Origin of the sequence: Streptomyces cinnamoneus (genome assembly GCF_014650495.1) — a bacterium.
Lineage (GTDB): Bacteria > Actinomycetota > Actinomycetes > Streptomycetales > Streptomycetaceae > Streptomyces > Streptomyces cinnamoneus.
On sequence record NZ_BMVB01000031.1, the window covers coordinates 1 to 52,633 of the forward strand.

Below are 52,633 nucleotides of genomic sequence, written 5' to 3' on the forward strand. Positions count from 1 at the left end.
CTCGACACCTCCACCACACCGGAGGTCTTCGCCATGAACAAGACCCACGACTGTCAACAACGCTCGTGATCAATACAGCTAGCGGCTGCCGCTCACCCGCCCCTGCAGCAGCCGGGAGAGTGCCGAGTGCACCTCGTCGATCGACCGCTCCGGCTGGAACGACTGCCAGTCCAGCGCCGCCACCAGCACCATCCCGAACAGCGCGGACGCCGTGAGCGGAACGTCGATCTCCGGGCTCAGCTCGCCGGACGCCACCGCCTCCCGCAGGACGGACTCGATCACCGCGATCGCCTTCTGCCGCACCTGCATCAGCGTCGACTGCCAGGCCCGGTTGGTGCGCCAGAGCTCGGCCACGTACAGCTGCGTGAGCGAGGGGTAGCGGGTGATGAAGTCCAGGCCCGCCCGGATCATCGCGTCGAGGGCGTCGACCCGGCTGCCGCCCCGCTCGGCCGTCTCGTCGGCGGCGGCCTGCAGCGAGTCGGTGAGCAGCTCGATGCCGTGCCGCAGGAGCTCCTCGAAGAGCACGGTCTTGCTGGCGAAGTTGTAGTAGACCGTGCCCTTGGCCACCCCGGCGCGCTCGGCGATCTCGTCCACCGTGGTGGAGGAGAACCCCTGCTCGGCGATGAGGGTGACCGCCGCCTCGAAGAGCTTCCGCCGGGTGTTCTGCCGGCGCGTACTGCTGCTGTCCATGAGAGTGATTCTCCCTGTACTCGCAGTGGTCGCGCTCACAGAGTGAGTTCCGGGTGGAGCCGGTCGACCGACCAGACCTGTTTGGTGCGCGCCGACCGGGCCGTGAGGGCGAGCGCGCCCGCCGTGAACGCCGCCAGCACGCCGCACGCCTGCCACACGGGGGCCAGGCCGCCGCCGGTGATGAGGTGGCGCAGGCCCTCGACGACGTAAGTCATCGGCAGGAAGGGGTGGATGGCGTTGAAGAACCCCGGACTGGTCTGCACCGGGTACGTGCCGCCCGCCGACGTCAGCTGCAGCATCAGCAGCGCCAGCACCAGGATGCGGCCGGCCGGCCCGAAGCGGGCGCCCAGCCATTGCACGATCGCGGCGAAGCAGGAGGTCACGAGCGCGAGGAAGGCCGCGGTGCCCGCCGCGTGCACCATGTGCAGGCCCAGCGCCCAGTGCAGGACGGCCAGGAGCGCACCGGCCTGCAGCACGCCGACGGCGACGACGGGGAGCCAGCCCGCGAGGGCGATCCGCCACGCGGAGGCCCCGGCGGCCAGGGCACGGCGGTTGAGCGGCTGGATGAGCATGTAGGCGACCATCGCCCCGACCCACAGGGACAGCGGGATGAAGTACGGGGCGAAACCGGTGCCGTAGTTGGGCGCCTTGTGCAGGGCGTGCGAGGTCAGTTCGACCGGGTCGGCCATGACCTCGGTGCGGGCGTCCCGGTCCTTCTTGCCGTAGGCGGGGATCTTCGTCACCCCGTCGTGCAGTCCGCCGGCGAGTTCGGCCGAGCCGTCGGACAGCTTGACCATGCCGCCCTGCAGCTTGTCGGCCCCCTCACGCAGCCTGCCGATCCCGCTGTCGAGGCCGGCGGCCCCCTCCTTGGCCGTGCCCAGGCCGTCGTGGAGCTGCCCGGCCCCGCTGTGCAGGCGTCCGGCGCCGTCGGCGAGCTGCCGGGCGCCGTCGTTGAGGGCGTTGACCTTGCGCACGGCGCCGTCGATGTCCCGGCCCAGGTCCGGGGCCTCGTCGGCCAGCCGCTCGGCGTAGCCGCGCAGGGTGTCCAGCCGGCCGGGGAGCCGGTCCAGCGCACCGTCCTCGTTCCGCACGAGCGCGTCGAGCCGTGCGGCACCCGCGGCCGACTGCCGGGCCGCGAAGAGGGCCTTCTGCAGGGCCGGGCAGAAGTCGGCGGGGTGGGCGGTGCACTGCTGCCCGTGGACCGTGGCCAGGGCGTCCGCGCTCGCGCGGCTCGTCCGGGCGAGGGCGGCGGTGACGGCCGGGGAGGGAAGGTCGTCGAGGTGCTCGCGCAGGGTCTTCGCCTCCTTGGCGACGAGGCGGGCGGTCCGCCCGATCTCCTGGGCGTGTTCCTTGACGAAGGCCCCCTCGCGGCCCGCCACGCCGTTGACCTTGTCGGCCAGCTGCTGGGTGCCGGACGCGACCTTCCGCGCGCCCGTGGCGAGTTCACCGGACTTCTCGTCCAGGGTCCCGGCACCGGTGTGCAGCTTGCCGACGCCGGCCTGAAGGTCGCCGCTGCCCCGCTCGGCCTTCGCCAGGCCGTCCTTGAGGTCCCCGGCCCCCTTGCGCGCCGTGCCGATGCCGTCGCCGAGCCGGTCGGCGCCGGACGCCGCCTGGGCGGTCTTGTCGTGGAGGGCGGAGAAGGAGACGAAGATCTTGTCGTAGAAGGAGCGCGAGGTCTTCCGCGAGGCGGCCGCGCGCACTTCGGAGAAGACCGAGCGGGATATCTGGCCGACGATGTAATTGTTGGCGTCGTTCGTACGGACCTGGAGCGCGCCCGTCTCCGGGGTGTTGCCGGAGCTTGAGGCGAGCCGTTCGCTGAAGTCGGCGGGGATGGTCAGCGAGAGGTAGTAGGTGCCCTTCTCGACGCCCTTGCGGGCGTCGGCGGCGCTCGTGGTGTGCCAGTCGAAGGACTTGCTCTCCCGCAGGCCCTCGGTGATGGTGTCGCCGGCGTTCGTCTTCGTGCCGTCCACGGTGGTACCCCGGTCGGCGTTGACCAGCGCCACGGGAACCTTGTCCAGCCGCCCGTAGGGATCCCAGAAGGACCACAGGTACAGGGCGCCGTACAGCAGCGGCAGCAGCAGGAGCGCGACGAGGGCGGCCCGGGGCAGCCGGCCCCGCCCGAAGCGCCTGAGCTCAAGCGCGGCCAGTCGCGGGGAGCGCATCCGCAGCCCCTCCCTTCCGGAGACGGCCCACCGTGGTGGGGCGGGTGCTCCGGGCGGGGCGGCCGGCCGCATCGCGCGCGGCCGGCGCGGTCGGGACGACCACGGCGTCGCCGGGGGCCCGGCTGCAGACGGCGAGGACGGTCGTGCCGCCCGCGGCGAGCGAGCGCAGCAGCTCCCAGGCGCGGTCGCGTTCGGCGTCGGAGAGCTTGAGGTCGGTGTCGTCCACGGCGATCAGGCGCGGCCCGCCGACGAGGGCCAGGGCCAGCGACAGCCGCAGGGCCTCCAGCCGCTCCAGGTCCTGTACGGCCGTGTCCGCGCCCTTGGGCAGCTCCGCCGCGGCGAGCCCGGCGGCCGAGAGGACGGCGGTGGCGCGGGCCCGGTCGTCGGAGCGGGCGGCGCGGCGGCGGAGGAGGGCGAGGGGCGAGCCGCCGAACCGGCGCTGCAACAGCATCCGTTCGCGCAGGTGCTCGGCGACGGTCAGCGCAGGGTCGAGCTCGCAGACGCCGGGGACGTGCGCCAGGGCGCTCGACCGGCGGACGGCCGGCATGCGTGCGGGCAGCGCCTGGCCGCCGACGGCGGCCCGGCCCTCGGTGATGCGCATACGTCCGGCCAGAGCGAGCAGCAGACAGGTGCGGCCGGAACCGGAAGGGCCCTCGACGGCGACGAGCGAGCCGGGCGGGGCGTCGATGTCCACATCGCGGAACACCCAGCCGCGCGGCCCCTTCAGACCGAGGCCCACGGCGGTGATCGCGGCTCCGTGCGGGGTGCTGTTCACGGGCGACCTCCAGAGCTTGAACTGACTGGTCAGTGCAAAAAGTATGGCGGCCGATGCCCCCCTTGCGTCAACCCGCCCCCGTCTCATGGGTGTTCGTGCAGGTCAGGGCCGATTGTCAGTGGTGTGCCCCACGATGGATCCATACAGCGGCCCCGTCACCGTGCGGCGCGCCGCCCCGACGAAGGAGGTTCGTCATGGCCCGAAGCGCGAGCGACGTCCGCCCCTTTGCCACGGCCCCGGCGGGGTGGCACGCCCCCTCGCCCCGCCCCGCGACCCCGTCCGCCGTCCTCGACCTGCTCGCCCAGGCCCACCAGGGCCTGACGGAGGCCGCCGCCCTGGAGGCGCCCCACGAGCGGTACGCCACCGCACACCTCGCCGCCCTGCGCACCGCCGCCGCCGTGCTCGCCGTCCGGGGCCGCCCCGAGACGTCCCCGCGCGGCCGCCGCCGCATCCGCAGCGCCTGGGAGGTGCTGCCGGAGGTGGCACCCGAACTGTCCGAGTGGAGCGCCCTGTTCGCCTCCGGCGCCGCACGCCGGGCCCGGGCGGAGGCGGGCATACGCTCCGCCGCCGGCGGCCGGGAGGCCGACGACCTGCTGCGCGACGCGGACGCCTTCCTGCGCCTGGTCGAGCGCATGCTGGTCCTCCAGCCGCGGCTGCCCCGGCAGCCGCCGGCCGGGTAGAGGGGCGTTGCCGGGCCACCGGGGTGCGGGGCGGCGCGGGCAGCTGTCCGGCGGGGGCCATTAGGCTGGTGGCGCCGCCGGCAGCCGTCCGCCGGCCCCTACGTCGCCGTCGAGGAGCCACCCGCCGTGTCAGAGCCCCTGCGCCCCCGGGCATCCCTGCGTACCGCCGTGGTCTGGGAGGTCCTGCGGGACGCCCTCGACCGCCGGGTCAAGGCCGCCGGCCGGGAGGCGTTGGACGTCCTCGACACCGGTGGCGGCTCGGGCAAGTTCGCCGTGCCGCTCGCCCGGCTCGGCCACCGGGTCACCGTCGTCGACCCCAGCCCCAACGCCCTGTTCGCGCTGGAGCGCCGGGCCGCCGAGGCCGGCGTCGCCGACCTCGTCCACGGCGTCCAGGGCGATGCGCACGGCCTGTTCGACGTCGTCGAGCGCGAGGGCTACGACCTGGTGCTGTGCCACGGCGTGCTGGAGTACGTGGACGACCCCGCCGAGGGCATCCGCAACGCCGCCGCCGCGCTCCGCGCGTCCGGCACCCTCAGCCTGCTGGCCGCCGGGCTCGGCGGTGCCGTGCTCGCGCGGGCCCTCGCCGGGCACTTCACCGAGGCCCGTCAGGCCCTGGCCGACCCCGCCGGGCACTGGGGCGCCGGCGACCCGGTCACCCGCCGGTTCACCGCCGACGAGCTCTCCGGCCTCGTCGGCGCCGCCGGCCTGCAGGTCACGGCGGTGCACGGCGTGCGCATCTTCGCGGATCTGGTGCCCGGCGTCCTCGTCGACGCCGAGCCCGGCGCCCTCGACGCGCTCCTGCAACTGGAGGCCGCCGCCGCCGAGCTGCCCGCCTTCCACTCGGTGGCCACCCAGCTGCACGTCCTCGCCGAGCGCGGCTGATTCCGCGCATCGGACGCGGGCCACCCGATCGGCCCGATCGCCCCGTATGATCGGGGGACACCGTCCGGCATGGCGGATCGGCGAGCAGGGAATGTACGTCCCGACGGCATCGACCGCCACACCGGGGCCGGTGGCCGATTTGGCGCAGAGGGGCGGGTTTCACGGGGGCGATTCCCTGCCTATCCTGAAAGGGTCGCACCCCGGTCGCCCCCCGCGACCGACGAGTAGGAGGACTCCGTGCCGCTCTCGGAGCACGAGCAGCGCATGCTCGAGCAGATGGAGCGAGCGCTGTACGCCGAAGATCCCAAGTTCGCGACAGCGCTCGAAGGCAGCGGCCTGCGCACGTACACCCGGCGACGGGTCTACCAGGCGGTCGCGGGTTTTCTGGTGGGCATCGCGCTCCTCATGGCCGGAATGGTCGCCCAGCGGATCTGGATCAGCGTGGCGGGCTTCCTGGTCATGCTGGCCTGCGCCGTGCTCGCGGTGACGGGGTGGCGCAAGGCGCCGAAGCCCGGGGCCCAGCGGGGCGCCGGCCCGGCGGGAATGCCACGGCGCACGGCCGGCGGCCGTCGACGCGTCGGCATGATGGACCGCATCGAGCAGCGGTGGCAGCGCCGCCGTGACGAGCAGGGCCACTAGGCCCGGCAACCTTTCTTGAGCAAGGCCCCCGGGGGCCGGGACACCACGTCCCGGCCCCTGCTGCATGCCCGGCCGCAACCTCACGTCCGCCGACCGGGTGCGGGGCCTTTGCCCGCCGGGCACCTGCCGCCCTTCGCGGGGCCCGCAGGGCGGCCCGACCGGCCGCGCCGCCGGCCCCTGCCGGGTTTCGCCGCACGGATACCGCCGGCCGAGTGACGACCTGGCCGGACCGCCGCCGGTCCCCGCCGCCGGTCCCCGACGTCCGTCCCCGCGGCCGGCGCCGCGAACAGGCGCTGTTCCCCGCGCCCTTCCGGTGTCTGCGAGGCCCCGGGCGGGCCTCTGGGACGGGCCCCCGGGCGGGCCCTGGCACCGGCCCCCGGGCGGGCCTCTGGGAGGGCCCCCGGGCGGGCCCTGGCACCGGCCCCCGGGCGGGCCCCCTAGGCCGTGTCCGCAAAGTCCCGCCTGGCCCGCGACTCCCCCAGCTACCGCTGGGAGGCGCCCCCAGCACGCACGCTCGCTGCGTTGTCGGGGTCGCCCGAGTACGCCCAGTACGAGGACGACCCTCCGCCTTGCGATCTCCCCCAGCTACCGCTGGGAGGTGCCCCCGGCACCAGACGCCGCGGGCCACGCCCTTCGGGCGTACGGCGCTACTTTGCGGACACGGCCTAGGACAGGCTTCCGGGCGGGCCCCCGGGACAGGTCCCCGGTCAGGTCCCGGGCGGGCCCCTGGGACAGGCCCCCGGACAGGCCCCCCCGGACAGGCCCCCCGCCCAGGCCCTGGGCCGTGTCCGCACGTCCTGCCCGGCCCGCGGCGCTTCCCCCGCTACCGCTCGGAGGCGTCCCGGCGCCGGACGCCGCGACGCCACGCCCTTCGGGCGTACGGCGCTACTTCGTGGACACGCCCGGGTCCCCGCCGCTCCGGCGGCGTAGCCGGGACATGGTGTGCGACCAGCGGTGGGTGAGGTGCCAGGCGATGCGGGCTGTTGAGCGGGGGGCCAGGAGGGCGCGCAGGCGGGCTCGGCGGCCGGCCGAGGCCCTCAGGCCGGCGCGGACGGTTTCGGCGTCGGCCGCGGGCTCGCCCGTCAGACGGGGCGCGGGGGCGTACAGCACCTGCTCGACGGCCGTCGCCAGCCGGCCCGCGGCCGCCGCGGGCGGCCCCTGCAGGGCCGCGGCCCGCACGATGCGGTCCGCCGCCGTCCGCGGGGTCAGGGACTCGTCGGGCGGGATCCCGTAGTCCCAGGCCGAGTCGGTCAGCTCCCGCCACGCGGCCAGCGTGGCCGCCCCCGCCCCGCCGGGGCCGGCCCGGCCCGTGCCCGCGCCCGGGCCGGGGCGCAGGCGCCGGGCCCGGGTCCGTACCCGCCACAGCAGCGGCAGCACGGGCAGGACGAGCGCGGCCAGCGCCGCCGCCGTGATGCCCGCGAGCAGCGTCCACGACGGCCCGCCGGCCCCTCCGCCGGCGCTCGCCTCCTCCTGGACGGGCCGCGGGCAGCCGCCGTCCTTCTTCAGCTGCGGCGGGCAGTCCGTACGGTCCGCGGGCGCCGGGACGGGCGCGGCCGAACGGCGCGGCGACGGCGCGGGAGCCTCGGGGTCGGGCAGGGCCGGGGAGGGGGCGACCGTGTACTCCGGCGGCGTGCCCCGGCTCGGCGTGGGCTCGAACCGCGTCCACCCCGCGCCCTCGAAGTACAGCTCGGGCCAGGCGTGTGCGTCCTTGGAGCCGACCGACACCGAGCCGTCCGTCTGCGGGGTGCCCGGCGCGAAACCGACCGCGACCCGTGCGGGGATGCCCAGGGTGCGGGCCATGGCTGCCATGGAGAAGGAGAAGTGGATGCAAAAGCCCCTCTTCTCCTCCAGGAACCGTGCCATGGCGTCGTTCCCGCTGCCCGAGCGCACCTCCGTGTCGTACTGGAAGCCGCCGTTGACGGAGAACCAGTCCTGCAGCTTCACCGCCTGCTCGTACGCGTTCGCCGCGCCCGCCGTCACCTTCCGGGCCGTCGTCGCCACCACCTTCGGCAGCGTCTGCGGCACCCGGGTGTACTCGCGCAGCAGTTGCTCCGGCGGGGCGGGCGCGGCCGCCAACTGGGCGGCCGTGGGCTGCACCCGGAGGCTGGAGACCTCGTAGCTCAGGCCCCGGGTGGTCTGCCCGTGGTCGCCGACCAGCGTCCGGCCCTCGGGCTCGTACCGCCACCGGCCGGTGAGGCGGACCGTGTCGGCGGGGTACGGCATGGGCAGGTAGTTCTGCCCGTAGCCCTCGGCGGCCGAGACGGCGAGGGCGACCGGGTCCGCCCGTACCCCCGGCGCCAGGCCGACGGGGGCGGGCAGCGGCAGCGGCACATCGGTGATGCGCCTCTCCGAGGCGCGCCATGACGCCCCGTCGAAATGGTCGAGCGCGACGATGCGCAGGTACAGGTCGCCCGTGGCCGCGGGGGAGGTGCGATAGCGCAGCAGCTCGCGGTTCTCGGGCTGGTTGAGGCTGTTCTGCAGCGAAACGAGCGGATTGACGGCGGAGATGGTGCCGCCGTCGCGCCCGGGGCCCGCGGTCTTGCCCTGCGGCTGCAGCAACCCGCCGTCGATGGACGGCAGGACGGCCGGGATCGCCAGCGACAGCCCCAGGGCCAGCGCCCCGATCCGCCGTCCCGTGCGCACCGGGGCCGGGGCGAGGCCGGCGCCGGGCGCCGAGCCGCCCGCGGGCGGCCGTCCGGGGGCGCCGAAGACCCGGCCCCACTGGGCGAGCCGTTCCCGGCTCTCGGCCAGGAGCAGCAGCAGATAGCCGGCCGCGGCGGCCAGGAACCACAGCCGGTCCGAGCCGCCCTCGGCCAGCCCGGCGCCGACCGAGTACAGCGCGAGCAGCGGCAGGCCCGCCGGAGCGGCGGCCCGGAAGGTGACCGCCACCGCGTCCACCACGAGGCCGACCAGCAGCACCCCGCCCACGAGCAGCAGCCTGATGGCCACGGTGGCCGGCGCGGGAATGGCGTACCGGCCGACGTCGTCCAGGCCCCCCTGCAGCAGCCGGCCGAATTCCTGGAGGACGTCGGGCCCGGGCAGCAGCCCGCCGACGGCCCGGGACCGGGCGAAGACCACCGTGAGCAGCAGCAGGCCCGTCAGCGCCTGCACGGCGACCGTCAGCCACCGGCGGGGCGTCAGCCGGCGGGCCACCGCGCCGGCCGCCGACTGAACGGCCAGCAGCGCGGCGGCCTGCACCAGCCAGGTGCTCCGGTCGACCAGGGGCAGCATCGCGCAGGACGCGGTGAGCGTGGCCACCGTCGCGCACACAGGGAGTCGCAGGGATCCGCTCATGACCGGCCTCCCGCCGTGCCGTCGCGGGCGCCGGCGGCCCGGCCGTCCGGCGAGGCCGCGAGGCGCCACAGGTCGGGCAGCGCCGCGCCGGGGGCGACGGGCAGCGCCGTCCAGCCCGCTTCGCGCAGCACCCGCAGGCGCTCCCCGGCGCCCTGGCCGGCCGCCGTGCCCCGCGCCGCCGGCCCGGCCCAGGAGGCGGCGTCCATCACGAAGGCGACCGCCGTGCCGCTGCGCCGTCGCATCCGCGCCACGACCGCCGTCTGCTGCTCGTCCAGCTCGCCGAGGAAGGCCACCAGCAGCCCCTCACCGCTCGTGTGCAGGGCGTCGAGGGCGGGGGAGAGGCCGCTGCCCTCAGAGTGGTCGATCAGGGCGAGGGCGTCCAGCATCAGCCCGGCCGTCTCCGCCGGGCCGTGGGCGGAGCCGCCCGCGCCGTCCGGCCCCGGCAGCGAGCTGCCCGTGTCCGTCAGCAGCCGCACCGCGAAGCCGCGCTCCAGCAGGTGCACCGCCGCGGACGCGGCGCCCGAGACCGCCCACTCGAAGGGCGCGCCCGGCCCCGCCCCCGGATAGGCCGTGCCGCGGGTGTCCAGCAGCACCGTGCACTGCGCCTGCTGCGGCTGCTCCTCGCGGCGCACCATCAGCTCGCCGTGGCGCGCGGTGGAACGCCAGTGCACCCGGCGCAGGTCGTCGCCGTGGCGGTAACCGCGCGGGATGACGTCGTCCTCGCCGGCCAGGGCGAGCGAGCGGTGGCGGCCGTCGCCGTGGCCGGCAGCCGTGCCACCCAGCCGCACGGGCGGCAGCGCGTCCACGCGCGGCACGACCGTGAGCGTGTCCTGGGCGCTGAACGCCCGCGTCAGCTCGCACATCCCGAAGGGGTCCGTCAGCCGCAGCTCCAGGGGCCCCAGCGGGTAGCAGCCGCGCAGCCCGGAACGGACCCGGTAGGACACCTCGCGCCGCCCGCCCGGCTCCACGCGGTCCACGACGAAGCGCGGGCGCGGCCCGAGGGCGTAGGGCACCCGGTCCTGGAGCATCAGCAGGCCGGTGGTCAGGCGCGAGACGTTGTCGACGCGCAGGCTCACGCGGGCCTCCGCCGTGGCCGGCACCCGCGCGGGTGTCAGCCGCCGGCTGCCCGTGACCCGGTGCCGGGTGCGGTGCAGGACGATCACGCAGACCAGCGGCAGCAGGGTCAGTAACAGCCCGACCCGCAGCAGGTCCTCCTGGCCCAGGACGTACGAACAGCCGGCGGCGGCCACCCCGGCGGCCAGGAAGGAGCGGCCCCGGGTGGTCAGCCCGGCCAGCGCCGCTCCCAGGCTGCCCCGGGCCGCGCCCGCGGCGGCGTCCGCGCGCCCGGCGGGCGGCATCACAGTCTCCGTGCGCCCGGCGGCTGCTGGCCGAACGGGTCGGGCACCGGGGTGCGCTGCAGGATGTCGAGCACGATCTGCTCGGCCGTGCGCCGGTTCAGCTGCGCCTGCGCGGTGGGCAGCAGCCGGTGGGCGAGGACCGGCACGGCGAGCGCCTGCACGTCGTCGGGCAGGGCGAACTCCCGCCCGGACAGCGCGGCGGCCGCCTTCGCCGCCCGCAGCAGGTGCAGCGTCGCCCGCGGCGACGCGCCGAGCCGGAGCTCCGGATGGTGCCGGGTGGCGCCGACCACGTCGACCGCGTACCGCCGGACGGACTCGGCGACGTGCACCGCGCGGACCGCGTCCACCAGCTTGACGATCTCGTGGGCGTGGGCGACGGGCTGCAGGTCCTCCAGCGGGGACGGGCCGCCGTGCACGTCCAGCATCCGCAGCTCGGCCTCCGGGCTGGGGTAGCCGATCGACACGCGCGCCATGAAGCGGTCGCGCTGCGCCTCGGGCAGCGGATAGGTGCCCTCCATCTCGACCGGGTTCTGCGTGGCCACCACCATGAAGGGGCTCGGCAGCTCGTAGGTGTGCCCGTCGACGGTGACCTGGCGCTCCTCCATCGACTCCAGCAGCGCCGACTGGGTCTTGGGCGAGGCGCGGTTGATCTCGTCGCCGATCACGATCTGCGCGAAGATCGCGCCCGGTTTGAACTCGAAGTCGCGGCGCTGCTGGTCGTAGACGCTCACGCCCGTGATGTCGGACGGCAGCAGGTCCGGCGTGAACTGGATGCGCCGCACCGAGCAGTCGATCGAGCGCGCCAGCGCCTTGGCGAGCATCGTCTTGCCCACCCCCGGAACGTCCTCGATCAGCAGGTGTCCCTCGGCCAGCAGCACGGTCAGCGAGAGCCGTACGACCTCCGGCTTGCCCTCGATCACACCCTCGACCGACCTGCGGACACGCTCGGCCGTCGTGGAAAGATCGCTCAGGCCCGCTCGTTCGTCATAGGTCGTCACCCGGCCCTCCTCGGCCCATTGCGAAGGGCCCCTGGCCCGTCGGCACGGACCGGCCCACCCCATAGCGTGGACACCGCGCCCGCAGTCGCGGAGGCGGTGCCCCTACGCATTCTTGCCGCCTGCGCGGCGTCCCGTCACGGCCTGTGGATAACTCGCCGGGCGCGTGCCGTCAGGGCCGGGGGTCGATCTCCCGCAGCAGGCCCGTCGTGACGTCGAAGACGAAGCCGCGCACGTCGTCGCGGTGCGGGAGGAACGGCGAGGTGCGCACCCGCTGCATGGACTGGCGCACGTCCTGGTCGAGGTCCTTGAACGCCTCCACCGCCCAGGCCGGCCGCTGGCCGACCTCGGCCTCGATGTCGTGCCGGAAGTCCTCGGTGAGGTTGAGCAGGCCGCAGCCGGTGTGGTGGATCAGCACGACCGAGCGGGTGCCCAGGGCGCGCTGGCTGATGGTGAGGGAGCGGATGATGTCATCGGTGACCACACCGCCGGCGTTGCGGATGGTGTGGCAGTCGCCGAGCTTGAGGCCCAGCGCCGCGTGCAGATCGAGGCGGGCGTCCATGCAGGCGACGACCGCGACTTTCAGGACGGGGCGGGCGTCCATGCCCGGGTCGGTGAAGGCGGCGGCGTACTTCGCGTTGGCCTCGACCAGACGGTCGGTGACCGTCCGGGAGTCGGTCCCGGGGCCGGAGCTGGGCTTTTGCGGCTGTGACGCGGATATCGACATAGGGATGAAGGTAGTCGGCGACCGGCCGTGACGCACGCGCGGAGTGACGCGCTGGCCAGTTGGTTGACCAAGGGGACGAGTGGACTAAAGTGACGCGAAGTGGGAGGCGTGATGCTCCCCTCGGATCCGAAGAACCACCACGTGCGCGCGGTGCGCACGTACCCTCTCGGCCTCCTCCCGCTCCCGGTCGTTCCGGCGCCCCTTCCCCGGTACCGAAGCGGCCGCTTCCCCTTCGAGCGGGCGGGGACCCGGACGGTGCGTGCCGCCGCGCCTCCCCGTACCTCTCAGAAGGGCGCATGAGCAGCAACGCGCGACACGTCCCCGTCATGCTCCAGCGCTGCCTGGACATGCTCGCCCCCGCTCTGACCGAGCCCGGCGCAGTCGTCGTCGACTGCACGCTCGGCGCCGGCGGCCACAGCGAGGCGCTGCTCACCCGCTTCCCCGAGGCCCGCCTCGTCGCCCTCGACCGCGACCCCACCGCCCTGGCCCTGGCCGGGGAGCGGCTGGCGCCCTTCGGCGACCGCGCCACGCTGGTGCGGGCCGTCTACCACGAGCTGCCCGACGTGCTGAAGCGGCTGGGCATCCCGCGCGTGCAGGGCGTCCTGTTCGACCTGGGCGTCTCCTCCATGCAGCTCGACGAGGCCGACCGCGGCTTCGCCTACGCGCAGGACGCGCCGCTGGACATGCGCATGGACCAGACCACGGGCATCAGCGCGGCCGAGGTCCTCAACACCTACCCGCCCGGCGAGCTGGTGCGCATCCTGCGCGCGTACGGCGAGGAGAAGCAGGCCAAGCGGATCGTCTCCGCCGTCGTGCGCGAGCGCGAGAAGGAGCCCTTCAGCAACAGCGCCCGCCTCGTCGAGCTCATCCGCGACGCCCTGCCGCAGGCCGCCAAGCGCACCGGCGGCAACCCCGCCAAGCGCACCTTCCAGGCGCTGCGCATCGAGGTCAACGCCGAGCTGGCCAGCGTCGAGGCGGCCATCCCGGCAGCCGTCGCCGCGCTCGCGGTCGGCGGCAGGATCGCCGTGCTGTCGTACCAGTCGCTGGAGGACCGCATCGTGAAGTCCGTCTTCGCCGCGGGCGCCGCGAACACCGCCCCGCCCGGCCTGCCGGTCGTGCCCGAGCAGTACCAGCCGCGGCTGAAGCTGCTGACCCGCGGTGCCGAGCTGCCCACCGAGGAGGAGATCGCGGAGAACCGGCGCGCCGCTCCCGCCCGGCTGCGCGGCGCCGAGCGCATCCGCGAGGACATCCCGTGACCCCGGCCGCCCGCCGGGGCGCCCGCCTGGGCCGGCTGCTGCCGGCCGGGGCCGCCGGGGCCAGGCGCACCCCCTTCGTCCTGCTGGTCGTGGTGCTGCTCGGCTCCGGCCTCATCTCGCTGCTGCTGCTGAACTCCTCCCTCAACCAGGGCTCCTTCGACCTCAGCCGCCTCCAGCGCAAGACCACCGAGCTGACCGACGAGCAGCAGGCCCTGCAGCAGGAGGTCGACCAGCTCGCCGCCCCGGACGCCCTGGAGCGCCGCGCCCGCGAGCTGGGCATGGTCCCCGGCGGCAGCCCCGCCTTCCTCAACCCCGACGGCACCGTCAGCGGCATCCCGGCCCCCGCCGGTCCCCACGGCGGCGCCGCCACCCCCGCCGCCTACGAGGCCCCCGCGGACCCGCGCGCCCCCGCGGCGCCGCGCGTGCCCGTCACCGTCCTGCCCCAGCCGGTCCTGCCCCCGCCCCTGCGGGTGCCGGGCGCGCAGCCCCCGGCCCCGGTGCCGCCGGCCGCGGTGCCCCCGGTCCCCGGCCGGCCCACGGCCCAGCCCGTGGCCCCCGCACATCCCGCCGACGCCCCCGTGCCGGCGCTTCCCGTCCCGGTGCTCCCGCAGCCCACCGCGGCCGGGAACCCATAAACAGGTCAGGCAACAGGCAACAGGTCAGGTAGGTGAGGTCGTGACGGCGCCCAGGCAGCCCCGCCGCCCGGTTCCAGGGCCCGCGCGCCCCGCCGCGCGCCCCGCACGCCCCCGCCCCGGGTCCCAGGCCCTCCGGCTGGGCAGTCCCCGCCCCCGGCTGCGGATGATCGGGTTCGGGCTCACGCTCGTCCTGCTGGTCTTCACCGTGCGCCTGCTGCAGGTGCAGGCCGTCGACGCCGACGCCTACGCCGCCCGCGCCAACGTCAACCGCTACATCCCGGTGACGCTGGCCGCCGAGCGCGGCGCCATCACCGACCGCTCCGGCGTGGCCCTGGCCACCACCGTCGACGCCTACGACATCACCGCCGCGCCCGACCTGCTCACCCCCGAGCGCACCAAGGCCGAGGGCTCCGCCCGGCGGGCCGCCGAGCTGCTCGCGCCCGTGCTCCACGAGAAGCCCGGCGTGCTGGAGGAGAAGCTCACGGCCAACCCCAAGTCGAAGTACGTCGTCCTCGCCCGCCGGCAGGCCCCGCAGGTCTGGAAGGAGATCGCGGAGCTGAAGAAGGCACAGGCCGACAAGGCCGCCCGGCAGCGGGGCGTGAACGTCCTCGCCGGCGTCAACCGCGAGTCCCACAGCAAGCGCGTCTACCCCAACGGCGAGCTCGCCGCCGGCCTGGTGGGCTTCGTCAACGCCGACGGCCAGGGCGCCGGGGGCCTGGAGGCCCAGCTCGACGAGGTCCTCGCCGGCAAGAACGGCCGGCGCGTCTACGCCCAGTCCGGCGGCCGCCAGGTGCCCACCGGCGACGTCAAGGAACAGGCCGCCGTGCCCGGCTCCGACGTCGAGCTGACCATCGACCGCGACATCCAGTGGGCGGCCCAGAGCGCCATCGCCCGGCAGGTGAAGGAGTCGCAGGCCGACCGCGGCTACGTCGTCGTCCAGGACACCCGCAGCGGCGAGATCCTGGCCATGGCCAACGCCCCCGGCTACAACCCCAACGAGCTCGACCGCGCCGACCGCTCCGCCCTCGGCAACGGCGCGCTGATGGACGCCTACGAACCGGGCAGCGTCAGCAAGATCATGACCATGGCCGCCGTCCTGGAGGAGGGCGTGGCCACCCCCGCCACCCACGTCGAGGTGCCCAACCGGCTGCCGCGCGCGGACCGCAACTTCGCCGACGACGTCGACCACCCCACGTGGTACCTGACCCTCAACGGCGTGCTCGCCAAGTCCAGCAACATCGGCACCATCCTGGCCAGCGAGCAGCTCGGCAAGAACCGTGCGGAGGCCAACGAGGTCCTCTACGGCTACCTGCGCAAGTTCGGCATCGGCCGCCCCACCGGCCTCGGCTTCCCTGGCGAGACGCCGGGCATCCTCGCCAAGCCGGAGGAGTGGAAGTCCTCCCGGCCCTTCACCATCCCCTTCGGCCAGGGCCTGTCCCTCAACGCCGTGCAGGCCGCGTCCGTCTACTCCACCATCGCCGCCGGCGGCGAGCGCGTACAGCCCTCCCTGATCCGCGGCACCAAGGGCCCCGACCACCACTTCGAGCCCGCCCAGGCCCCCCCGCGCTCCCGCGTGATCAGCGAGAAGACCGCCAAGGAGCTCTCCGCGATGCTGGAGTCGGTGGTCGACGACCGGGACGGCACCGGAACGAAGGCCAAGATCCCCGGCTACCGCGTCGCGGGCAAGACCGGCACGTCCAACCGGGTGGACCCGCGGACCGGCCGCTACCACGGCTACACCGCCTCCTTCGCCGGCTTCGCCCCCGCCGACCAGCCCCGCCTCACCGTCTACTGCGCCATCCAGAATCCGACCCGGGGCAGCTACTTCGGCGGGCAGATCTGCGGGCCGGTCTTCAAACAGGTCATGGAGTTCGCCCTGAAGTCCCTCCAGGTGCCGCCGTCGGGCTCCCAGCCGCCCCGGCTGCCGGTGAGCTACGACGGGCAGTGAGCCGGGCCGGCCGTGACGACGATCACTCCCGATCCGGGGAACCGCGGCCCGGGACGCCCCTCGCTTCGCCGCGAGGCGGGTGCGCCCGGTACGCTCACCGCCGTGCCCCACGCTGATCAGTCCCACACCACCCCCCAGGACGCCCCCGCCGCGACCCCGGGAGCGCCCCGCCCGACGCGGGTCAGCCCCGTGCCTCTCGCGGAGCTGGCCGGTCAGCTGGGCATCCCCGCCCCCGAGGGGGCGGAGGCCGTCACGGTCACCGGCATCACCCACGACTCGCGGGCCGTCCGCCCGGGCGACGTCTACGCCGCCCTGCCCGGCGCCCGCTTCCACGGCGCGGACTTCGCCGCCCAGGCCGCCGGCCTCGGCGCCGCCGCCGTGCTGACCGACCCGGAGGGCGCCGAGCGCGCCGCCGCCACCGGCCTGCCCGTCCTCGCCGTCGACCAGGCGCGCGACCGCATGGGCGCCCTCGCCGCCACCATCTACGGCGAGCCGGGCACCGGCCTGCTGCAGATCGGCATCACCGGCACCTCCGGCAAGACCACCACCGCCTACCTCATCGAGGGCGGGCTGCGGGCCATGGCCGGCCCCACGGGCCTGATCGGCACGGTGGAGTCCCGCATCGGCGACGAGCGGATCAAATCGGAGCGCACCACCCCCGAGGCCACCGACCTGCAGGCGCTCTTCGCCGTCATGCGCGAGCGCGGCGTCCGCTCGGTCGCCATGGAGGTCTCCAGCCACGCCCTGCGCCTGGGCCGCGTCGACGGCTGCGTCTTCGACGTCGCGGTCTTCAACAACCTCAGCCCGGAGCACATGGAGTTCCACAGCGGCATGGAGGACTACTTCGCCGCCAAGGCGGAGCTGTTCACCAAGGAGCGCAGCCGCGTGGGCGTGGTGAACCTCGACGACGAGTACGGGCGCCGGCTCGCCCGCGGCGAGTCCGAGGTCCCCGTCGTCACCTTCTCCGCCGAGGGCCGCGAGGACGCCGACTGGCGCGCGGTCGACGTGGAGATCGGCCCCTTCGACTCCACCTTCACCGTGGTGGGCCCCGAGGGCCGCCGGGTGACGGCCAGGGCGCCGCTCGCCGGCCCGTTCAACGTCGCCAACGCGCTCGCCGCCATCGTCGCGCTCGCCACCGCCGGAGCCGACCCGCAGACCGCCGCGGACGGCGTCGCGGCCGTCCCCGGCGTCCCCGGCCGGCTGGAGCGCGTCGACGCGGGCCAGCCCTACCTGGCCGTCGTCGACTACGCCCACAAGACGGACGCCGTCGAATCGGTTCTCCGCGCCCTGCGCAAGGTCGGCACCGGCCGCATCCACGCCGTCCTCGGCTGTGGCGGCGACCGTGACCAGACCAAGCGCGCCCCCATGGGCGCCGCGCTGGCCCGCCTCGCCGACACGGCCGTGCTGACGTCCGACAACCCCCGCTCCGAGGACCCCCTCGCGATCCTCGCCACCATGCTTGCGGGCGCCGCCGAGGTGCCCGCCGCCGAGCGCGGCACCGTCCTCCTGCTGGAGGACCGCGCCGCCGCCATCGCCGCCGCCGTCGCCCGTGCCGAACCCGGTGACACCGTCCTGGTCCTGGGCAAGGGCCACGAGCAGGGCCAGGACATCGCCGGAGTGGTACGCCCCTTCGACGACCGCCGGGTGCTGCGCGAGGCCATCGAGCACAGCCGAGCGGTCACCACGCACCGGAACGACCAGGGATGACAGACCGCCATGCGCGTACAACCCTCCCCCCGGCAGCCCTCCCGAACGGCAGGAGGTGATCAGCGGTGATCGCACTGACCCTCGCCGAGATCGCCGCCGTCACCGGCGGGCAGCAGCACGACATACCGGACCCGCAGGCCGTCGTGGACGGCCCCGTCGTCATCGACTCCCGTGAGGTGAAGCCGGGCAGCCTCTTCGTCGCCTTCGCCGGAGAGCACGTCGACGGCCACGACTACGCGCAGCGCGCCGTCGAGGCGGGCGCGGCGGCCGTGCTGGCCGCCCGTCCCGTCGGCGTCCCCGCCGTGGTCGTGGACGACGTCGAGCGGGCGCTCGGCGCCCTGGCCCGCGCCGTCGTCGAGCGGCTGGGCACCACCGTGGTCGCCCTGACCGGCTCGGCCGGCAAGACCAGCACCAAGGACCTGATCGCCCAGCTCCTGCAGCAGCTGGCCCCCACGGTGTGGACCCCCGGCTCGCTCAACAACGAGATCGGCCTGCCGCTGACCGCGCTGCGCGCCGACGCCGGCACGGCCAACCTCGTCCTGGAGATGGGCGCCCGCGGCATCGGCCACATCCGCTACCTCACCGAGCTCACCCCGCCGCGCATCGGCGTCGTCCTCAACGTCGGCACGGCCCACATCGGCGAGTTCGGCGGCCGGGAGCAGATCGCGCAGGCCAAGGGCGAGCTGGTCGAGGCGCTGCCGGCCGCGGCCGAGGGCGGCATCGCCGTGCTCAACGCCGACGACCCCCTGGTGCGCGCCATGAGCGGCCGCACGAAGGCCCGTACGGTCCTGTTCGGCGAGGCCCCCGACGCGCAGATCCGCGCCGAGGACGTCCGCCTGACCGCCACCGGGCAGCCCTGCTTCACGCTCCACACACCCACCGGGTGCGCCGACGTGACCATGCGCCTGTACGGTGAGCACCACGTGTCGAACGCGCTCGCCGCCGCCGCCGTCGCCCATGAGCTGGGCATGCCCGTGTCCCGGATCGCCGAGGCGCTCTCCGGCGCGGGCCAGCTCTCCCGCTGGCGGATGGAGGTCACCGAGCGCGCGGACGGCGTGACGATCGTCAACGACGCCTACAACGCGAACCCCGAGTCCATGCGAGCCGCGCTGCGCGCGCTGGCCGCCATGGGCGAAGCCGCACGGGCTAGGGGCGGACGTACGTGGGCAGTACTCGGTCAGATGGCCGAGCTCGGCGGGGAGTCACTCGCCGAGCACGACGCTGTCGGACGGCTCGCCGTCCGGCTCAACGTCAGCAAGCTCGTGGCAGTCGGGGGCAGGGAAGCGGCCTGGCTGCAGATGGGCGCCTATAACGAGGGTTCGTGGGGTGAGGAGTCGGTGCACGTGTCCGACGCGCAGGCGGCGGTCGACCTGTTGCGCAGCGAGCTGCGCCCGGGAGACGTCGTACTGGTGAAGGCGTCCAGGTCGGTGGGGCTGGAGCGGGTGGCCGAGCAGCTGCTCGCGGTCGACGGTGAGGTCGCCGGCTGATGAACCAGATCCTCTTCGCGGGTGTCATCGGTCTGTTCCTGACCCTCATCGGCACCCCGCTGCTGATCAAGTTCCTCGCCCGCAAGGGCTACGGCCAGTTCATCCGCGACGACGGCCCCCGCGGCCACGCCGGGAAGAAGGGCACGCCCACCATGGGCGGCATCGCCTTCATCCTGGCCACGCTCATCGCGTACGCCGTCACCAAGGTGATCACCAGCAAGGAGCCGACGACCTCGGGCCTGCTGGTGCTGTTCCTGACGGCCGGCATGGGCCTGGTCGGCTTCCTGGACGACTACATCAAGATCGTCAAGCAGCGCAGCCTCGGCCTGCGCGCCAAGGCGAAGATGGCCGGCCAGCTGATCGTCGGCATCGCCTTCGCCATCCTGGCGCTGCAGTTCGCCGACACCCGGGGCCAGACCCCGGCCTCCACGCGGCTGTCCTTCACCCAGGACTTCGGCTGGTCCGTGGGCCCGGTCATCTTCGTGGTCTGGGCGCTGTTCATGATCCTCGCGATGTCGAACGGCGTGAACCTCACCGACGGCCTCGACGGCCTCGCCACCGGCGCCTCCGTGATGGTCTTCGGCGCGTACGTCTTCATCGGCACCTGGCAGCACGGGCAGTCCTGCGGCAACCCGCTGACCGCCGGCGCCGCCTGCTACGAGGTGCGCGACCCGCTCGACCTCGCGGTCGTCGCCTCGGCCCTGATGGGCTCCTGCTTCGGCTTCCTGTGGTGGAACACCTCGCCCGCCAAGATCTTCATGGGTGACACCGGTTCGCTCGCCCTCGGCGGCGCGCTCGCCGGCCTGGCGATCTGCTCCCGCACGGAGCTGCTGCTCGCCCTCCTCGGCGGTCTGTTCGTCCTCATCACCATGTCCGTGGTGATCCAGGTCGGTTCCTTCCGCCTCACCGGGAAGCGCGTCTTCCGTATGGCCCCGCTGCAGCACCACTTCGAACTCAAGGGGTGGAGCGAGGTCCTGGTGGTGGTCCGCTTCTGGATCATCCAGGGCCTGTGCGTGGCCGTCGGACTCGGAATCTTCTACGCCGGATGGTTGGCCATCAAGTGAGCCGCGTGAGCTTCAACGGCAAGCACATCACCGTCGCCGGCCTCGGCGTGAGCGGCGTCAGCGCCGCCCGCGCCCTGGCCGGCCTCGGCGCACGGGTGACCGTCGTGGACGGCGGCGACAGCGCGGCGCTGCGCGAGCGCGCCGTCCCGCTGGAGGCCGCCGGCATCACGGTGCGCCTGGGTGACGCGGACGCGCTGCCCGAGGGTACCGACCTCGTCGTCACCTCGCCCGGCTGGAAGCCGGACAGCCCGCTCTTCGCCGCGGCCGCCGCGGCGGGCGTGGACGTGGTCGGCGACGTCGAGATCGCCTGGCAGCTGCGCGACGAGACGTCGGCGCCCTGGCTCGCGGTCACCGGCACCAACGGCAAGACCACCACCGTCCAGATGCTCGCCTCCATCCTGGAGGCCGCCGGCCTGCGCACCGCCGCCATCGGCAACATCGGCACGCCGATCATCGACGTGGTGCTGGGCGAGCAGCAGTACGACGTGCTCGCCGTCGAGCTCTCCAGCTACCAGCTGCACTGGGCGCCCTCGCTGCGCGCCCACTCCGCGGCCGTGCTCAACCTCGCGCCCGACCACCTCGACTGGCACGGCTCCATGGAGGCGTACGCCGCCGACAAGGGCCGCATCTACGAGGGCAACCGCATCGCCTGCGTCTACAACGTCGAGGACCCCGCCACCGAGCACCTGGTCATGGAGGCCGACGTCGAGGAGGGCTGCCGCGCCATCGGCTTCACCCTCGGCGCCCCCGGCCCCTCCATGGTCGGCGTCGTCGACGGCCTGCTCGTGGACCGGGCGTTCGTGCCGGACCGGCACAAGAACGCCCAGGAGCTCGCCGAGGTCTCCGACATCAAGCCGGCGGCCCCGCACAACATCGCCAACGCCCTCGCCGCCGCCGCCCTCGCCCGGGCGTTCGGCGTGGAGCCCGCGGCCGTACGGGCGGGCCTGCGAGCCTTCCGGCCCGACGCCCACCGCATCGCCCACGTCGCCGACGTCGACGGCGTGGCCTACGTGGACGACTCCAAGGCCACCAACACCCACGCCGCCCAGGCGTCCCTGGCGGCGTACGGGTCGATCGTGTGGATCGCGGGCGGCCTCGCCAAGGGCGCCACGTTCGACGAGCTGGTCGCCGCCTCCGCGAAGCGGCTGCGCGGCGCCGTCCTCATCGGGGCCGACCGGGCGCTGATCAGGGAAGCCCTGGCGCGACACGCCCCGGATGTCCCGGTGGTCGACCTCGACCGGACCGACACTGGGGCGATGGCGGCGGCGGTGCGCGAGGCGGCCCGCCTCGCCGGCCCGGGGGACACCGTCCTCCTGGCCCCGGCGTGCGCCTCGATGGACATGTTCACCAACTACAACAAGCGCGGCGTGGCCTTCGCCGAGGCGGTGCGGGACCTGGCCGCGGGCCCGGGCGCGCAGGAGTAGCCGCCGGTCCCCACGGCGCGGGCCGGCGGCGGGAGACCAGCGGAGGGGACACCCGGATGCACGCCGACCACGCCGAGTTCGCCGAGGGCGGGCCCTGGCCGCGCGCTCTGGGGGTCGCCCTGCGCGGCGGCCCCGCCGCCCGCCCCCGGCCCGTACGGGCGCCCCGCCCGGCCGTGCGGAGCGCCCCCGGCGGCCCCCGGCGCCCCCGCGGCGGCCAGGGCGGCCTGCGGGGGCTGCACGCCCGTGCCAGGCGCGCCTGGGACCGTCCGCTGACCGCCTACTACCTGGTGCTCGGCGGCTCCCTGCTGATCACCGTGCTGGGCCTGGTGATGGTCTACTCCGCCTCCCAGATCAAGGCGCTGCAGAACGGCCTGGCGCCCAGCTACTTCTTCCGCAAACAGCTGCTGGCCGCCGCCATCGGCACCGCGCTGCTGCTCGCGGCCGCCCGCACGCCCGTCAGGCTGCTGCGCGCCCTGGCCTACCCGCTGCTCGCCGTCTCCGTCCTCCTGCTGTGCATGGTCCAGGTGCCGGGCATCGGCGAGACCATCAACGGCAACACCAACTGGATCTCCCTGGGCGGCCCCTTCCAGCTCCAGCCCAGCGAGTTCGCCAAGCTCGCACTCGTCCTGTGGGGCGCCGACCTGCTCGCCCGCAAGCAGTCCAAGAAGCTGCTCACCCAGTGGAAGCACCTCCTGGTGCCCCTGGTGCCCGTCACGTTCCTGCTGCTCGGTCTGATCATGCTCGGCGGCGACATGGGCACCACCGTCGTGCTCACCACCGTGCTGCTGGGCCTGCTGTGGGTGGCGGGCGCCCCGACCAGGCTCTTCTCCGGAGTGTTCGGCGTCACGGCCGTGCTCGCCGTACTCTTCATCAAGACCAGCGCCAACCGCATGTCCCGCCTGGAGTGCATCGGGGCGACCGACCCCGGCGCCCACGACCAGTGCTGGCAGGCCGTGCACGGGATCTACGCCCTCGCCAACGGCGGCTGGTTCGGCGCCGGACTGGGGGCGAGCGTGGAGAAATGGGGCGAACTCCCCGAGCCCCACACCGACTTCATCTTCGCCATCACCGGCGAGGAACTGGGCCTGGCGGGGACGCTGTCGGTCCTCGCCCTGTTCGCGGCTCTAGGCTATGCGGGTATCCGCGTGGCCGGACGCACGGAGGACCCCTTCGTGAGGTACGCCGCGGGAGGTGTGACCACCTGGATCACGGCCCAGGCCGTGGTCAACATCGGTGCGGTGCTCGGCCTGCTGCCGATCGCCGGTGTCCCGCTCCCGCTGTTCTCCTACGGAGGGTCAGCCCTGCTGCCGACCATGTTCGCCATCGGGCTCCTGATCGCCTTCGCGCGCGACGAACCCGGTGCGCGGGCGGCACTGGCCATGCGGCAGCCTGGGGTGAGATGGAAGACGATGAGACGGCGCGTCAAGAAGCGACCGTCCGGAGAGCGGTGAATTTCGGTGCATGTCGTACTCGCCGGCGGGGGGACCGCCGGCCACATCGAGCCCGCGCTCGCCCTCGCGGACGCCCTGCGCAGGCAGGACCCGACCGTGGGGATCACGGCGCTCGGCACGGAGCGGGGCCTGGAGACCCGGCTCGTGCCCGAGCGGGGCTATGAGCTGGGACTGATCCCGGCCGTACCGCTGCCCCGCAAGCCCACCCCGGAGCTGATCACCGTCCCCGGGCGGCTGCGCGGCACCATCAAGGCCGCCGAGCAGATCCTGGAGCGCACCAAGGCCGACTGCGTCGTCGGCTTCGGCGGCTACGTGGCGCTGCCCGGCTACCTGGCCGCCAAGCGGCTCGGCGTGCCGATCGTCGTCCACGAGGCCAACGCCCGCCCCGGCCTGGCCAACAAGATCGGCTCGCGCTACGCCGCCTCGGTCGCGGTGTCCACGCCGGACAGCAAGCTGCGCAACGCCCGCTACGTCGGCATCCCGCTGCGTCGCACGATCGCCACGCTGGACCGGGCGGCCGTCCGTCCCGAGGCGCGGGCGTACTTCGGGCTCGACCCCAACCTGCCGACGCTGCTGGTCTCCGGCGGCTCGCAGGGCGCCCGCCGGCTGAACGAGGTCGTCCAGGCCGTCGCCCCGGCGCTGCAGCGCTCCGGCATCCAGATCCTGCACGCGGTCGGTCCGAAGAACGAACTGCCGCATGTGGACAACATGCCCGGAATGCCGCCCTATATCCCGGTATCGTATGTAGACCGGATGGACCTCGCGTACGCCGCGGCCGACATGATGCTCTGCCGCGCGGGTGCGATGACCGTCGCGGAGCTGTCCGCCGTCGGCCTCCCGGCGGCGTACGTCCCGCTGCCCATCGGCAACGGCGAGCAGCGGCTCAACGCCCAGCCCGTGGTCAAGGCGGGCGGCGGCCTGCTGGTCGACGACGCCGAACTCACTCCCGAGTGGGTGATGAGCCAGGTGGTCCCGGTGCTGGCCAACCGGCACCGGCTGTACGACATGTCCCGCGCGGCCGCCGAGTTCGGCCGCCGGGACGCCGACGAGCTGCTGGTCGGCATGGTGTACGAGGCGATTGCCGCACGCAGAGCGGGCTGACGGCCCGTAGGAGCAGGAGGCTGGGGAGCGTGGCCGGACCGACGACCGCCCGGCGCGGTGGTGGGAAGGGCGGGAAGACCGCCGCGTCCAGGTCGGCCGGGTCGGCCGCGTCGCCGAAGCGGTCCCGGCCCGCCGCGCCGCCGTCCCGCCCGCCCCGCCGGGGCGGGCGGCCGCGCAAGGGCGGCTCCCGCACCCCAGGGCCCCGCTCCCGCCCGCTGCGGCGCCGCAGGGCGCTGCTGTGGTCCGTGGCCGCCGTGCTCCTCGGCGCGGCGGCCTGGTGGGCCCTCTACGGCTCCACCTGGCTGCGCGTCACCCGGGTGGAGGTCGGCGGCACCGCCGTGCTGACGCCCGATGAGGTGCGCGAGGCGGCCGAGGTCCCGCTCGGCGAGCCCCTCGCCTCCGTGGACACCGACGCCATCGCCGAACGGCTGCGCACGAGGCTGCGGCGGATCGCCACGGTCGACGTCGAACGATCCTGGCCGCACGGGATCAGTCTCGAAGTGACCGAACGGCAGCCCAAAGCGCTCCTCGAAAAGGGCGGAAAGTTCATCGAAATCGACGGCGAAGGCGTGCGGTTCGCCACAGTCGATCATCCCCTCGACAAGGTGCCCCGGCTGCTGGTGGAGCCCGACCGCTCGCCCAGCCACCGGCGCTTCGGCACCGACCGGCTGGAGCGCGAGGCCGTCCGGGTCGCCGCGGCCCTGCCCGATCCCGTCCGGGGGGACACCCGCGTCATCCGCGTACGCTCGTACGACTCCATCAACGTCGAACTGACGGGCGGTCGGACCGTCGTCTGGGGCAGTGGCGAGCGCAGCGACGCCAAGGCCCGCACGCTCACCGCGCTGCTCAAGGCCGCGGGGGGCGCGAAACGCTTCGACGTGAGCGCTCCCGGCGCCCCCGCGGTGTCCGGGAGTTGACGTCGCTCCCGCCCGGCCAGCACCCTGGTTGGCTACGGCTATGGGTGATCACATAGGGTGAAAAGAAAAACGGGAGGTTCGGCGTGTTCGTTGAAGCCGCGCCGCTTGTCGACTTAGTGTCCTGCTTCAGAGAACCCAGGGAACAGTGACACCGGTAACCCTAAAGTTCAACGTTAGGGTTCGGGTCGGCATTGAGAACCGCCCCCAGGCATACGTAAATCGAGGCGAGAGGCCTTCGACGTGGCAGCACCGCAGAACTACCTCGCAGTCATCAAGGTCGTCGGCATCGGCGGCGGTGGCGTCAACGCCATCAACCGGATGATCGAGGTCGGTCTCAAGGGCGTCGAGTTCATCGCGATCAACACCGATGCACAGGCCCTGCTGATGAGCGACGCCGACGTGAAACTCGACGTCGGCCGTGAACTCACCCGTGGCCTCGGTGCCGGCGCGAACCCCGATGTCGGCCGCAAGGCGGCAGAGGACCACCGCGAGGAGATCGAGGAGGTCCTCAAGGGGGCCGACATGGTCTTCGTGACCGCCGGCGAGGGTGGTGGCACCGGTACCGGCGGCGCACCCGTCGTCGCCAACATCGCCCGCTCCCTGGGCGCCCTGACGATCGGTGTGGTCACCCGGCCCTTCACCTTCGAGGGCCGGCGCCGCGCCAACCAGGCCGAGGACGGCATCGCCAGCCTGCGCGACGAGGTCGACACCCTCATCGTCATCCCCAACGACCGACTGCTGTCCATCTCGGACCGCCAGGTGAGCGTGCTCGACGCGTTCAAGTCGGCCGACCAGGTCCTGCTGTCCGGCGTCCAGGGCATCACCGACCTGATCACCACCCCGGGTCTGATCAACCTCGACTTCGCCGACGTCAAGTCCGTGATGTCCGAGGCGGGCTCGGCCCTCATGGGCATCGGCTCGGCCCGCGGCGACGACCGCGCGGTGGCCGCGGCCGAGATGGCGATCTCCTCGCCGCTGCTGGAGGCGTCCATCGACGGCGCCCGTGGCGTCCTGCTCTCCATCTCCGGCGGCTCCGACCTCGGTCTCTTCGAGATCAACGAGGCCGCGCAGCTGGTCAGCGAGGCGGCCCACCCCGAGGCGAACATCATCTTCGGTGCGGTCATCGACGACGCCCTCGGCGACGAGGTGCGCGTGACGGTCATCGCGGCCGGCTTCGACGGCGGCCAGCCGCCGGCCAAGGGCAGCCGCGACAAGGTGCTCGGCGGCTCCTCCTACGGCTCCGGCCGCGAGGAGAGCTCCACCGCCACCGCGAGCCGTCCGGCCTCCGTGCCGTCCGAGCCGAGCCGGCCCTCCTTCGGCGGCCTCGGCAGCGTGACCCCGCGCACCGAGGAGCCCGTGCCGGACCCGTCGCCCGTCGCCGAGGTCCCGCCGCCCCCGGTCGCCTCCCCCCAGGTCCCGCCGGCGCGTCCCTACCAGGACTCGACCGCCGAGGAACTGGACGTTCCCGACTTCCTGAAGTGATCTCAAGGAACCGGTGAGCGGCTCCCAGTGATAGGGCAACAGCACACAGTGCCTCCCGTAGAGCACGTGGCACACGCGAGCGGCGCCCACTTCGCCTTCACCGACAGGTGGGGCGGGGTGAGCGCCGCTCCGTATGCGGAGCTCAACCTCGGCGGCGCGGTCGGCGACGACCCCGCGGCCGTGCGGACCAACCGCGAGCGGGCGGCCGGGGCGCTCGGCCTCGACCCTGCCGCGGTGGTCTGGATGAACCAGGTCCACGGCAAGGACGTCGCCGTGGTGGACGGACCCTGGCAAGCCGGGCAAACGGGTGAGATCCCGGCGGTGGACGCCGTGGTGACGGCCCGTCGGGGCCTGGCCCTCGCAGTGCTGACCGCGGACTGCACCCCGGTGCTGCTCGCCGACCCGGTCGCCGGGATCGCGGGCGCCGCCCACGCCGGGCGGCCGGGGCTGCTGGCCGGGGTGGTGCCGGCGGTGGTGGAGGAGATGCTCCGGCTGGGTGCCGACCCGGCCCGGATCCTCGCCCACATCGGTCCCTCCGCCTGCGGCTCGTGCTACGAGGTGCCCGAGGCCATGCGGGCCGAGGTCGCCGCGGCGGTGCCGGAGGCCCACGCCACCACCCGCCGGGGCACCCCGGCGCTGGACGTCGCGGGCGGGGTTCTCGCCCAGCTCGGCCGGGCGGGGGTCACCGTCGTCGGCAGGTCCCCCGTCTGCACGCTGGAGTCGGCGGACCACTTCTCCTACCGGCGGGAGCGCACCACGGGGCGCCTCGCGAGCTACGTGTGGCTGGACGGCTGAGCTGTGACGGACCGTAGAACCCAATTGGCGGACAACCTCGCCCGGGTGGAGGAACGTATCTCCGCCGCCTGTGCGGCAGCGGGCCGCAAGCGGGAGGAGGTGACGCTCATCGTGGTCACCAAGACCTACCCGGCGAGCGACGTCCGCCTCCTCGCCGAGCTGGGCGTGCGGCACGTGGCGGAGAACCGGGACCAGGACGCGGCCCCCAAGGCCGCCGAGTGCTCGGATCTGCCCCTTACCTGGCACTTCGTCGGACAGTTGCAGACAAACAAGGTCCGGTCGGTGGTGAATTACGCCGATGTGGTGCACTCCATTGACCGGAACCGACTGGTCGCGGCGCTGTCCACGGCGGCGGTCCGGGCCGGGCGCGAGCTGGACTGCCTCATCCAGGTGGCGCTTGACGCGGAGTCCGGTGCCCGGGGCGACCGCGGCGGCGTGGCACCCGACGGGGTGCTGGAACTGGCCGGGGAGATCGCCGGCGCGGAAGGGCTGCGGCCCGCCGGTCTGATGACGGTGGCTCCGCTCGCCGGCCCTTACGCGGGAAGGCCACGGGCCGCTTTCGACCGGCTGATGGAAATCGCAACGGACCTGCGCGCGGCCCATCCGGCTGCGAACATGGTGTCAGCAGGGATGAGCGCGGACCTTGAGGACGCCGTAGCGGCCGGTGCGACACATGTACGTGTCGGCTCAGCGGTACTCGGAGTCCGACCCCGGCTCGGGTAACGTCGCCAGGAAGTCGGACCACAGCAGAAAATATGGTCATTCCCGTCAAAAGGCGGGCGGACCACGTGGATCCGGGCGCCGTTGACGGAGCCGATCCACCACAGAGCGGAGGACGCAGAGAATGGCCGGCGCGATGCGCAAGATGGCGGTCTACCTCGGCCTCGTGGAGGACGATGGGTATGACGGCCCGGGGTTCGACCCCGACGACGAGTTCGAGCCCGAGCCCGAGCCGGACCGGCGCCGGCAGCAGCACCAGACACATCAAGCACAACAGGCGCAATCGGACGAACCGGTTCGAGTCGCCCAGCCGCCCGCGCAGCGCGAACCTGCTCCGCTCGTAGCGGAAACGGGACGACCCGCCCGAATCGCCCCCGTGTCGTCCATCACACCCGAACGCCACTCTCTGGAGAAGAACGCACCGGTGATCATGCCCAAGGTTGTGTCCGAGCGGGAGCCCTACCGCATCACGACATTGCACCCCCGGACCTACAACGAGGCCCGTACCATCGGGGAACACTTCCGCGAAGGTACCCCGGTGATCATGAATCTCACCGAGATGGACGACACCGACGCGAAGCGGCTCGTCGACTTCGCCGCCGGTCTGGTCTTCGGACTGCACGGGAGCATCGAGCGGGTGACGCAGAAGGTGTTCCTGCTGTCTCCTGCTAACGTCGATGTCACGGCGGAGGACAAGGCCCGTATCGCAGAGGGTGGGTTCTTCAACCAGAGCTGAGACGCAACACCGGGCAATCCGGACAACGGCCGGTCAGGCCGAGTACGAGCAAGGGGAGAGGGAAGCGCGAGATGGGCATCGCACAGCAGGTGATCTACATCGCGCTGTACTGCTTCCTGATCGTGCTGATCTTCCGGCTGGTGATGGACTACGTCTTCCAGTTCGCCCGCTCGTGGCAACCCGGTAAGGCGATGGTGGTGGTCCTGGAGGCCACCTACACTGTCACCGATCCGCCACTCAAGCTTCTGCGGCGGGTCATCCCGCCGCTGCGTCTCGGGGGCGTGGCGCTCGACCTGTCCTTCTTCGTACTGATGATCATCGTCTACATCCTGATCACCGTCGTGAGCCGGCTGTGAACGCGGCTGTGAACGATACGGTCTTGCCGATTGCCGACGACTACGTTGAGGTGAAGAAGAGATGCCGCTGAGCCCCGAGGACGTGCGGAACAAGCAGTTCACGACCGTCCGCCTCCGAGAAGGCTATGACGAGGACGAGGTCGATGCCTTCCTCGACGAGGTCGAGGCCGAACTGACCCGCCTGCTCCGGGAGAACGAGGACCTGCGCGCCAAGCTGGCGGCCGCCACGCGCGCCGCTGCGCAGAACCAGCAGCAGGCCATGCGCAAGCCCGAGCCCCAGGAGCAACGACCTGGCGCTCCGGTGCCCGCCGCCATATCCGGACCGCAGCCGGTGCCGCCGAACCAGCAGCAGATGGGCGGCCCGCCGCAGCTTCCGGGCGGTGCCCCGCAGCTGCCGGCCGGCCCCGGCGGCCACGGCCACGGTCCCCAGGGCCCGCACGGTCCCGGCCCGATGGGACAGAACGGTCCGATGGGCGGCCCCATGGGCGGCCCCATGGGACAGAACGGACCGATGGGGCAGAACCCCATGCAGCAGAACGGTCCGATGGGTCAGAACCCGATGCAGCAGAACGGCCCCATGGGTGGCCCGCAGCTGCCGCAGCCGGGGCAGGGTCCCGGCGGTGACAGCGCGGCCCGCGTCCTGTCGCTCGCACAGCAGACGGCCGACCAGGCGATCGCGGAGGCCCGTTCCGAGGCCAACAAGATCGTCGGCGAGGCCCGCAGCCGTGCCGAGGGTCTGGAGCGGGACGCCCGTGCCAAGGCGGACGCCCTGGAGCGGGACGCGCAGGAGAAGCACCGCGTGGCGATGGGCTCGCTGGAGTCCGCCCGCGCCACGCTGGAGCGCAAGGTCGAGGACCTGCGCGGCTTCGAGCGCGAGTACCGCACGCGCCTGAAGTCCTACCTGGAGAGCCAGCTGCGTCAGCTGGAGAACCAGGCGGACGACTCGCTGGCCCCGCCGCGGACCCCTGCGGCCGCGTCGCTGCCGCCGGCCCCCTCGATGAGCGGGTCGATGGCCTCGGCCGGTGCGGGCATGGGCGGTCACTCCATGGGCGGCAACCAGTCCATGGGCGGCCACGGCGGTCCGTCGACGGGTGCCCCGTCGTACGGCGGTCAGCAGCAGATGTCGCCGGCGATGACCCAGCCGATGGCACCGGTGCGGCCGCAGAGCCCGCAGCCGATGCAGGCGCCGTCGCCGATGCGGGGCTTCCTGATCGACGAGGACGACAACTGACGGCCGCGTAGCCGTCGGCATCAATGGGCCGGGCCCCTGGGTGATCCCAGGGGCCCGGCCCATTTTTTCGCCCACCCACCCGCCCGATACCGGGAACGTCATGACGTTCGGGGTGCTCGGGCGGGTGGGTGGGCGAAAACCCCGGCGCGGAGCGCCGGGGTAATCCGTTTGCTTACGCCTTACGGAGGCGGAACGCCAGTCCGAGGCCCTCGTCCACGAACGGCTCACCGTAGGACGTGTCTGCGTCGCCCTGCGCGAAGTCCGTAGCCAGGACCTCGTCCGCGATGAGCGAGGCGTGCTCGCCGAGCGCGGTCACGACGTCGGCGTCCGTGGATTCCCATCGCAGGGCGATCCGGTCCGCGACGTCCAGGCCGCTGTTCTTGCGGGCTTCCTGGATCAGGCGGATGGCGTCGCGGGCCAGACCCGCGCGTCGCAGTTCCGGGGTGATCTCCAGGTCGAGAGCCACCGTGGCACCCGAGTCGGAGGCCACCGACCAGCCCTCGCGCGGCGTCTCGGTGATGATGACCTCGTCCGGGGCGAGCGTGACGGTCTCACCGTCGACGACCACCGAAGCCGTGCCCTCGCGCAGCGCGAGCGACAGCGCGGCGGCGTCGGCCGCGGCGACCGCCTTGGCCACCGCCTGGACGCCCTTGCCGAAGCGCTTGCCCAGGGCACGGAAGTTCGCCTTGGCCGTGGTGTCGACCAGCGAGCCGCCGCCCGCTGCACCAGCGGAGGAATCAGCGAGGGAGGCGAGCGAGGAGACGTTGAGCTCCTCGGCGATCTGCGCGCGCAGCTCCTCGCCGAGCGTCTCGAAGCCGGCCGCGGCGACCAGCGCGCGGGAGAGCGGCTGGCGCGTCTTGACGCCGGACTCGGCGCGGGTGGCGCGGCCCAGCTCGACCAGGCGGCGGACCAGCAGCATCTGCTGGGACAGCGTCGGGTCGATGAGGGCCGTGTCGGCCTTCGGCCAGGTCGAGAGGTGGACCGAGGCCGGGGCCTGCGGGTCGACCGGGACGATGAGGTCCTGCCACACCCGCTCGGTGATGAACGGCACCAGGGGCGCCATCAGCCGGGTCACGGTCTCGATGACCTCGTGCAGCGTGCGGAGCGCGGCCGGCTCGCCCTGCCAGAACCGGCGGCGCGAGCGGCGCACGTACCAGTTGGACAGGTCGTCCACGAAGGCCGAGAGGAGCTTGCCGGCACGCTGGGTGTCGTAGGACTCCATGGCCTGGGTGACCTGGTCGGTCAGGGCGTGCAGCTCGCCGAGCAGCCAGCGGTCGATCAGCGGGCGGTCGGCCGGTGCCGGGTCGGAGGCGCTGGGCGCCCAGCCGCAGGTACGGGCGTAGAGGGCCTGGAAGGCGACCGTGTTCCAGTAGGTGAGGAGCGTCTTGCGGACGACCTCCTGGATCGTGCCGTGACCGACGCGGCGCGCGGCCCAGGGGGAGCCGCCGGCGGCCATGAACCAGCGGACGGCGTCGGCGCCGTGCTGGTCCATCAGGGGGATCGGCTGGAGGATGTTGCCCAGGTGCTTGGACATCTTCCGGCCGTCCTCGGCGAGGATGTGCCCCAGGCAGACGACGTTCTCGTACGACGACTTGTCGAAGACGAGCGTGCCGACGGCCATCAGGGTGTAGAACCAGCCACGGGTCTGGTCGATGGCCTCGGAGATGAACTGCGCCGGGTAGCGCTGCTCGAAGAGCTCCTTGTTCTTGTACGGGTAGCCCCACTGGGCGAACGGCATGGAGCCCGAGTCGTACCAGGCGTCGATGACCTCCGGCACGCGGACGGCGGTGTGCGAGCAGCCCTCGGCGGTGCAGGTGAAGGTGACGTCGTCGATGTACGGGCGGTGCGGGTCCAGCCCGCTCTGGTCCGTGCCCGTCAGCTCGGTGAGCTCGGCGAGCGAGCCGACGCAGGTGAGGTGGTTCTCCTCGCAGCGCCAGATCGGGAGCGGGGTGCCCCAGTAGCGGTTGCGGGAGAGCGCCCAGTCGATGTTGTTGTTCAGCCAGTCACCGAAACGACCGTGCTTGACCGACTCCGGGAACCAGTTGGTCTTCTCGTTCTCTTCGAGCAGCCGGTCCTTGATCGCCGTGGTGCGGATGTACCAGGACGGCTGTGCGTAGTAGAGCAGCGCGGTGTGGCAGCGCCAGCAGTGCGGGTAGCTGTGCTCGTAGGCGATGTGCTTGAAGAGCAGGCCGCGCTCGGTGAGGTCCGCGACGAGCTTCTCGTCGGCCTTCTTGAAGAACAGGCCGCCGACGAGGTCGAGGCCCTCCTCGAAGGTGCCGTCGGGGCGGACCGGGTTCACCACGGGCAGGCCGTAGGCGCGGCAGGTCCGGAGGTCGTCCTCACCGAAGGCCGGGGCCTGGTGGACGAGGCCGGTGCCGTCCTCGGTGGTGACGTACTCGGCGTTGACGACGTAGTTGGCGTTCTCCAGCTCGACCAGGTCGAATGGGCGGCGGTAGGCCCAGCGCTCCATCTCGCGGCCGGTGAAGGACCGGCCGGTGGCGGTCCAGCCCTCGCCGAGCGCCTTCTCCAGCAGCGGCTCGGCGACGACCAGCTTCTCGGTGCCGTCGGTGGCCACGACGTAGGTGACGTCGGGGTGCGCGGCGGCGGCCACGTTGGAGACCAGCGTCCACGGGGTGGTCGTCCACACCAGCAGCGAGGCCTCGCCGGCCAGCGGGCCGGAGGTCAGCGGGAAGCGGACGAAGACGGACGGGTCGACGACCGTCTCGTAGCCCTGCGCCAGCTCGTGGTCGGACAGGCCGGTGCCGCAGCGGGGGCACCAGGGGGCCACGCGGTGGTCCTGGACCAGCAGGCCCTTGTTGAAGATCTCCTTGAGCGACCACCAGACGGACTGGACGTACTCGGGGTCCATGGTCCGGTAGGCGTCGTCCAGGTCGACCCAGTAGCCCATGCGGGTGGTGAGCTCGGCGAACGCGTCGGTGTGGCGGGTCACCGACTCGCGGCACTTGGCGTTGAACTCGGCGATGCCGTACTTCTCGATGTCCTGCTTGCCGTTGAAGCCGAGCTCCTTCTCGACCGCGAGCTCGACCGGCAGGCCGTGGCAGTCCCAGCCGGCCTTGCGGCCGACGTGGTAGCCCTGCATGGTGCGGAAGCGCGGGAAGACGTCCTTGAAGACGCGGGCCTCGATGTGGTGCGCACCCGGCATGCCGTTGGCGGTCGGCGGGCCCTCGTAGAAGACCCACTCGGGGCGGCCCTCGGACTGTTCGAGGGTGCGGGCGAAGGTCTTGCTCTCACGCCAGAATTCGAGCACGGCGTGCTCAAGGGCGGGCAGGTCGACCTGTGCGGGTACCTGGCGGTACTGCGTCATCGGCTTCCTCCGGCGGAACGTCATTGCGCTGATCCGTCGGAGGGACGAGAACGCGCTCCTTCGGCGCTTCCCGCGGTACCACCCTCCTTGGCCGCAGGCGGATGCCTCCGGCCCCCTCATTGGGATCGCGATGCCGGTTCTACTGGCCCCGTGGGGCGTTCTTCCGACGGCTCGGGGGTGATCTTCACACCGCGCACACCCCCGGGCTCGCACCGTCCCCGGGTCGCTCATGGCTGCGTGCGGCGCTACTCGTCCCTTCCACGCCTTTCGCTGCCGCCCAGTGTACGGGGCCGGGACGGACGGCACCCACCGATTACGGGGCCGGAGGCGGGTCACAACGGGCCGGGACCGGCGTGCCCCGTTGCCGCGTGCCCTGCGCCGATTTATCGTTCCCGCACGATTTGCGCGCAAGATCATAAAATGTGAAGGGGTCGCGGCCATGGCGGAGAAGTCAGCGGCGAAGCCACGCGCCGCTGCGGCGGCCAAAAAGCCCGAGGCGGCCCACAGGGCCGCCACGCCCGCCACGAAGCCGGCCAAGGCCGGATCGTCGAAGGCGGGGCCCGCCAAGAGGGCCGCTGCCAAGGCTGGAGCAGCCAAGGCCGCACCGGCCAAGAAGGCTGCCGCCAAGGCGGCGCCTGCCGGCAAGGCGGCCGGGGCCGGGGCATCGAAGGGGGCCACTGTCGAGCGGACGGCCGGCGCTGGGGCCGATGCGCAGGGGGCAGCCCGCGCTGCGAAGGCAGCCGCCAAGACCGGAACGGCCAAGGCTGCGCCGGCCGAGAAGGCCGCGACCAAGGCCGGCGCGGCTGCGCCCGCGGCGAAGGCTGCCGCCGAGGCCGAGGCGGCCCAGCGCGCGCCTGCCAAAAAGACCCCCGCCGAGGCAGCCCAAGGCGCGCCTGCCAAAAAGACCCCCGCCGAGGCAGCCCAAGGCGCGCCCGCCAAGAAGACCCCCGCCAAGGCTGCACCAGCCGAGGCCGGAGCGGCCAAAACCGCGTCCGCCAAGAAATCCACTGCCAAGGCGGGCGCCACCGAAGCCGCGCCCGCCAGGAAGGCTGCGTCCAAGGCGGGCGCCACCGAGGACACGTCTGCCAGGAAGGCTGCGTCCAAGGCGGGCGCCACCAAGGCCGCGCCCGCCAGGAAGGCTGCGTCCAAGGCGGGCGCCACCAAGGCCGCGCCCGCCAAGCAGGCTGCGTCCAAGGCGGGCGCCACCAAGGCCGCGCCCGCCAAGCAGGCTGCGTCCAAGGCCGGCGCCACCAAAGCCGCGCCCGCCAAGAAGGCGGCATCCAAGGCCGGCGGCACCAAAGCCGCGCCCGCCACCAAAGCCCCGGCCAAGCCCGGTGCTGCCGAGAAGGCCGCAGGTGGCAACCCCGGTGTCCCGGCCGCCGCCGTGGCAGCCGGCGCGGCCAAGGCCCCCTCCGCCAAGCCGGCGGCCAAGGCGGCCCCCGCCAACGACGCGGCGTCGGCGGCCCCCTCCGCCGAGCCGGCGGGCAAGGCGGCCGCCTCCGCCGAGCCGGCGGGCAGGGCGGCCGCCCCCGCCCGGGGGGCGAATGCCAAGGCGCCGGCGTCGGCCAAAAAAACGGCACCGGCCAAAAAGTCGGCATCGGCGGAGAAAACCGCCGTGGCGGGGAAGACTGCCACGGTGGCCGACGCCGCGCCCCCCGGCGAGGGGGCGGGGAAGGAAGCCGCCGAGGCGGCCGACAAGGCCGGCACGGCCAAAGAGTCCGCACCGGCCACCACGGCGGTGCCCGCTGAGGAGACGGGAGCCAGGACGGTGGCTGCGAAGAAGACCGCGAACAAGGTACCGGGCGCGCGCACCGCCGCCGCCGAGCCGGGGGTGCTGGCCGTACGGCCGGGCGAGGAACCCTGGTCGCCGGAGGAGGTGGCCGAGGCCCGCAGCGGGCTGGAGGGCGAGACGGTGCGGCTGCGCACCGAGATCGCCGCCGCCGAGCAGGCGATCAGCGGCCTCATGCGCGACTCGGGCGACGGCGCCGGCGACGACCAGGCGGACACCGGCACCAAGAACATCACCCGGGAGCACGAGCTGGCCCTGGCCGCCAACGCCCGCGAGATGCTGCAGCAGACCGAGCGGGCGCTGGAGCGCCTGGACGCCGGTACGTACGGGCTCTGCGAGAACTGCGGCAAACCCATCGGCAAGGCCCGTATGCAGGCATTCCCCCGGGCCACCCTGTGCGTGGAGTGCAAGCAGCGGCAGGAACGTCGCTGACCGCCCCGGCAGTGCGTGCCGTACCCTCGTCCTCAGCCAGCAGGGACGACATCCAGGGACTCACGTGACTGAGGCGGAACAGGCCGGGCGGCCCACCGAACCCACCGGGCCCACCGGTGCGACGGCGACGGCCGACGGGAGCGGCGAGCCCAAGGGCAGGCGGCGCATCGCCGTGCTGCTCGTGGTGGCCGCCTTCGCATACCTCCTCGACCTGGGCAGCAAGCTGTTCGTGGTGGCCGAGCTGGAGCACCACGACCCCATCCAGGTGATCGGCACCTGGCTGCAGTTCGAGGTCGTGCGCAACCGCGGCGCGGCCTTCGGGATCGGCGAGGCGATGACGATCGTGTTCACGGTCATCGCCACCGCCGTGATCGTGGCCATTGCCCGCATCGCCCGCAAGCTCTACAGCCTCCCGTGGGCGATCGCCCTCGGCCTGCTGCTCGGCGGTGCCTTCGGCAACCTCACCGACCGGCTCTTCCGCTCGCCCGGCGGCTTCGAGGGCGGGGTGGTGGACTTCATCGCCCCCGCCCACTTCGCCGTCTTCAACCTCGCCGACTCCGCGATCGTCTGCGGCGGCTTCCTGATCGTGATCCTCTCGTTCCGGGGCCTGGACCCGGACGGCACCGTCCACGAGGACTGAGCCGCACAAGGCCCCGGACGGGGATGCCCCGCCCGTCCGTCATACTCGACGGGTGAGCACCATTCCCGAGATCCGCGCCCTTCCCGTACCCGACGGCCTGGAGGGCGAGCGCGTCGACGCGGCGATCGCCCGCATGTTCGGCTTCTCCCGCACCAAGGCCGCCGAGCTGGCGGCCGCGGGCAAGGTCCAGCTCGACGGGGCCGAGGCCGGGAAATCCGACCGGGTCACCGGCGGCGCCTGGCTGGAGGTCGAGATGCCCGCGCCGCCCGCGCCGGTGCAGATCGTCGCCGAGCCGGTCGAGGGCATGGAGATCGTCCACGACGACGACGACATCGTCGTCATCGTCAAGCCGGTCGGCGTGGCCGCGCACCCCAGCCCCGGCTGGACGGGCCCCACCGTGATCGGCGGGCTCGCCGCCGCCGGCTACCGCATCTCCACCTCCGGTGCCGCCGAGCGCCAGGGCATCGTGCACCGCCTGGACGTCGGCACCTCCGGCCTGATGGTCGTCGCCAAGTCCGAGCGCGCCTACACCCTGCTCAAGCAGCAGTTCCGCGAGCGCACGGTCGACAAGCGCTACCACTCGCTCGTCCAGGGCCACCCGGACCCGATGAGCGGCACCATCGACGCCCCCATCGGCCGCCACCCCAACCACGACTACAAGTGGGCGGTCACGGCCGAGGGCAAGCCGTCGGTGACCCACTACGACCTCATCGAGGCGTTCCGGGCCGCCAGCCTCCTGGACATCAAGCTGGAGACGGGCCGTACGCACCAGATCCGCGTGCACATGGCCGCCCACCGCCACCCGTGCGTCGGCGACCTCACCTACGGCGCCGACCCCACCATCGCCAAGCGGCTGAAGCTCACCCGCCAGTGGCTGCACGCCGTGCGGCTCGGCTTCGAGCACCCGGGCGACGGCCGCTGGGTGGAGTTCGAGAGCGACTACCCCGCCGACCTGCAGTACGCCCTGGACACGGTGCGCGCCGAAAGCTCCTGAGCGGGCGGTGCCCGTGAGGCGGGCGGGAGGCGCGTGAGGCAGGCTGGAAGCCTGTTCGACCGCGCCGACCCGCCCGGAGGGCATCCGTGGACCAGCTCGCGCTGCTCTTCGTGCTGCTGCTCGGCGCGCTGGTCACGGTGCCCCTGGGGGACCGGCTGGGCGTGCCGTCCCCGGTCCTGATGACGATCGGCGGGATCGTCCTGGCGCTGCTGCCGTTCGTGCCCACCGTGAACATCGCGCCGGAGTTCATCCTCCCGCTGGTCCTGCCGCCCCTGCTCTACGCCACCGCCCAGCGCACCTCGTGGCGTCAGTTCGCGGCCAACAAACGACCGATCTTCCTGCTGGCGGTCGCGCTCGTCTTCGTCACCACCGCGGCCGTCGCCGCCGTCGCCAACGCGATCGTGCCCGGCCTCTCGCTGGCCGCCGCCGTGGCGCTGGGCGCGCTCGTGGCCCCGCCGGACCCGGTCGCCGCCACCGCCGTCGCGGGTTCCCTGGGACTGCCGCGCCGTCTGGTCTCCATCCTGGAGGGCGAGGGGCTCTTCAACGACGTCACGGCCATCGTGCTCTACCACGTGGCCATCGCGGCCGCCGTCAGCGGCCACTTCTCGCTGCCGAGGGCGCTCGCCGAGCTGGTGCTGTCCGCCGTGGTCGCCGTCGCCGTCGGCCTCGGGCTCGGCTGGGCGGCCAAACGGCTGATGGACGTCCTCGGCGACGCCACCCTCCAGATCGGCCTCACCCTGCTGGTGCCGTTCGTCTCCTACGTCCTGGCCGAGGAGCTCAAGGGCTCCGGCGTGCTCGCGGTCCTCACCACCGCCCTCTTCCTGGCCGAGTACGCCCACGACCCCGACGACGTCCTCGGCCGGCTGGCCGGGCACACCTTCTGGGAGGTCGTCGACACCCTCGTCACCGGCGCCGCCTTCGGCCTCGTCGGCCTGGAGCTGCACAACGCCGTCAGCACCGCCTCCGGCCGCTGGGGCGAGATGCTGGGCATCGGCGCCGCCATCGTGGCCGTGGTGGTGGGCGTACGGCTGCTGTGGCTGCTGCCCGCGGCATGGCTGACCAAGAAGCTGCACAAGCGCCGGGACACCGAGGAGGAGGTCCTGCTGAGCTGGCGCGAGACGGTGGTGACGTGGTGGTCGGGGATGCGCGGCGTGGCCACCGTGGCGCTCGCCCTGGCCATCCCCCTGACCATGGAGAACAAGACCCCCTTCCCGGCCCGGGACGAGATCCTCTTCATCGCCTTCGCCGTCATCATCGCCACCCTCGTCGTCCAGGGCCTGACCCTGCCCTGGCTGGTCCGGCTGCTGGGGGTGCGCGCCGACACCGACGCGAGCCGGGAGCTGGAGCGGCAGCTGGCCGCCCGGGCGGCGAAGGCGGCCCGGCACCGCCTGCTGGAGATCGTGGAGGACGAGGACCTCCCCGAGGACATGATGGAGATGCTCGGCCGGCGCGCCTACGACATGGGTGCCCGCATCAGCCCCGACATGGTCGACGAGGAGCGTCGCGACGCCCACGCGCAGCGCGTGGAGCGGCTGCGGACCCTCCACCGGGTGCAGGGGCAGCTGCTGTCGGCGGCCCGGCACGAGGTGCTGGCGGCCCGCAGCGAACCGGGAATGGACCCCGAGGTGGTGGACAGGGTGCTGCGGCACCTGGACGACCGCACCCTGCGCGGGATCTGAGCGGCCGCTCCCCGGCCCGGCCTCCCGTCGCGCCCCCTCACGTCGTGCCCCGGCCCGGCCTCACGTCGTGCCCCGGCCCGGCCTCACGTCGTGCCCGGGCCCGGCCCGATGTCCTCCGCGGTCGGCGGCACCTGCCGGCGGTCGGGCGCCTCCTCCAGTCCCGGGGCCGGCGCGGTGTTGATCCGGGGGAGGGCGTACGGGTGCTCCCGCCGCAGCCACGACACCATCTCCTCGCGCACCACGCAGCGCAGGGTCCAGACGTCGTCGGCGTCCTTGGCGGTCACCAGCGCCCGCACCTGGATCGTGGAGGGCGTGGTGTCGGTGACCACCAGGCTCCAGGCACGGCCGTCCCACTCGGGCGACAGCTTGAGCACCTGGTGGAGCCGCTCGCGCATCAGGTCCATCGGAGCCGTGTGGTCGAGGTGGAAGAAGACCGTGCCCGTCATCCGGGGGTTGCCCCGCGACCAGTTCTCGAACGGACGGCTGGTGAAGTACGACACCGGCATGGTGATCCGCCGCTCGTCCCAGGTGGTCACCACCAGATAGGTGAGCGTGATCTCCTCGACGGTGCCCCACTCGCCGCCCACCACGACCGTGTCGCCGATGCGCACCATGTCCCCGAAGGCGATCTGCAGCCCCGCGAAGAGGTTGCCCAGCGTGGACTGCGCGGCCACACCGGCGACGATGCCGATCAGCCCGGCCGAGGCCAGCAGTGAGGTGCCCACGGTCCGCATGGCGGGGAAGGTCAGCAGCATCGCCGCCACCGCCACCACCGCCACGGCCGCCGTGACGACCCGCCGGATCAGGGTGACCTGCGTCCGCACCCGGCGCATCCGGGCCGCATCCCGGGCCCCGGCGGCGTACCGGGCGTAGCCGGCCTCCACGACGGCCGTGGCCAGCCGTACGGCCAGCCAGGCGCACGCCCCGATCAGCGCCAGGGTCAGCACCTGGGCGATGACGTCCTCGTGCTCCTCGGCCAGCTTCGCCGAGGGGTATCCGCCGCGCAGCAGCGCCACGCACAGCACCAGCCGCAGCGGCATCCGGCAGCGGCGCAGCAGACCCCACAGCGGGGCCTCCGGATGCCTCTCGGCGATCCGGCGCACGACTTGGTCGGCGATCCAGCCGATCACGACCGTGACGAGCAGCGCCCCGCCGACGACCGCCAGGGGACGCAATATGTCCTCCATGGGCACCAGGCTCCTTCCGGCGTCCTGCCGGCGCGCGCCCCCTCCGACCGTAGCTGGCACGATGGGGGGCACGCGATCCAGCTGTAAGGAAGTGACTATCCAGTGCCGTCCCCTACCACGATTCTCCTGTTCCATTCGGCCTACGGCCTGCGGCCCGCGGTCCACGCCGCCGCCGAGCGGCTGCGCGCCGCCGGGCACGAGGTGCACGTGCCGGACCTCTACGGGGGACGCACGGCGGAGACCGTCGAGGACGGCATGGCGATCAAGGACGAGATCGGCCGCGAGGAACTGCTGCGCCGCGCGGTGACCGCCGCCGCGCCGCTGTCGGACCGGGGCCTGGTCTACGCGGGGTTCTCGCTCGGCGGCTCCGTCGCCCAGAACCTGGCGCTGGGCGACGAGAAGGCCCGCGGCCTGCTGCTCCTGCACGGCACCTCCGACCTGCCCGAGGACGCGGCCGTGGACGAGCTGCCCGTCCAGCTGCACGTGGCGGACCCCGACCCGTTCGAGCCGCACGACTGGCTCAACGCCTGGTACCTGCGGATGCAGCGCGCGGGCGCGGACGTGGAGGTGCACCGGTACCGGGGCGCCGGGCACCTGTTCACCGATCCCGAGCTGGCGGACTACGACGCACAGGCGGCCGACGCCACGTGGAAGGTGGCGCTGGCGTTCCTGGAGGAGATCGCGGACGGGCCCGCCTGAGCCCGTCCGGCGACCGGGCGGTGCCTCAGCGCACGGGGGCGTCCACGCGCTCCACGTGCTGGCTGCCGGAGCGGGTGCGGTAGGAGCGGGTCCAGGAGGACGTCGCGTCCGGGTTCCTCTTGTCGGAGACGACGTAGTAGTCCATCTGGGCCCGCTCGGCCGTGACGTCCAGCACGCCGTAGCCGTGCGAGTCCATGTCGAGCCACTTCACGTGCCGGTTGGCGGCCTTGATGGCGGTGGCGGCGGCCAGGGACACCGTGTGCGGCGCCACGTGCAGGATGTCGTCGAGGTTGTCGGAGGTGACCGAGGTGACGACGAACTCGGTGGCCACCGACGACGACAGCGGGTACGTGGCCGCCCTCTTCGGCACGTCGTTGGCCCAGGCCATGTGGATGTCGCCGGTGAGGAAGACGGTGTTGCGGATGGCGCGGTCGGCCAGGTGGGCTATCAGCTCGCGCCGGTCGTCGGTGTAGCCGTCCCACTGGTCGGTGTTGATGGTGATGCCGCCCTTCGGCAGCCCCAGCAGCTCCGCCAGCGGCTCCAGGAGGTGGGCCGGGAGTGCGCCGAAGGCGACCGGGGAGATCATCACCGGGTTGCCGACGAGCCGCCAGGTGGTGTCGGAGGACGCCAGGCCGTCCTTGAGCCAGTCCAGCTGCGCCCGGCCCGTGATCGTGCGCTCGGGGTCGTCCACCGAGCCGCTGCCGTTCTTCGCCTGCTGCGAGCGGAACGATCTCAGGTCCAGCAGGTGCAGGTCGGCCAGCTTGCCGAAGCGCAGCCGGCGGTAGGTGGTGCCCTCGGTGGAGGGGCGGACGGGCATCCACTCGAAGTACGCCTGCTTGGCCGCCGCCATGCGCACGGCCCAGTCGCCCTCGGCGCCGGGGGTGTGGTTCTCGGCGCCGCCGGTCCAGGCGTCGTTGGCGAACTCGTGGTCGTCCCAGATGGCCACGACGGGGTGGGCGTGGTGCAGGGCCTGCAGGGCGGGGTCGGTGCGGTAGCGGCCGTGGCGGGTGCGGTAGTCGGCCAGCGTGACGATCTCGTGGGCGGGGGCGTGCGGGCGCACGACGTACTTGGCGGCGGGGTACTGGCCGGTGCCGTACTCGTAGATGTAGTCGCCGAGGTGGAGCACCGCGTCCAGGTCGCGGCGGTCGGCGAGGTGGCGGTAGGCGGAGAAGTGGCCCGACTCCCAGTTGGCGCAGGAGACCACGCCGAAGCGGACGCCCGTGGTGGCCGCGCCGTGGGCGGGGGCCGTGCGGGTACGGGCGGTGGGGGAGTGGGTGCCGTCCGCGGAGAAGCGGAAGAAGTACCCCGTGGCGGGGCGCAGGCCGCGCACGTCCGCCTTGACGGTGTGGTCGGTGGCGGCGGAGGCGGTCACCGAGCCGCGGGCGACGACGCGGGTGAAGCCGGCGTCCTCGGCCACCTCCCAGGCGACCTCGACGGCCGGGCCGCGGCCGGAGCCGGGCTCGGCGTCCGCGGTGGGGGTGACGCGGGTCCACAGCAGGATGCCGTCGGGCAGCGGGTCGCCGGAGGCGACGCCGTGCAGGAAGGTGGTGCCGGAGCCGGTCGTGGCTGCGGCCGGGGGGCCCGTGTCGGCCAGGGCCGCGGGGGCGGCGGCCAGGGGCAGCAGGGCAGCGGTGGCGGTGGCCGCGGCGGCCGTGACGGCGGTGCGGCGCGATATGTCGTGGGATGTCACGGGCCGTCACTTTACTGCCCGGTAATGCCGGGGGTAAGGCCGCGGGCGGGCGGTAACGAAGTGTTCGCCCGCCCGTCGGCCCGCCGTCGCCGACGCGCGCCGGCGACGGTGCGGTGACTACTTCTTGAGCGACTGCTCCAACAGGGCGGTGAACTCCTGCGGTGCCTGCGGAGCCTGGCCCTGCTGGTTGGCCAGGACCTTGCCGTTGAGCTTGAGGCCGGGGGTGCCCTGGAGGTCCTTGCCCTGGCCGACGAAGGTGTCGAAGGTCTTGGACATCTCCTGCGCCCACTTGTCGTACGTGCCGTCCTTCACGTCCTTCTCGAAGGCGGCGTTGCCCTTGAGCTCCTTGACCTCCCCGGCGATGGAGAGCAGCTTCTCGTCGTCGGAGAACGCGTCGTCCCGCTCGTCGGGGTGGTTCTTCTGCGCGAACAGCGCCTTCTTGTAGTCCAGGAACGCCTGGGGGCTGACGTTGAGCGCCGCGCCCAGCGCGCTCAGCGCGTTCTTCGACCCCGAACCCTTGATCATCGGGTTGCGGTCGAGGAAGGTGCCCATGCGGTACTGCACCTTGTACTTGCCGTCCTTGATGTCCTTCAGGACGGTTTCGCCGACCCTCTGCTCGAAGCCGGAGCAGACCGGGCAGCGCATGTCCTCGAAGACCTCCAGGGTGTTCTTCGCGTCCTGCTTGCCGACGACGACCGTGGTGCCCTTGTCGCCCGTGGAGTTGGCGGGCTGCCGGAAGTCGCCCTTGGCGGCGGCCGCGTCCCAGTCCTCGCTGCTGACCTTGTTGTTCTTGCTGCCGTCGGTCGCCTTGGTGAGGGCGATGCCGGCGCCGCCCGCGATGGCGAGGACCGCCACGATCGCGCCGGCGACCAGGATCTGACGGCGGGTCTTGTCCTTCTTCGCCTGGCGCTCGCGCTCGGCGCGCAGCCGCTCGCGCGCGGCGGCCTTGTTCTGCGGGTTGTTGCGGTTGCTCATGATGTCGCTCCGTCGGGGACGTACGGGAAAGGGACCGAAGTGGTGCTCAGGCGGATGCCGGGCACACGGGCGGTCCCCGCCGTACGACGGAGTGTCCGAGCAGGGGGAGAGTGCGGGAGGGCAGGGTGTCGCGCACGGGCCGGACGCGCACTCCTGCGGGACGGGCGCCGGCGCCGAGCGCGGCGACGGCCAGCAGCAGGGGCCGGAAGGCGAACGAGGCGACCGCGCGCAGCAGCCGCGTCAGCGCCACCTCGCCGCGCCGCAGCCAGGCGGCGGCCAGCAGCCCGACCGCGAGGTGCGCGGCGAGCAGCAGCCAGGGGGTGGCGGACGAGGCGGCCGCGCCGCCCTGCAGGGAGCCGGGGCCGTCGGCCGCCATCCGGGCCAGCGGGGTGCCGAAGTCACCGCCGCGGCAGACCAGATCGACGCCCATCGAGTGCAACGGGCCCGATATGGGGCCGCCGGCCGGGCCGTAACAGGCGTGCTGGCCGGTGGTGAAGACGGTGTCGGCGGCCAGCTCCAGCGGTACGAGCAGGGCGGCTATGGACCAGAAGCCGCGCTCCCGGCCGGCCAGGGCGTAGGCGACGGCGAAGCACACCGCCGACAGCACGGCGACCGTGGACACCGGCAGCGGGGTGCGCGACAGCAGGACGTGGGAGGCGGCGGACAGGGTGACGCAGAGCGCGGTGAACAGCGCGGCGCGCACTCCCCTGAACCGAACTGCCGTCCCCTCCATGACGCCGAAGTCTGCCACGGCAACCGTGAGGTGTCGCGTCTCGATTCGGCATCTTCGATGAGGGGACGGCAGGGGTGGCGGTACTGCCGCCCGGGGCGGCAGCGGCGGCTACTTGAGGTGTTCCGCGACCGCCGGGCCGAACTGCTGCGGGGTCATCGGGACGCCCTTGCCGTTCGCGGTCTCGACCTGGAGCTTCTTGCCGTCGATCTTCAGGGTGGGGGTGCCGGTGACGTCCTTGGCCTTGTCGAAGGTGTCGGACACCTCCAGCGCCCACTTGTCGAAGGTGCCGTCCTTGACGTTCTTCTCGAACTGGGCGTTCCCCTTGAGCGCGGGGATCTGCTGGGCGACCTTCAGCAGGACGTCGTCCTTGGAGAAGTCGTCCTTGGTCTCCTCGGGGTGGTTGGCCTTGGAGTAGAGGGCCTTGTTGTAGGCGCTGAAGGCTTCGGGGCTCACGTTCAGTGCGGCGCCGAGCGCGCTGAGCGCGTTCTTCGATCCCGTGCCGGCGATCTGGGGGTTGCGGTCGAGGAAGGTCCCGATGCGGTACGAGACCTTGTACTTGCCGTCCTTGACGTCCTTGTCGATCGTGTCGCCGACGTTCTGCTCAAAGACCGAGCAGATCGGGCAGCGCATGTCCTGGTAGACCTCCAGGGTGTGCCGGGCGTCCTTCTTGCCGATCACGATCTCGGTGCCGTTGTCGCCGGCGGTGTTGGCGGGCTTGACGAGGGTCTGCTCGGCCGCCGCCTTCCACGCCGCACTGGTGGACTTGTCGCCGCCGCCGTCGCTCATCCGGCTCACGCCGTAGGCGATGCCGCCGGCTATCGCCAGGACGCCGACGACCGCTCCGGCGACGACGAACTGGCGGCGGGCCTTCTCCCGCTTCGCCTGCTGCTCGCGCTCGGCGCGCAGCCGCTCGCGGGCGCTCTGCTTGTTCTCCCAGTTGTTGCGCTTGCTCATGGTGGTGCTTCTCCGTGGTGCTCTTGGTGCGGGTTTCTCTCTGCTCAGCCGAGGGCGGGGCCCAGCGGCGGTCCGCGCCGGACGACGGAGTGGAGAAGCGGCGTGCGCGGCCGTACGGTGCGCGCGGGGCGCGGGGGCCTTGCGGGTGCGCCCGCGGGCCGGGCGTACGCGCCGAGCGCGGCGGTGGCCAGCAGCAGCGGCCGGAAGGCGGCCACCGCGGCGGCGCGCAGCAGGCGGCCGAGCGCCGCCTCGCCGCGGCGCAGCCAGGCGGCGGCGAGCAGCCCGACCGTGATGTGCCCGCCGAGCAGCAGCCAGGGGGCGGTGCCGGGGGCGGCGACGTCGGCCAGCGGCCCGCCCATGCTGCCGCTGCACAGCCAGGTCAGCGCGCCCGGGGCGGCGGCCGGGTGGCCGCCGGAGCCGTAGCAGGTGTCCTGGCCGGTGGTGAACAGTGCCCCGGAGGCCAGCTCCAGGGGGACGAGGAGGCCGGCGATGCGCCAGAAGCCGCGTTCCTCGCCGGCGAGGGCGTAGGCGAGCGCGAAGACGCCGGCGCCGGCCGCGGCGACGGCCGGGGCGGGCAGGGACCTGCCGGACAGCAGCACGTGGGAGGCCGCGGACAGCAGGACGCACAGCGCTGAGAACAGCGCCGCGCGCAGTGCCCGCAGCCGTGCCGCCGATATGTCCATGAGGGCCGAGTCTGTCATGCCGCCGGATAAGCCATGGCTAAAGCCCCGGGATCCTGCCGTTGCGGAAGAGGTCCACGAAGATCTGGTGGTCCGCGCGGGCCCGGGCGCCGTAGGTGTGGGCGAAGTCGACGAGCAGGTCGGCGAAGCCCTCCTCGTCGGCGGCGATGACGGCGTCGATGGCGCGCTCGGTGGAGAACGGCACCAGCGAGTGGCCGCTCTGGTCGTCGGCGGCGGCGTGCATGGTGGCTGTGGCGCGGCCCAGGTCGGCGACGACGGCGGCGATCTCGTCCGGGTCGTCGATGTCCGACCAGTCGAGGTCGACGGCGTACGGGGAGACCTCGGCCACCAGCTGCCCGGCGCCGTCCAGCTCCGTCCAGCCCAGCCACGGGTCGGCGTGGGCCTGCAGGGCGCGCTGGGAGATCACCGTGCGGTGGCCCTCGTGCTGGAAGTAGCCGCGCACCACGGGGTCGGTGATGTGCCGGGAGACCGCGGGGGTCTGCGCCTGCTTCATGTAGATGACGACGTCGTTCTCCAGGGCGTCGCTGTTGCCCTCCAGGAGGATGTTGTACGAGGGCAGCCCGGCGCTGCCGATGCCGATGCCGCGGCGGCCGACGACGTCCTTGACGCGGTAGGAGTCGGGGCGGGCCAGGCTGGTGTCGGGGAGGGTCTCCAGGTAGCCGTCGAAGGCCGCGAGGATCTTGTAGCGGGTGGCCGCGTCCAGCTCGATGGAGCCGTCGTCGTCGAGGAAGCGCCGCTCGAAGTCCCTGATCTCGGTCATCGTGGCCAGCAGCCCGAAGCGGGTCATCGCCCGGGCCTCGCGCAGCGCGTCCAGCAGCGGACCGTCGGCGGTGTCCAGGGTGAACGGCGGCAGCTCAGTCACATCGGAGCCCTTGGCGCCGGCGGCCAGGGCGTGGATGCGCTCGCGGTAGGCGGCGGCGTAGATCCGCACCAGCTCGGAGATCTTCTCGTCGCTGAGCGCCTTGGTGTAGCCGATCAGCGCCAGGGAGGCGGCGAAGCGCTTGAGGTCCCAGGTGAAGGGGCCGACGTACGCCTCGTCGAAGTCGTTGACGTTGAAGACCAGGCGGCCGTTGGCGTCCATGTACGTGCCGAAGTTCTCGGCGTGCAGGTCGCCGTGGATCCACACCCGGCTCGTGCGGTCGTCCAGGTACGGGCCGCCGTCGCGCTCGTGCTCCAGGTCGGAGTAGAAGAGGCAGGCCGTGCCCCGGTAGAAGGCGAAGGCGGAGGCGGCCATCTTCCGGAACTTCACGCGGAAGGCGGCCGGGTCGGCCGCGAGCAGCTCACCGAAGGCGGTGTCGAAAACGGCGAGGATCTCTTCGCCGCGCTGCGTGGCCGGGGCGTACTCGGTCGCCATCGCTGGGTCCTCCTGGTGGGCATCCCCGGCGGTGGCCGGGGGAGGGGCATGGGGCGGACACATGTGCTGCCGTCCGCAGGCGTCCGAGGCTACCGGCGCGTGCCCGCGACTGTCGGTGGGGGCCGGTAACCTTCAAAGCTGTCCCTTTCCGACCCGCTGCCGCCCGCCGGAGGTCTTCCACCGTGGCCAAGACGCCGTTCACGCACCTGCACGTCCACACCCAGTACTCGCTGCTGGACGGTGCCGCGCGGCTCAAGGACATGTTCAACGCCTGCAATGAGATGGGCATGACACACATTGCCATGTCCGACCACGGCAACCTCCACGGTGCGTACGACTTCTTCCACTCCGCCCAGAAGGCCGGGATCACCCCGATCATCGGCATCGAGGCGTACGTCGCCCCCGAGTCCCGGCGCAACAAGCGCAGGATCCAGTGGGGCCAGCCGCACCAGAAGCGGGACGACGTCTCCGGTTCGGGTGGTTACACCCACAAGACGATCTGGGCGGCCAACGCCACCGGCCTGCACAACCTCTTCCGGCTGTCCTCCGACGCCTACGCCGAGGGCTGGCTGACCAAGTGGCCGCGCATGGACAAGGAGACCATCAGCCAGTGGTCCGAGGGGCTCATCGCCTCCACCGGCTGCCCCTCCGGCGAGCTGCAGACCCGGCTGCGCCTCGGCCAGTTCGACGAGGCCCTGAAGTCGGCCTCCGAGTACCAGGACATCTTCGGCAAGGACCGCTACTTCCTGGAGCTGATGGACCACGGCATCGAGATCGAGCGCCGGGTCCGCGACGGACTGCTGGAGATCGGCAAGAAGCTCGGCATCCCGCCGCTGGTCACCAACGACTCCCACTACACCTACGCGCACGAGGCCGCCGCCCACGACGCGCTGCTGTGCATCCAGACCGGCAAGAACCTCTCGGACCCCGACCGCTTCCGCTTCGACGGCTCCGGCTACTACCTGAAGTCGACGGACGAGATGTACGCCATCGACGCCTCGGACGCCTGGCAGGAGGGGTGCGCCAACACCCAGCGGGTCGCCGAGCAGATCGACACCGAGGGCATGTTCCAGTTCCGGAACCTGATGCCCAAGTTCGACATCCCCGAGGGCTACACCGAGGTCACCTGGTTCCGCGAGGAGACCATGCGGGGCATGCACCGCCGCTTCCCGGGCGGCATCCCCGAGGACCGCATGAAGCAGGTCGAGTACGAGATGGACACCATCATCTCGATGGGCTTCCCGGGCTACTTCCTCGTGGTCGCCGACTTCATCATGTGGGCCAAGAAGCAGGGCATCGCGGTGGGCCCCGGCCGAGGCTCCGCGGCCGGCTCGATCGTCGCGTACGCCCTGGGCATCACCGACCTCGACCCGATCCCGCACGGCCTGATCTTCGAGCGGTTCCTGAACCCCGAGCGCATCTCGATGCCCGATGTCGACATCGACTTCGACGAGCGCCGGCGCGCCGAGGTGATCCGGTACGTCACCGAGAAGTACGGCGCCGACAAGGTCGCCATGATCGGCACCTACGGCACCATCAAGGCCAAGAACGCCATCAAGGACTCCGCCCGCGTCCTGGGCTACCCCTACGCGATGGGCGACCGCCTCACCAAGGCGATGCCCGCGGACGTCCTCGGCAAGGGCATCCCGCTCTCCGGCATCCTCGACCCCAAGCACCCGCGCTACAGCGAGGCCGGCGAGATCCGGGGGATGTACGAGAACGAGCCGGACGTGAAGAAGGTCATCGACACCGCGATGGGTGTCGAGGGCCTGGTCCGGCAGATGGGTGTGCACGCGGCCGGCGTGATCATGTCCAGCGAGACGATCACCGACCACGTCCCGGTCTGGGTGCGCCACTCCGACGGTGTGACCATCACGCAGTGGGACTATCCGAGCTGTGAGTCGCTCGGCCTGCTGAAGATGGACTTCCTCGGCCTGCGCAACCTCACGATCATGGACGACGCCGTCAAGATGGTGAAGGCCAACAAGGGGATCGACATCGATCTCCTGGCCCTCCCGCTCGACGACCCCACGACCTTCGAGCTGCTCCAGCGCGGTGACACCCTCGGCGTCTTCCAGTTCGACGGCGGGCCCATGCGGTCCCTGCTGCGGCTGATGAAGCCCGACAACTTCGAAGACATCTCCGCCGTGTCCGCCCTGTACCGGCCGGGCCCGATGGGCATGAACTCGCACACGAACTACGCGCTGCGCAAGAACAAGCAGCAGGAGATCACGCCGATCCACCCGGAGCTGGAGGAGCCGCTCCAGGAGGTCCTGGCCGTCACCTACGGCCTGATCGTCTACCAGGAGCAGGTCCAGAAGGCCGCCCAGATCATCGCCGGGTACTCGCTCGGCGAGGCCGACATCCTCCGCCGCGTCATGGGCAAGAAGAAGCCCGAGGAGCTGGCGAAGAACTTCGTCCTCTTCCAGGAGGGCGCCCGCAAGAAGGGCTACAGCGACGAGGCCATCCAGGCCCTGTGGGACGTGCTGGTCCCCTTCGCCGGCTACGCCTTCAACAAGGCCCACTCCGCCGCGTACGGCCTCGTCTCGTACTGGACGGCCTACCTCAAGGCCAACCACCCCGCCGAGTACATGGCCGCCCTGCTGACGTCCGTCAAGGACGACAAGGACAAGTCGGCGACCTACCTCAACGAGTGCCGCCGCATGGGCATCAAGGTGCTCCCGCCCAACGTCAACGAGTCCGAGGCCAACTTCGCGGCCCAGGGCGACGACGTGATCCTCTTCGGCCTCACCGCCGTCCGAAACGTCGGCGCCAACGTCGTCGACTCGATCATCCGCTGCCGCAAGTCCAAGGGGAAGTACGTCTCCTTCCCCGACTTCCTCGACAAGGTCGAGGCCGTCGTCTGCAACAAGCGCACCGTCGAATCGCTGATCAAGGCCGGTGCCTTCGACGAGATGGGCCACACCCGCAAGGGCCTCACCGCGCACTACGAACCGATGATCGACAACGTGGTGCAGGTCAAGCGCAAGGAGGCCGAGGGACAGTTCGACCTGTTCGGCGGCATGGGCGGCGACGACGGCGCCGACGACGGCCCCGGCTTCGGGCTCGACGTGGAGTTCTCCGACCTCGAGTGGGAGAAGGCGTACCTCCTCGCGCAGGAGCGCGAGATGCTCGGCCTCTACGTCTCCGACCACCCCCTCTTCGGCATCGAGCACGTCCTCAACGACAAGGCCGACGCCTCGATCTCCCAGCTCACCGGCGGTGAGCACGCCGACGGCGCCATCGTGACCATCGGCGGCATCATCTCCGGCATGCAGCGCAAGATGACCAAGCAGGGCAACGCCTGGGCCATCGCCACCGTCGAGGACCTCGCCGGCTCCATCGACTGCATGTTCTTCCCCGCCACCTACCAGCTGGTCTCCACCCAGCTCGTCGAGGACGCCGTCGTCTTCGTCAAGGGCCGGCTCGACAAGCGCGAGGACATCCCCCGTCTGGTCGCCATGGAGCTGATGGTCCCGGACCTCTCCAACGCCGGCACCAACGCCCCCGTGATCATCACCATCCCCACGGTGAAGGTCACCCCGCCGCTGGTGGAGCGGCTCGGCCAGGTCCTCACCCACCACAAGGGCTCCACCGAGGTGCGCATCAGGCTCCAGGGGGCCCGCAAGACCACCGTGCTGCGCCTGGACCGGCACCGCGTGACGCCCGACCCGGCGCTCTTCGGCGACCTGAAGCAGCTGCTCGGCCCGTCCTGCCTGGCGGGCTGAGACGCGAGCCCCCGGCCCGCCGGACCATGAACACCCACGAGGGGCGCGCCCGCCTGAAGCGGACGCGCCCCTCAAATGCACCCAAGCGCCGGTCAGTTGTGGCCGAAGCGCTTCTGCTTGCCCTTGCGTGCGAGGTCGCCAGGGGTGACCTGGGAGGACCGCTGCTCCGACTGGGACTCCATCGACGAGCTCTTGGCCTGCTGCTGGCCGCGCTCGGCCGCGCTCTGCTTCGAGGGCTGCTGTCGGTTCTTGTTCTTCGCCATGCTGATGCGCCTCCGCATTGGAACGACCCCCTCGGCTCACCCTCGCACGCACCACCAAAACGTGCATTTCGGGTAATTACCCTGAGTGACAGGGGTACTTATCGGCCGTGGCCCGTATCCGCCACGCCGAAGATCCAGTTCGGACTGATAACCCCCGCACGGTCGGGCAGACTCCTGGGAAAGCCAAGGAGACCGGGGCACGCCTGTGCCGGGGGGCCGCACTTCTGAACTCACGGAAAGAGGGTGGAACGTGGACCGCTGCGTCGTCCTGGTGGACGCCGGGTATCTGCTGGGCGCCGCCGCGAGCCTGCTGGCCGGGGAACCCGCCCGGTCACGCATCACGGTCGACCACACAACGCTCGTCCAAGGTCTGCGCGAGCGCGCCGAGGCCGACACCCAGCACCCGCTGCTGAGGATCTACTGGTTCGACGGCGCCCCCGACCGGGTGCCCCAGCCCGAGCACCGCCGGCTGCGCGTGATGCCCCGCGTCACCGTCCGGCTGGGCGCCCTGACCCGCAGCGACGGCCGCTGGGCCCAGAAGGGCGTCGACGCCGCCATGCACGCCGAGCTCACCGAGCTCGCCCGCAACCGCGCCTGCTCCGACATCGTGCTCGTCACCGGCGACGGCGACCTGCTCCCCGGCCTGATGGCCGCCAAGGAACACGGCGTCGCCGTCCACCTGTGGGCCGTGCAGGCCGGCGACGGCGACTACAACCAGTCCGAGGACCTCGTCGCCGAGGCCGACGAGCGGCGCGTCCTGGACCGCACCTGGATCACCCGGGCCGTACGGGCCAAGGAGCTGAACGGCATCTGCGCCCCGCAGCCCTCCCCGGGCCCCGAGATCGCCGCGATCCTCTCCGCGCCGCTGCCGGAGACCGCCGCGGCGGCCGCCGCGGCCGCCGCGGGCCGGGCGGCCGACGGCGGCCCGGCCGCCGAGGGCAACGGCACCGGCCCCGCGGCCGCCGCCCCCTGCCCGGG

General features: G+C 72.8%; 42 protein-coding genes. 26 read left to right on the top strand and 16 right to left on the bottom strand.

The features are described 5' to 3' along the window. Positions 1-78: 78 nt before the first annotated feature. From IE182_RS28330 to IE182_RS28340, 3 genes are read right to left on the bottom strand one after another with little or no spacing between them, the layout of a single operon-like run. Positions 79-690: a TetR/AcrR family transcriptional regulator gene (locus IE182_RS28330; RefSeq protein ID WP_190112823.1), complete on the bottom strand. Its 612-nt coding sequence runs from the start codon at positions 688-690 to the stop codon at positions 79-81. Positions 691-725: 35 nt separating this feature from the next. Beyond that, on the bottom strand, positions 726-2,852 hold the full coding sequence (locus IE182_RS28335; protein WP_190112824.1) for a YhgE/Pip domain-containing protein: 2,127 nt from the start codon (positions 2,850-2,852) through the stop codon (positions 726-728). Continuing rightward, on the bottom strand, positions 2,824-3,627 hold the full coding sequence (locus IE182_RS28340) for an ATP-binding cassette domain-containing protein (RefSeq protein ID WP_229845188.1): 804 nt from the start codon (positions 3,625-3,627) through the stop codon (positions 2,824-2,826). Before IE182_RS28340 ends, IE182_RS28335 begins: the two co-directional genes overlap by 29 nt. Positions 3,628-3,821: 194 nt before the next feature. On the opposite strand from IE182_RS28340, the gene IE182_RS28345 reads away from it, so the two are divergent. From IE182_RS28345 to IE182_RS28355, 3 genes are all read left to right on the top strand, one after another. Beyond that, the gene (locus IE182_RS28345) at positions 3,822-4,307 is read left to right on the top strand and encodes an SAV_6107 family HEPN domain-containing protein (protein WP_190112826.1); all 486 of its coding nucleotides are present in this window, start codon (positions 3,822-3,824) and stop codon (positions 4,305-4,307) included. 126 nt (positions 4,308-4,433) lie between these two features. Then, a complete protein-coding gene (locus IE182_RS28350; RefSeq protein ID WP_190112827.1) occupies positions 4,434-5,189 on the top strand; it encodes a methyltransferase domain-containing protein in 756 nt (251 codons plus the stop codon). A gap of 237 nt (positions 5,190-5,426) precedes the next feature. After that, positions 5,427-5,828 carry an SCO2097 family morphological protein gene (locus tag IE182_RS28355; RefSeq protein ID WP_190112828.1) on the top strand — a complete coding sequence of 134 codons (402 nt, stop codon included), beginning with the start codon at positions 5,427-5,429 and terminating at the stop codon, positions 5,826-5,828. Positions 5,829-6,713: 885 nt separating this feature from the next. On the opposite strand, the gene IE182_RS28360 is transcribed toward IE182_RS28355, so the two are convergent. The 4 genes from IE182_RS28360 to IE182_RS28375 form a co-directional block, all read right to left on the bottom strand. Beyond that, on the bottom strand, positions 6,714-9,122 hold the full coding sequence (locus IE182_RS28360) for a transglutaminase TgpA family protein (RefSeq protein WP_190112829.1): 2,409 nt from the start codon (positions 9,120-9,122) through the stop codon (positions 6,714-6,716). Continuing rightward, a complete protein-coding gene (locus tag IE182_RS28365) occupies positions 9,119-10,480 on the bottom strand; it encodes a DUF58 domain-containing protein (RefSeq protein WP_190112830.1) in 1,362 nt (453 codons plus the stop codon). Before IE182_RS28365 ends, IE182_RS28360 begins: the two co-directional genes overlap by 4 nt. Beyond that, the gene (locus IE182_RS28370) at positions 10,480-11,478 is read right to left on the bottom strand and encodes an AAA family ATPase (protein WP_190112831.1); all 999 of its coding nucleotides are present in this window, start codon (positions 11,476-11,478) and stop codon (positions 10,480-10,482) included. The genes IE182_RS28365 and IE182_RS28370 overlap by 1 nt, the downstream gene beginning before the upstream one ends. Before the next feature lie 169 nt (positions 11,479-11,647). Continuing rightward, positions 11,648-12,202, bottom strand: coding sequence for a beta-class carbonic anhydrase (locus IE182_RS28375; RefSeq protein ID WP_190112832.1), 555 nt, complete (start codon positions 12,200-12,202; stop codon positions 11,648-11,650). 296 nt (positions 12,203-12,498) lie between these two features. Between IE182_RS28375 and rsmH the strand changes: the two genes are divergently transcribed. The 16 genes from rsmH to IE182_RS28455 all read left to right on the top strand — a co-directional run bounded on the left by rsmH (position 12,499) and on the right by IE182_RS28455 (position 30,512). Then, positions 12,499-13,458 (top strand): 16S rRNA (cytosine(1402)-N(4))-methyltransferase RsmH, encoded by a 960-nt coding sequence (rsmH, locus tag IE182_RS28380; protein WP_190112833.1) that lies wholly within the window; start codon positions 12,499-12,501, stop codon positions 13,456-13,458. Then, positions 13,455-14,093: a cell division protein FtsL gene (gene ftsL, locus IE182_RS28385; protein WP_190112834.1), complete on the top strand. Its 639-nt coding sequence runs from the start codon at positions 13,455-13,457 to the stop codon at positions 14,091-14,093. Before rsmH ends, ftsL begins: the two co-directional genes overlap by 4 nt. Positions 14,094-14,133: 40 nt before the next feature. Then, positions 14,134-16,041, top strand: coding sequence for a peptidoglycan D,D-transpeptidase FtsI family protein (locus IE182_RS28390; RefSeq protein ID WP_190112835.1), 1,908 nt, complete (start codon positions 14,134-14,136; stop codon positions 16,039-16,041). A 12-nt stretch (positions 16,042-16,053) separates the two neighbouring features. Further along, the gene (locus tag IE182_RS28395) at positions 16,054-17,748 is read left to right on the top strand and encodes a UDP-N-acetylmuramoyl-L-alanyl-D-glutamate--2,6-diaminopimelate ligase (RefSeq protein ID WP_190112836.1); all 1,695 of its coding nucleotides are present in this window, start codon (positions 16,054-16,056) and stop codon (positions 17,746-17,748) included. A gap of 65 nt (positions 17,749-17,813) precedes the next feature. Then, positions 17,814-19,235, top strand: a complete 1,422-nt coding sequence (locus IE182_RS28400; protein ID WP_190112837.1) for a UDP-N-acetylmuramoyl-tripeptide--D-alanyl-D-alanine ligase — start codon at positions 17,814-17,816, stop codon at positions 19,233-19,235. Next, positions 19,235-20,299 (top strand): phospho-N-acetylmuramoyl-pentapeptide-transferase, encoded by a 1,065-nt coding sequence (gene mraY, locus IE182_RS28405; RefSeq protein WP_190112838.1) that lies wholly within the window; start codon positions 19,235-19,237, stop codon positions 20,297-20,299. Before IE182_RS28400 ends, mraY begins: the two co-directional genes overlap by 1 nt. Further along, positions 20,296-21,723: a UDP-N-acetylmuramoyl-L-alanine--D-glutamate ligase gene (gene murD, locus IE182_RS28410; protein WP_229845189.1), complete on the top strand. Its 1,428-nt coding sequence runs from the start codon at positions 20,296-20,298 to the stop codon at positions 21,721-21,723. Before mraY ends, murD begins: the two co-directional genes overlap by 4 nt. 56 nt (positions 21,724-21,779) lie before the next feature. Then, complete coding sequence (gene ftsW, locus IE182_RS28415; protein ID WP_229845190.1) at positions 21,780-23,174, top strand: putative lipid II flippase FtsW; 1,395 nt, start codon at positions 21,780-21,782, stop codon at positions 23,172-23,174. Positions 23,175-23,180: 6 nt separating this feature from the next. Beyond that, on the top strand, positions 23,181-24,275 hold the full coding sequence (gene murG / locus IE182_RS28420; protein WP_190112840.1) for an undecaprenyldiphospho-muramoylpentapeptide beta-N-acetylglucosaminyltransferase: 1,095 nt from the start codon (positions 23,181-23,183) through the stop codon (positions 24,273-24,275). A 29-nt stretch (positions 24,276-24,304) separates the two neighbouring features. Next, positions 24,305-25,192, top strand: a complete 888-nt coding sequence (locus IE182_RS28425) for a cell division protein FtsQ/DivIB (protein ID WP_190112841.1) — start codon at positions 24,305-24,307, stop codon at positions 25,190-25,192. Between the two features lie 240 nt (positions 25,193-25,432). Then, complete coding sequence (gene ftsZ / locus IE182_RS28430; RefSeq protein ID WP_190112842.1) at positions 25,433-26,674, top strand: cell division protein FtsZ; 1,242 nt, start codon at positions 25,433-25,435, stop codon at positions 26,672-26,674. Positions 26,675-26,701: 27 nt separating this feature from the next. Then, positions 26,702-27,469, top strand: a complete 768-nt coding sequence (pgeF, locus tag IE182_RS28435; RefSeq protein ID WP_373303633.1) for a peptidoglycan editing factor PgeF — start codon at positions 26,702-26,704, stop codon at positions 27,467-27,469. A gap of 3 nt (positions 27,470-27,472) precedes the next feature. Beyond that, complete coding sequence (locus IE182_RS28440; RefSeq protein WP_190112844.1) at positions 27,473-28,192, top strand: YggS family pyridoxal phosphate-dependent enzyme; 720 nt, start codon at positions 27,473-27,475, stop codon at positions 28,190-28,192. A gap of 121 nt (positions 28,193-28,313) precedes the next feature. Beyond that, entirely contained in the window at positions 28,314-28,925 is a 612-nt protein-coding gene (locus tag IE182_RS28445; RefSeq protein ID WP_190112845.1) for a cell division protein SepF, read from the top strand. A 71-nt stretch (positions 28,926-28,996) separates the two neighbouring features. Continuing rightward, positions 28,997-29,281, top strand: coding sequence for a YggT family protein (locus tag IE182_RS28450; RefSeq protein ID WP_099197393.1), 285 nt, complete (start codon positions 28,997-28,999; stop codon positions 29,279-29,281). Positions 29,282-29,342: 61 nt separating this feature from the next. Further along, complete coding sequence (locus IE182_RS28455; RefSeq protein WP_190112846.1) at positions 29,343-30,512, top strand: DivIVA domain-containing protein; 1,170 nt, start codon at positions 29,343-29,345, stop codon at positions 30,510-30,512. A 172-nt stretch (positions 30,513-30,684) separates the two neighbouring features. Here the strand turns inward: IE182_RS28455 and ileS are convergent, their stop codons facing one another. Next, positions 30,685-33,837, bottom strand: coding sequence for an isoleucine--tRNA ligase (gene ileS / locus IE182_RS28460; RefSeq protein WP_190112847.1), 3,153 nt, complete (start codon positions 33,835-33,837; stop codon positions 30,685-30,687). 439 nt (positions 33,838-34,276) lie between these two features. On the opposite strand from ileS, the gene IE182_RS28465 reads away from it, so the two are divergent. From IE182_RS28465 to IE182_RS28480, 4 genes are all read left to right on the top strand, one after another. Then, on the top strand, positions 34,277-36,058 hold the full coding sequence (locus IE182_RS28465; RefSeq protein ID WP_190112848.1) for a TraR/DksA family transcriptional regulator: 1,782 nt from the start codon (positions 34,277-34,279) through the stop codon (positions 36,056-36,058). 64 nt (positions 36,059-36,122) lie between these two features. Further along, the gene (gene lspA, locus IE182_RS28470; protein WP_190112849.1) at positions 36,123-36,698 is read left to right on the top strand and encodes a signal peptidase II; all 576 of its coding nucleotides are present in this window, start codon (positions 36,123-36,125) and stop codon (positions 36,696-36,698) included. Between the two features lie 52 nt (positions 36,699-36,750). Continuing rightward, positions 36,751-37,692 carry an RluA family pseudouridine synthase gene (locus IE182_RS28475; protein ID WP_190112850.1) on the top strand — a complete coding sequence of 314 codons (942 nt, stop codon included), beginning with the start codon at positions 36,751-36,753 and terminating at the stop codon, positions 37,690-37,692. Positions 37,693-37,778: 86 nt separating this feature from the next. Next, entirely contained in the window at positions 37,779-39,371 is a 1,593-nt protein-coding gene (locus tag IE182_RS28480) for a Na+/H+ antiporter (protein WP_190112851.1), read from the top strand. Positions 39,372-39,454: 83 nt separating this feature from the next. Here the strand turns inward: IE182_RS28480 and IE182_RS28485 are convergent, their stop codons facing one another. After that, on the bottom strand, positions 39,455-40,558 hold the full coding sequence (locus tag IE182_RS28485) for a mechanosensitive ion channel family protein (RefSeq protein WP_190112852.1): 1,104 nt from the start codon (positions 40,556-40,558) through the stop codon (positions 39,455-39,457). 102 nt (positions 40,559-40,660) lie between these two features. Here IE182_RS28485 and IE182_RS28490 point away from each other — a divergent pair, with 102 nt between their 5' ends. Beyond that, positions 40,661-41,257 carry a dienelactone hydrolase family protein gene (locus IE182_RS28490; protein ID WP_190112853.1) on the top strand — a complete coding sequence of 199 codons (597 nt, stop codon included), beginning with the start codon at positions 40,661-40,663 and terminating at the stop codon, positions 41,255-41,257. A 25-nt stretch (positions 41,258-41,282) separates the two neighbouring features. Here the strand turns inward: IE182_RS28490 and IE182_RS28495 are convergent, their stop codons facing one another. From IE182_RS28495 to IE182_RS28520, 6 genes are all read right to left on the bottom strand, one after another. Beyond that, on the bottom strand, positions 41,283-42,947 hold the full coding sequence (locus tag IE182_RS28495) for an alkaline phosphatase D family protein (protein ID WP_190112854.1): 1,665 nt from the start codon (positions 42,945-42,947) through the stop codon (positions 41,283-41,285). Between the two features lie 117 nt (positions 42,948-43,064). After that, positions 43,065-43,922 (bottom strand): thioredoxin domain-containing protein, encoded by an 858-nt coding sequence (locus IE182_RS28500; protein WP_190112855.1) that lies wholly within the window; start codon positions 43,920-43,922, stop codon positions 43,065-43,067. Positions 43,923-43,968: 46 nt separating this feature from the next. Next, positions 43,969-44,655, bottom strand: a complete 687-nt coding sequence (locus IE182_RS28505) for a hypothetical protein (RefSeq protein WP_190112862.1) — start codon at positions 44,653-44,655, stop codon at positions 43,969-43,971. A gap of 108 nt (positions 44,656-44,763) precedes the next feature. Beyond that, entirely contained in the window at positions 44,764-45,609 is an 846-nt protein-coding gene (locus IE182_RS28510; RefSeq protein ID WP_190112856.1) for a thioredoxin domain-containing protein, read from the bottom strand. A gap of 44 nt (positions 45,610-45,653) precedes the next feature. After that, on the bottom strand, positions 45,654-46,292 hold the full coding sequence (locus tag IE182_RS28515; protein WP_190112857.1) for a hypothetical protein: 639 nt from the start codon (positions 46,290-46,292) through the stop codon (positions 45,654-45,656). Between the two features lie 37 nt (positions 46,293-46,329). Then, positions 46,330-47,664: a DUF2252 domain-containing protein gene (locus IE182_RS28520; RefSeq protein WP_190112858.1), complete on the bottom strand. Its 1,335-nt coding sequence runs from the start codon at positions 47,662-47,664 to the stop codon at positions 46,330-46,332. Positions 47,665-47,846: 182 nt separating this feature from the next. Between IE182_RS28520 and dnaE the strand changes: the two genes are divergently transcribed. Then, entirely contained in the window at positions 47,847-51,392 is a 3,546-nt protein-coding gene (gene dnaE, locus IE182_RS28525) for a DNA polymerase III subunit alpha (RefSeq protein ID WP_190112859.1), read from the top strand. A gap of 92 nt (positions 51,393-51,484) precedes the next feature. On the opposite strand, the gene IE182_RS28530 is transcribed toward dnaE, so the two are convergent. Then, entirely contained in the window at positions 51,485-51,655 is a 171-nt protein-coding gene (locus IE182_RS28530; RefSeq protein WP_190112860.1) for a hypothetical protein, read from the bottom strand. 250 nt (positions 51,656-51,905) lie between these two features. Here IE182_RS28530 and IE182_RS28535 point away from each other — a divergent pair. Further along, the coding region (locus IE182_RS28535) for an NYN domain-containing protein (RefSeq protein ID WP_229845191.1) at positions 51,906-52,633 on the top strand (728 nt) is incomplete at its 3' end.

What these genes read in the sequence shown, in the direction of transcription:
- IE182_RS28330 (WP_190112823.1), bottom strand. Translation starts at nt 690, where the DNA reads ATGGACAGCAGCAGTACGCGCCGGCAGAACACCCGGCGGAAGCTCTTC.
- IE182_RS28335 (WP_190112824.1), bottom strand. Translation starts at nt 2,852, where the DNA reads ATGCGCTCCCCGCGACTGGCCGCGCTTGAGCTCAGGCGCTTCGGGCGG.
- IE182_RS28345 (WP_190112826.1), top strand. Translation starts at nt 3,822, where the DNA reads ATGGCCCGAAGCGCGAGCGACGTCCGCCCCTTTGCCACGGCCCCGGCG.
- IE182_RS28360 (WP_190112829.1), bottom strand. Translation starts at nt 9,122, where the DNA reads ATGAGCGGATCCCTGCGACTCCCTGTGTGCGCGACGGTGGCCACGCTC.
- IE182_RS28365 (WP_190112830.1), bottom strand. Translation starts at nt 10,480, where the DNA reads ATGCCGCCCGCCGGGCGCGCGGACGCCGCCGCGGGCGCGGCCCGGGGC.
- IE182_RS28375 (WP_190112832.1), bottom strand. Translation starts at nt 12,202, where the DNA reads ATGTCGATATCCGCGTCACAGCCGCAAAAGCCCAGCTCCGGCCCCGGG.
- rsmH (WP_190112833.1), top strand. Translation starts at nt 12,499, where the DNA reads ATGAGCAGCAACGCGCGACACGTCCCCGTCATGCTCCAGCGCTGCCTG.
- mraY (WP_190112838.1), top strand. Translation starts at nt 19,235, where the DNA reads ATGAACCAGATCCTCTTCGCGGGTGTCATCGGTCTGTTCCTGACCCTC.
- ftsW (WP_229845190.1), top strand. Translation starts at nt 21,780, where the DNA reads ATGCACGCCGACCACGCCGAGTTCGCCGAGGGCGGGCCCTGGCCGCGC.
- IE182_RS28445 (WP_190112845.1), top strand. Translation starts at nt 28,314, where the DNA reads ATGGCCGGCGCGATGCGCAAGATGGCGGTCTACCTCGGCCTCGTGGAG.
- IE182_RS28450 (WP_099197393.1), top strand. Translation starts at nt 28,997, where the DNA reads ATGGGCATCGCACAGCAGGTGATCTACATCGCGCTGTACTGCTTCCTG.
- IE182_RS28455 (WP_190112846.1), top strand. Translation starts at nt 29,343, where the DNA reads ATGCCGCTGAGCCCCGAGGACGTGCGGAACAAGCAGTTCACGACCGTC.
- ileS (WP_190112847.1), bottom strand. Translation starts at nt 33,837, where the DNA reads ATGACGCAGTACCGCCAGGTACCCGCACAGGTCGACCTGCCCGCCCTT.
- IE182_RS28465 (WP_190112848.1), top strand. Translation starts at nt 34,277, where the DNA reads ATGGCGGAGAAGTCAGCGGCGAAGCCACGCGCCGCTGCGGCGGCCAAA.
- IE182_RS28485 (WP_190112852.1), bottom strand. Translation starts at nt 40,558, where the DNA reads ATGGAGGACATATTGCGTCCCCTGGCGGTCGTCGGCGGGGCGCTGCTC.
- IE182_RS28500 (WP_190112855.1), bottom strand. Translation starts at nt 43,922, where the DNA reads ATGAGCAACCGCAACAACCCGCAGAACAAGGCCGCCGCGCGCGAGCGG.
- IE182_RS28505 (WP_190112862.1), bottom strand. Translation starts at nt 44,655, where the DNA reads ATGGAGGGGACGGCAGTTCGGTTCAGGGGAGTGCGCGCCGCGCTGTTC.
- IE182_RS28510 (WP_190112856.1), bottom strand. Translation starts at nt 45,609, where the DNA reads ATGAGCAAGCGCAACAACTGGGAGAACAAGCAGAGCGCCCGCGAGCGG.
- IE182_RS28515 (WP_190112857.1), bottom strand. Translation starts at nt 46,292, where the DNA reads ATGGACATATCGGCGGCACGGCTGCGGGCACTGCGCGCGGCGCTGTTC.
- IE182_RS28520 (WP_190112858.1), bottom strand. Translation starts at nt 47,664, where the DNA reads ATGGCGACCGAGTACGCCCCGGCCACGCAGCGCGGCGAAGAGATCCTC.
- IE182_RS28530 (WP_190112860.1), bottom strand. Translation starts at nt 51,655, where the DNA reads ATGGCGAAGAACAAGAACCGACAGCAGCCCTCGAAGCAGAGCGCGGCC.